52 protein-coding genes, 1 tRNA gene and 1 riboswitch (1 of these 54 running past the window's edge) are annotated in these 57,671 nt (G+C 62.6%); of the genes, 16 read left to right on the forward strand and 37 right to left on the reverse strand.

The window, feature by feature from the left end; translation table 11 throughout:
• The coding region (locus VNT00_RS10090) for an MG2 domain-containing protein (RefSeq protein WP_325587040.1) at positions 1-2,476 on the reverse strand (2,476 nt) is incomplete at its 3' end.
• A 125-nt stretch (positions 2,477-2,601) separates the two neighbouring features.
• Between VNT00_RS10090 and VNT00_RS10095 the strand changes: the two genes are divergently transcribed.
• A tRNA-Ile gene (locus VNT00_RS10095) sits at positions 2,602-2,680 on the forward strand.
• Between the two features lie 63 nt (positions 2,681-2,743).
• Here VNT00_RS10095 and VNT00_RS10100 read toward each other — a convergent pair.
• Entirely contained in the window at positions 2,744-2,992 is a 249-nt protein-coding gene (locus VNT00_RS10100) for a hypothetical protein (RefSeq protein ID WP_325587042.1), read from the reverse strand.
• A 104-nt stretch (positions 2,993-3,096) separates the two neighbouring features.
• Positions 3,097-3,837, reverse strand: a complete 741-nt coding sequence (fabG, locus tag VNT00_RS10105; protein WP_325587044.1) for a 3-oxoacyl-ACP reductase FabG — start codon at positions 3,835-3,837, stop codon at positions 3,097-3,099.
• A 270-nt stretch (positions 3,838-4,107) separates the two neighbouring features.
• Here fabG and VNT00_RS10110 point away from each other — a divergent pair, with 270 nt between their 5' ends.
• Positions 4,108-4,791: a BtpA/SgcQ family protein gene (locus VNT00_RS10110; protein WP_325587046.1), complete on the forward strand. Its 684-nt coding sequence runs from the start codon at positions 4,108-4,110 to the stop codon at positions 4,789-4,791.
• A gap of 8 nt (positions 4,792-4,799) precedes the next feature.
• Here the strand turns inward: VNT00_RS10110 and VNT00_RS10115 are convergent, their stop codons facing one another.
• The 5 genes from VNT00_RS10115 to VNT00_RS10135 form a co-directional block, all read right to left on the reverse strand.
• Complete coding sequence (locus VNT00_RS10115; protein ID WP_325587048.1) at positions 4,800-5,573, reverse strand: uracil-DNA glycosylase; 774 nt, start codon at positions 5,571-5,573, stop codon at positions 4,800-4,802.
• Positions 5,574-5,627: 54 nt separating this feature from the next.
• The gene (locus VNT00_RS10120; protein ID WP_325587050.1) at positions 5,628-6,932 is read right to left on the reverse strand and encodes a TRAP transporter large permease; all 1,305 of its coding nucleotides are present in this window, start codon (positions 6,930-6,932) and stop codon (positions 5,628-5,630) included.
• Positions 6,929-7,468: a TRAP transporter small permease gene (locus VNT00_RS10125; RefSeq protein ID WP_325587052.1), complete on the reverse strand. Its 540-nt coding sequence runs from the start codon at positions 7,466-7,468 to the stop codon at positions 6,929-6,931. Before VNT00_RS10125 ends, VNT00_RS10120 begins: the two co-directional genes overlap by 4 nt.
• A gap of 1 nt (position 7,469) precedes the next feature.
• Positions 7,470-8,489: a TRAP transporter substrate-binding protein gene (locus VNT00_RS10130; RefSeq protein WP_325587054.1), complete on the reverse strand. Its 1,020-nt coding sequence runs from the start codon at positions 8,487-8,489 to the stop codon at positions 7,470-7,472.
• Between the two features lie 184 nt (positions 8,490-8,673).
• A complete protein-coding gene (locus tag VNT00_RS10135) occupies positions 8,674-9,435 on the reverse strand; it encodes an SDR family NAD(P)-dependent oxidoreductase (RefSeq protein ID WP_325587056.1) in 762 nt (253 codons plus the stop codon).
• Positions 9,436-9,677: 242 nt separating this feature from the next.
• On the opposite strand from VNT00_RS10135, the gene VNT00_RS10140 reads away from it, so the two are divergent.
• Together VNT00_RS10140 and VNT00_RS10145 are read left to right on the forward strand one after the other, a co-directional pair.
• Positions 9,678-11,348: a (2,3-dihydroxybenzoyl)adenylate synthase gene (locus VNT00_RS10140; protein WP_325587058.1), complete on the forward strand. Its 1,671-nt coding sequence runs from the start codon at positions 9,678-9,680 to the stop codon at positions 11,346-11,348.
• A 40-nt stretch (positions 11,349-11,388) separates the two neighbouring features.
• Entirely contained in the window at positions 11,389-12,231 is an 843-nt protein-coding gene (locus VNT00_RS10145) for an amidohydrolase family protein (RefSeq protein ID WP_325587060.1), read from the forward strand.
• 32 nt (positions 12,232-12,263) lie between these two features.
• Here VNT00_RS10145 and VNT00_RS10150 read toward each other — a convergent pair whose 3' ends face one another.
• The 3 genes from VNT00_RS10150 to VNT00_RS10160 form a co-directional block, all read right to left on the reverse strand.
• The gene (locus tag VNT00_RS10150) at positions 12,264-12,902 is read right to left on the reverse strand and encodes a TetR/AcrR family transcriptional regulator (protein ID WP_325587062.1); all 639 of its coding nucleotides are present in this window, start codon (positions 12,900-12,902) and stop codon (positions 12,264-12,266) included.
• A gap of 161 nt (positions 12,903-13,063) precedes the next feature.
• On the reverse strand, positions 13,064-14,053 hold the full coding sequence (locus tag VNT00_RS10155) for a substrate-binding domain-containing protein (RefSeq protein WP_325587064.1): 990 nt from the start codon (positions 14,051-14,053) through the stop codon (positions 13,064-13,066).
• A 119-nt stretch (positions 14,054-14,172) separates the two neighbouring features.
• Positions 14,173-14,991: an IclR family transcriptional regulator gene (locus tag VNT00_RS10160; protein ID WP_325587066.1), complete on the reverse strand. Its 819-nt coding sequence runs from the start codon at positions 14,989-14,991 to the stop codon at positions 14,173-14,175.
• Positions 14,992-15,433: 442 nt separating this feature from the next.
• On the opposite strand from VNT00_RS10160, the gene VNT00_RS10165 reads away from it, so the two are divergent.
• Positions 15,434-16,912 carry a sensor domain-containing diguanylate cyclase gene (locus tag VNT00_RS10165; RefSeq protein WP_325587068.1) on the forward strand — a complete coding sequence of 493 codons (1,479 nt, stop codon included), beginning with the start codon at positions 15,434-15,436 and terminating at the stop codon, positions 16,910-16,912.
• A gap of 13 nt (positions 16,913-16,925) precedes the next feature.
• On the opposite strand, the gene VNT00_RS10170 is transcribed toward VNT00_RS10165, so the two are convergent.
• Positions 16,926-18,119 (reverse strand): MFS transporter, encoded by a 1,194-nt coding sequence (locus VNT00_RS10170; RefSeq protein ID WP_325587070.1) that lies wholly within the window; start codon positions 18,117-18,119, stop codon positions 16,926-16,928.
• A gap of 133 nt (positions 18,120-18,252) precedes the next feature.
• On the opposite strand from VNT00_RS10170, the gene VNT00_RS10175 reads away from it, so the two are divergent.
• The 7 genes from VNT00_RS10175 (at position 18,253) to VNT00_RS10205 (ending at position 25,698) form a co-directional block, all read left to right on the forward strand.
• Positions 18,253-19,236: an LLM class flavin-dependent oxidoreductase gene (locus tag VNT00_RS10175; protein ID WP_325587072.1), complete on the forward strand. Its 984-nt coding sequence runs from the start codon at positions 18,253-18,255 to the stop codon at positions 19,234-19,236.
• A gap of 485 nt (positions 19,237-19,721) precedes the next feature.
• Positions 19,722-20,963, forward strand: coding sequence for an MFS transporter (locus VNT00_RS10180; RefSeq protein WP_325587074.1), 1,242 nt, complete (start codon positions 19,722-19,724; stop codon positions 20,961-20,963).
• A gap of 36 nt (positions 20,964-20,999) precedes the next feature.
• Entirely contained in the window at positions 21,000-22,013 is a 1,014-nt protein-coding gene (locus VNT00_RS10185) for a VOC family protein (RefSeq protein ID WP_325587076.1), read from the forward strand.
• 19 nt (positions 22,014-22,032) lie between these two features.
• Positions 22,033-23,190 carry an FAD-dependent oxidoreductase gene (locus VNT00_RS10190; RefSeq protein ID WP_325587077.1) on the forward strand — a complete coding sequence of 386 codons (1,158 nt, stop codon included), beginning with the start codon at positions 22,033-22,035 and terminating at the stop codon, positions 23,188-23,190.
• A 104-nt stretch (positions 23,191-23,294) separates the two neighbouring features.
• Complete coding sequence (locus VNT00_RS10195; RefSeq protein ID WP_325587079.1) at positions 23,295-23,750, forward strand: MarR family winged helix-turn-helix transcriptional regulator; 456 nt, start codon at positions 23,295-23,297, stop codon at positions 23,748-23,750.
• 4 nt (positions 23,751-23,754) lie between these two features.
• Positions 23,755-24,000: a DUF3820 family protein gene (locus VNT00_RS10200; RefSeq protein ID WP_325587081.1), complete on the forward strand. Its 246-nt coding sequence runs from the start codon at positions 23,755-23,757 to the stop codon at positions 23,998-24,000.
• Positions 24,001-24,147: 147 nt separating this feature from the next.
• Positions 24,148-25,698: an MFS transporter gene (locus VNT00_RS10205; protein WP_325587083.1), complete on the forward strand. Its 1,551-nt coding sequence runs from the start codon at positions 24,148-24,150 to the stop codon at positions 25,696-25,698.
• A 140-nt stretch (positions 25,699-25,838) separates the two neighbouring features.
• Here the strand turns inward: VNT00_RS10205 and rpoD are convergent, their stop codons facing one another.
• The 19 genes from rpoD to ndk all read right to left on the reverse strand — a co-directional run bounded on the left by rpoD (position 25,839) and on the right by ndk (position 46,865).
• On the reverse strand, positions 25,839-28,103 hold the full coding sequence (rpoD, locus tag VNT00_RS10210) for an RNA polymerase sigma factor RpoD (RefSeq protein ID WP_325587085.1): 2,265 nt from the start codon (positions 28,101-28,103) through the stop codon (positions 25,839-25,841).
• A 301-nt stretch (positions 28,104-28,404) separates the two neighbouring features.
• Complete coding sequence (dnaG, locus tag VNT00_RS10215) at positions 28,405-30,342, reverse strand: DNA primase (protein ID WP_325587087.1); 1,938 nt, start codon at positions 30,340-30,342, stop codon at positions 28,405-28,407.
• Entirely contained in the window at positions 30,343-30,555 is a 213-nt protein-coding gene (gene rpsU / locus VNT00_RS10220) for a 30S ribosomal protein S21 (RefSeq protein WP_113932797.1), read from the reverse strand.
• 175 nt (positions 30,556-30,730) lie between these two features.
• A complete protein-coding gene (locus VNT00_RS10225; protein WP_325587091.1) occupies positions 30,731-31,273 on the reverse strand; it encodes a phosphoribosyltransferase in 543 nt (180 codons plus the stop codon).
• An 85-nt stretch (positions 31,274-31,358) separates the two neighbouring features.
• Positions 31,359-32,654: an adenylosuccinate synthase gene (locus VNT00_RS10230; RefSeq protein WP_325587093.1), complete on the reverse strand. Its 1,296-nt coding sequence runs from the start codon at positions 32,652-32,654 to the stop codon at positions 31,359-31,361.
• Positions 32,655-32,729: 75 nt separating this feature from the next.
• Positions 32,730-33,893, reverse strand: a complete 1,164-nt coding sequence (locus VNT00_RS10235) for an ATP phosphoribosyltransferase regulatory subunit (RefSeq protein WP_325587095.1) — start codon at positions 33,891-33,893, stop codon at positions 32,730-32,732.
• A 173-nt stretch (positions 33,894-34,066) separates the two neighbouring features.
• Positions 34,067-34,954 carry a protease modulator HflC gene (gene hflC / locus VNT00_RS10240; RefSeq protein WP_325587097.1) on the reverse strand — a complete coding sequence of 296 codons (888 nt, stop codon included), beginning with the start codon at positions 34,952-34,954 and terminating at the stop codon, positions 34,067-34,069.
• 13 nt (positions 34,955-34,967) lie between these two features.
• On the reverse strand, positions 34,968-36,266 hold the full coding sequence (gene hflK, locus VNT00_RS10245; RefSeq protein ID WP_325587099.1) for an FtsH protease activity modulator HflK: 1,299 nt from the start codon (positions 36,264-36,266) through the stop codon (positions 34,968-34,970).
• Positions 36,232-37,338 carry a GTPase HflX gene (hflX, locus tag VNT00_RS10250; protein ID WP_325587101.1) on the reverse strand — a complete coding sequence of 369 codons (1,107 nt, stop codon included), beginning with the start codon at positions 37,336-37,338 and terminating at the stop codon, positions 36,232-36,234. The genes hflK and hflX overlap by 35 nt, the downstream gene beginning before the upstream one ends.
• Before the next feature lie 78 nt (positions 37,339-37,416).
• On the reverse strand, positions 37,417-37,656 hold the full coding sequence (hfq, locus tag VNT00_RS10255; RefSeq protein WP_325587103.1) for an RNA chaperone Hfq: 240 nt from the start codon (positions 37,654-37,656) through the stop codon (positions 37,417-37,419).
• Between the two features lie 121 nt (positions 37,657-37,777).
• Positions 37,778-38,860: a histidinol-phosphate transaminase gene (gene hisC, locus VNT00_RS10260; RefSeq protein ID WP_325587105.1), complete on the reverse strand. Its 1,083-nt coding sequence runs from the start codon at positions 38,858-38,860 to the stop codon at positions 37,778-37,780.
• Positions 38,861-40,285, reverse strand: coding sequence for a ribosome biogenesis GTPase Der (gene der / locus VNT00_RS10265; protein WP_325587107.1), 1,425 nt, complete (start codon positions 40,283-40,285; stop codon positions 38,861-38,863).
• Complete coding sequence (bamB, locus tag VNT00_RS10270; protein WP_325587109.1) at positions 40,282-41,442, reverse strand: outer membrane protein assembly factor BamB; 1,161 nt, start codon at positions 41,440-41,442, stop codon at positions 40,282-40,284. The genes der and bamB overlap by 4 nt, the downstream gene beginning before the upstream one ends.
• 3 nt (positions 41,443-41,445) lie before the next feature.
• A complete protein-coding gene (locus VNT00_RS10275; protein WP_325587110.1) occupies positions 41,446-42,081 on the reverse strand; it encodes a YfgM family protein in 636 nt (211 codons plus the stop codon).
• Between the two features lie 3 nt (positions 42,082-42,084).
• Positions 42,085-43,374 carry a histidine--tRNA ligase gene (gene hisS, locus VNT00_RS10280; RefSeq protein WP_325587111.1) on the reverse strand — a complete coding sequence of 430 codons (1,290 nt, stop codon included), beginning with the start codon at positions 43,372-43,374 and terminating at the stop codon, positions 42,085-42,087.
• 86 nt (positions 43,375-43,460) lie between these two features.
• Positions 43,461-44,750: a flavodoxin-dependent (E)-4-hydroxy-3-methylbut-2-enyl-diphosphate synthase gene (gene ispG, locus VNT00_RS10285; RefSeq protein ID WP_325587113.1), complete on the reverse strand. Its 1,290-nt coding sequence runs from the start codon at positions 44,748-44,750 to the stop codon at positions 43,461-43,463.
• Complete coding sequence (locus VNT00_RS10290) at positions 44,747-45,238, reverse strand: helix-turn-helix domain-containing protein (protein ID WP_325587115.1); 492 nt, start codon at positions 45,236-45,238, stop codon at positions 44,747-44,749. The genes ispG and VNT00_RS10290 overlap by 4 nt, the downstream gene beginning before the upstream one ends.
• The gene (gene rlmN / locus VNT00_RS10295) at positions 45,235-46,398 is read right to left on the reverse strand and encodes a dual-specificity RNA methyltransferase RlmN (protein WP_325587117.1); all 1,164 of its coding nucleotides are present in this window, start codon (positions 46,396-46,398) and stop codon (positions 45,235-45,237) included. The genes VNT00_RS10290 and rlmN overlap by 4 nt, the downstream gene beginning before the upstream one ends.
• A 41-nt stretch (positions 46,399-46,439) precedes the next feature.
• The gene (gene ndk / locus VNT00_RS10300; RefSeq protein WP_325587119.1) at positions 46,440-46,865 is read right to left on the reverse strand and encodes a nucleoside-diphosphate kinase; all 426 of its coding nucleotides are present in this window, start codon (positions 46,863-46,865) and stop codon (positions 46,440-46,442) included.
• Between the two features lie 316 nt (positions 46,866-47,181).
• Between ndk and VNT00_RS10305 the strand changes: the two genes are divergently transcribed.
• The 4 genes from VNT00_RS10305 to VNT00_RS10320 all read left to right on the forward strand — a co-directional run bounded on the left by VNT00_RS10305 (position 47,182) and on the right by VNT00_RS10320 (position 51,767).
• Complete coding sequence (locus tag VNT00_RS10305; protein ID WP_325587121.1) at positions 47,182-50,031, forward strand: valine--tRNA ligase; 2,850 nt, start codon at positions 47,182-47,184, stop codon at positions 50,029-50,031.
• Between the two features lie 48 nt (positions 50,032-50,079).
• Positions 50,080-50,152, forward strand: a riboswitch (Fluoride riboswitch).
• Positions 50,153-50,341: 189 nt separating this feature from the next.
• Positions 50,342-50,725, forward strand: a complete 384-nt coding sequence (crcB, locus tag VNT00_RS10310; protein WP_325587123.1) for a fluoride efflux transporter CrcB — start codon at positions 50,342-50,344, stop codon at positions 50,723-50,725.
• A 17-nt stretch (positions 50,726-50,742) separates the two neighbouring features.
• Entirely contained in the window at positions 50,743-51,066 is a 324-nt protein-coding gene (locus VNT00_RS10315; RefSeq protein WP_325587125.1) for a DUF190 domain-containing protein, read from the forward strand.
• Positions 51,067-51,137: 71 nt separating this feature from the next.
• Complete coding sequence (locus VNT00_RS10320; RefSeq protein ID WP_325587127.1) at positions 51,138-51,767, forward strand: histidine phosphatase family protein; 630 nt, start codon at positions 51,138-51,140, stop codon at positions 51,765-51,767.
• 106 nt (positions 51,768-51,873) lie between these two features.
• Here the strand turns inward: VNT00_RS10320 and trmD are convergent, their stop codons facing one another.
• The 6 genes from trmD to xdhC form a co-directional block, all read right to left on the reverse strand.
• Positions 51,874-52,635 (reverse strand): tRNA (guanosine(37)-N1)-methyltransferase TrmD, encoded by a 762-nt coding sequence (gene trmD / locus VNT00_RS10325; RefSeq protein WP_325587129.1) that lies wholly within the window; start codon positions 52,633-52,635, stop codon positions 51,874-51,876.
• 32 nt (positions 52,636-52,667) lie between these two features.
• Positions 52,668-53,288, reverse strand: coding sequence for a ribosome maturation factor RimM (gene rimM / locus VNT00_RS10330; RefSeq protein WP_325587131.1), 621 nt, complete (start codon positions 53,286-53,288; stop codon positions 52,668-52,670).
• Between the two features lie 30 nt (positions 53,289-53,318).
• Positions 53,319-53,573 carry a 30S ribosomal protein S16 gene (gene rpsP / locus VNT00_RS10335; protein WP_325587133.1) on the reverse strand — a complete coding sequence of 85 codons (255 nt, stop codon included), beginning with the start codon at positions 53,571-53,573 and terminating at the stop codon, positions 53,319-53,321.
• A 216-nt stretch (positions 53,574-53,789) separates the two neighbouring features.
• Positions 53,790-54,038, reverse strand: coding sequence for a sulfurtransferase TusA family protein (locus VNT00_RS10340; RefSeq protein ID WP_325587135.1), 249 nt, complete (start codon positions 54,036-54,038; stop codon positions 53,790-53,792).
• A 3-nt stretch (positions 54,039-54,041) separates the two neighbouring features.
• A complete protein-coding gene (alaS, locus tag VNT00_RS10345; protein WP_325587137.1) occupies positions 54,042-56,666 on the reverse strand; it encodes an alanine--tRNA ligase in 2,625 nt (874 codons plus the stop codon).
• 34 nt (positions 56,667-56,700) lie between these two features.
• The coding region annotated (gene xdhC, locus VNT00_RS10350; protein WP_325587139.1) for a xanthine dehydrogenase accessory protein XdhC crosses the window boundary (this coding region is incomplete at its 5' end): on the reverse strand, positions 56,701-57,671 show 971 of its 1,019 nt. Its footprint extends 48 nt past the window's final position.

Below are 57,671 nucleotides of genomic sequence, written 5' to 3' on the forward strand. Positions count from 1 at the left end.
CTTCGCCCTGTTCATCGTAGACATTGAACGAATACTCGTCGTAGCCGTCGAAACTCAGCCACTTGTCGCGCATCACGGCTGACAGGCTGATCGGCAGGCCGCCGGCCGGCCCGCCCGACACATACGATATCTGCACATCAGCATGCAACGACTTGGGCGCCACCAGCAGCGCCGCGCCGTCTTCACCGCTGATCTTCAGGCTGCCCGCCAGCACCGGCAGCTTGAATTCCTCGACCTGGAACTGGCCGCTCGGTGGAACATAACCATTGCCCTTGCCGGTCAGCGTAACAGTGTACAGCCCCAGCTTGGCGGTTTTGGGAACCGCGAAACTGCTGACCGCGTCCAGCCCGCCGGAAGCTGTCTTGCGCCACGACAAAGGCTGCTCGCTGCGCTCGCCCGATCCCTGGTGCTCGATCACCAGCGTCGTGGGCAACTGCGTCACGTCGTCCGGCGCGGCCAGTCCATCGCGGGTCTGCACGCGGATGAAATGCTTCATGGAAACGGTGTCGCCCGCGCGCAGCAAGGTACGATCGAACACGGTGTGCGCGACCACGGTGGGCGTCGGCTCGGTATCGGTGGGAACGTTGAAACGCCACGACTCGATCCCCCGGTTCCAGGACGACAGCACGAACGAAAAATCCGCCTTGCCATGGGCCAAGGGGTGGCTGGCCGGAATGCGCGCCGATACGTAGACGCCGCCAAGCCCTGTGGCGGGGCAGTAGTCACGCGCATCCAGGGCTTGCGGATAGTGCCAGACTCCCTGGGCATCGGTCTTTCCCGATGCCAGCGCATTGCCGTCGCAATCCAGAATATTCACCAGCGCATCGGGCACGACCTTGCCCTGATCCAGCGTCGTCACCCAGACCAGCGCGTCGTCGCGCCCTCGTTTCAGGTGCACGCCAAGATTGGTGACCAGCGCCGAGCTGCGCACATACATGGGCCGCCCCGACTTCAGCAGCGACGCCCCCAGCCGCGCCGACTCCACTTCCAGCACATGATAGCCGGGCTCGGGAACCGGAACGCCGATGACCTCCAGGGGCCGGGGGTCGCCCTTGTTCAATGGGGGCAAAGCCAGCTCGCGCACGTCCTTGCGCCCCGCCAGGGCGGCGAAGCCGCGCACGTCCATGGGCTTGCCCTTATCGCCAACAGGCTCCTGGTCGGCCATGATTCTATTCACTTGGCCGCGCGTCCAGAAGCCTTCTTCCAGGCGCTGCAAGCGCGCATACCAATGCAGGACATCGACATCGTCCTGGGTGACGTGGTCGCGCACCGTTCCCGCGGGCACGGCAAGCTCGCTGGCCTGCAGCCCGGCCTCGACATTGCGCACCGACAGCGACACGCTGGGAGGCTCGCCGCCATCGCCGGCGGCGGCCGGCGCATAAGCGAAGCGCTCGATCACACCGAAGGGCGCCGCGGCGAACTTCACCAGGGGCGGAAATGCCGCCGTGGCAATCTCCAGCGGAAACCGATCCGCGTTGCTCAGGGGACGGCCGGCATCGTCCTTCATGCCATCCGGCAACTGGAGCGACAACTTGGCCTGCTCGGGAAAGGGTCCGATGAATCGCACATGATCGACCGTGCCCCGATATGCCGCGTCATCGTTTTTCGCGGGCGACAGTTCGCCCGAAGGCGTCTTCAGGCGTATCCCGGCAGCCAGCTCGCTGGGCAAGGGAGCGCTGAAACTCAACGTGATCGGCGATACCGGCGTGCACGCCGCATTGGCGTTCTCGCGCAGGCAACTGAACGATGCCGTGAAAGGCTGGCGCACGGTGTATTCGAAAACTTGCGCCTTGTCCGTAGCCACGCCGGAAGGAGTCGCCACCCCCGCCCCAACCACCAGTTGCAATCCGGCATCGGCCGGCAAACGGCGTTTGCATTGCACCAGCTGGAAGCTGGCGTCGCGCCGATCGTCGGGAATGTCGGACGCATCCAGAATAGCTTTGCGCTGGTCGCCCTCGATCACGCGCACCGGAATTTCTTCGCCCAGGCCCTGCGCCAGGCAGGCCGAATGCGCCAGCAGCGTGGCCGGGTCCACCTTGCCGTTGAAGTGCAGGACAAAAATCTGTTCCTCGTCGACTTCCGGGCCATAAGGACGGGTATCGACGATATGCGGGCCGCCGGTGGAAAAGCTGAACCGGGTCTTGCCGCGCAAGGTTTCGCCGGCCAGCGTGCGGAACGCCTTGTCGACCTTGGCCTCGCACCGCACCCCCGGCCCCGGGGCCTGGATGAATACATAGGTCCAGCGCCTGGCATCGACCCAGCGTCCCTGCCCCTTCACACCGGCATCATCGCACTCGACCCGCAACGGCGCCGCAGCCTGATCGTCGCCCACGGCCACCACCGGCACATCGAACGTAGCCTTGACGCTTTCCACCACCGAGACCCGGCCCTGCGGGGAAAACTGCGTAATCTGGGCCGCCTGCGCAAAGCAAAGCGGCAAAAATGCGGACAAGATCAACGCTGCGCGGCGAACCATGGCAATCCCCTCTTCCCGTTTGCGGGTTATCAGCCGTGCAGTTTACTCAATAAGAAAGGGATGAAAGGTAAAATTCCGTTCGCTGGGCAAAAGCCCGCCGAGTATGCGATAATTGCCGGCTTGTTGGCCCTCTAGCTCATGCTTGGTTAGAGCAGCGGACTCATAATCCGTTGGTGCCGTGTTCGACTCACGGGGGGGCCACCAAGAACACCAAATACTTGGGCCAACCTCTTCGGGGTTGGCCTTTTGCTTTGCTCATGGTGGGTTTTACCAGCGTCGCAACCTCGACAATTCGGCCCGGTTCAGCCGCGCGGCTTCGTCCACCGCGTAGCTCTGCTCTCCCGGCTCGTAGCTTCCCTTGTAGATGCACCGGCTGCGGTTGCCCGCACAGTCGTCGCCCGCCGAGGTCGAGGCGGGTTTTCGATCGGAACCGCCAAGACCGATGACGGAGCACCCGGAGACAAAGACGGCAAGCAGCAGCGCAATGCCGCATCGGCTGAACATTCGAATGGACATTCCCCAATCCTGCAAAATTGTTGTAACCCTTGTTATAGCAAACCCGTGGCAGCCGTGCCGAATCGAACTGTATCCATCGATAACCAGTCTGAACGAAACAGGCCCTAAAGCGACATCCCGCCCGACACCTCGATCGCCACGCCGTTGATATAACTGGCGTCGTCGGAAGCCAGGAATGCATAGACATTGGCAATTTCGGCCGGCGAGCCAAGGCGGCGTTGCCAACACTGGTCGCGCAGGCGGTCCAGCACCTTCCCGGGCATGGACTTGAGGATGTCGGTTTCAATGAATCCCGGGCACACGGCATTGACCCGGATTCCCTTCGGCCCCAGCTCCCGCGCCCACGTCTTGGTCATGCCGATCACGGCGAACTTGCTGGCCGCGTAGTTCGTCTGGCCGAAATTTCCATACAGGCCCACAACGCTGGAGGCGCTCAGTATCACGCCGCTCTTTTGTTCGATCATGGTGTCGACGACGCTCTGCGTGCACTGGAACACCCCCTTCAGGTTGACGTCGATGACTTTGTCGAACTGCTCCTGCGTCATTTGGGCGAGCCTTGCGTCCTGCGTGATGCCGGCGTTGTTGACCAGGATATCGACACGGCCGAACTTGCTTTTTACGTCGTCCACCATTTCGTCGATGGCCTCGCGCTGCGTGACATCGAGCGTGTACGCATGGGCGGAATGGCCGTCCGCGTTCAGTGCTTGCGCCTCTTGCTGCACCATTTGGGAGTTGCGGTCGCACAGGATCACGGTGGCGCCCTCGCTGGCGAATTTCCTGGCGGTTGCCTGCCCAATGCCCGCTCCGGCTCCGGTAATCAAAGCGACTCGTTCTTTAAGCTTCATTATTCTTGACCTTATCAAAGTGAAAGCGTTTTCGCGGCCGTGGATTCCGGCCAATAGCCAATAGCCAATAGCCAATAGCCAGAAAGAATACACGTATTTTCTCCAGGCATGATCGATGCCGCGCGCACATCGTACAATCGATGAGCCCGAGTTCGCCAGGCGTGCCGACTGTCCCCAACGCTCGAACCGGAATCGGCGCTGAACGTCCCGGCCGGCCGGACAGCGCACCCAGCGTGTCAACAAACCCTTATCGCCGCCAAGGATTCTCCCATGATCGTTCTACCCGTGATCCACCACCTTCATGCCACCCTCTCGCTGGAGCAGGCGGAAATAGCCGCCAAGGCGGGTGCCGACGGAGTATTCCTGATTTCGCATCAAGGAGCGGACGAAGAACTTCCGAGTGTCGGCAAGGACATCAAGGCAAGCCACGGCAATATGCTCGTCGGCGCAAGCCTGCTGCAAACAGATGCGCTGAAAGCCTGTGCGCTGCTCCAGGCCGCCGGCCTGGACACTCTGTGGGCGGACAACTGCTATGTGGATTCCAGTGGCGCGACAGCCCAAGCGGCCCAGCTTCACGAGCTTTCGCGCACCGGCCGTTCCATCCAGATCTTTGCCGGCGTTGCGTTCAAATACCAGAAGCCGGAACCGAATCCTGCCCTGGCGGCCTACAACACCCTGCAAGCGGGGTTTCTGCCCACGACCAGCGGCGCAGCCACTGGGTCGGCTCCACAGCTTGAAAAAATCACCGCCATGAGCGAACAGGTCCAGGGGCGCCTGGCCGTGGCCAGCGGGCTCAGCGTGGATAACATTGCCTTATTCGCCCCGTATATTTCGCACGCCCTGGTGGCCAGCTCCGTGTCCAGCGACGAGCATCATTTCGACTACGACACGCTGGCGCGCTTTGTGGATCTGGCCAAACGGCAGCAGGCAGGCCAAGTCCCCCATTGCCGATAGCGAACCGCCTATGACTGCGCCGCCTTCGGGCTGCGGTTTTCCAGCCAGTCGATGCCGGCCTCTCCGTGCGCGGTCAGCCATTCATTGGCCTTGCGAAAATGCCCGCAGCCCATGAACGGCCTGGGCGGACGCATTGCGGACAAAGGCGATGGATGATTGGCCTTGAGCACCAGTATCGGCCCCGCGGCCGGATGTTCGTCGAGCAGGGCCTGTTTGGATTGCGCATGCGAACCCCAAAGCAGAAAGACCTTGGGGCGCGGGACGCGCAGCACGCGCTGAATGATGGCGTCGGTAATGATTTCCCAGCCCCGCTTGGCATGCGATGCCGGCTTGTGGGCTTCGACGGTCAGGGTGGTGTTGAGCAGCAATACGCCGCGCCGGGCCCATCGAATCAGGCTGCTGCGCTGGGGAACGAAGGCGTCGGGATACTCCTTCGACAGCTCGGCAAACATGTTTCTGAGACTGGGAGGCATGGGACAATTGTCGGGCACCGAAAAAGCCAGCCCCTGGGCCTGGTTCGGGCCATGGTAAGGGTCTTGCCCCAGGATCACCACCTGCACGTCCTGCGGCGCGATTTCCAGCAGCACCCGGAACGGCCGCAACGGGAAAATCATGGTTCCCGCGGCAAGACGCTGCGCAAGAAAATCGTCCAGCGAGCGCAAGGTTTCCTGCTCGCGCGCACCGGAAAACGCCTCTTGCCACTGGGGCGGCAGGACGTCGACATGCGCAAACAAATCTCCTTGAAACGCGTTCTGCACTGCGTTGATGGTGGCTTCCGGCATAATCCTTTCCTTAGTGCTTTTGACGGATTGTAAGCCCTTCGCCGCATCCAAATGCTAACGGTATAGAATCCCCGGAAACCACAGGGCTATCTGCGGAAACGCCACCAGCAACAGCAACAAGGCAATGGGCGCCGCCAGGAACGGAATCACCCCACGATAAATCACCGACAACGGAATATCGGGCGCCTGGGCGCGGATCACGAAAATATTCATGCCCACCGGCGGATGGATGAGCCCCAGCTCGACCACCAGCACCAGCACGACCCCGAACCATACCGGATCGAAGCCGGCTTCGGTGACCAGGGGAAAAAACACGGGCACGGTGATGAGCACCATGCCTATGCCGTCCAGAAAGCATCCCATCACAATGTAGAACAGGATGAGGATGAGCATGATGACGGCGGGCGACGCATGCAGGCTGCGGGTCCACTCGACCAAGGTATGCGGCAGCTCGGTCAGCACGACGAAGTACGAAAAGATGAACGCGCACAGCACGACCAGAAACAGCATGCTGGAAATCAGTATGGTTTCCACAAACGCCGCATGCACGCGGGCAAGCGGCAGCCGTCGCCTGAGCAAGCCCAGCAGCAAGGCGCCGAACGACCCGACCGCCGCGGACTCGGTGGGGCTGAACCAGCCCAAATAGATACCCCCTATCGAAACTCCGAACAACAGAATGATCTCCCACATGCTGAACAACGCGCGCAGCCGTCCCTTCCAGCCTATGTTCGGCATGGCTTCCTCATGGTTGTCCTTGCGATGCACCATCCAGCCCAGCACGACACCGTAGAACAGGGTGAGCAATATCGAGGGAATCAAGGCCGCGGCGAACAGCTTCTGCACCGACTGCTCGGCAATGATGGCGTAGATGACCAGGATGATGGATGGAGGAATCAGGATGCCCAGTGAACCTCCTGCAGCGATGACGCCGGTGATCAGCTTGTCGCCATAGCCGGCCCGCCGCATTTCGGGCAGCGCGATCCGGGACATGGTGGCGGCAACCGCCAGCGACGAGCCGCACACCGCGCCGAAAGCCGCGCTGGCGCCCAGCGTCGCATACGCCGGCCCGCCACGTGCACCGGAAAACAACGCGCGAACCGAGCTGAACAACTGGCTCGAAATACCGGCGCCCGAAGCCAGGGCCCCCATCAGCACGAACAGCGGCACCACCGACAAGGCATAGGCGGACCCCATTTCAAACGGCGTCGAACCCAGGACGATGAAGGCCTTGTCGAAGCCGCTGATGGCGGCATACCCCAAAGTGCCGACCAGCCCCATGGCAATGGCCACGGGAACCCGGGCGAAGATCAGAATCAGCAGCGCCATCATGCCCAACAACCCAATGTACTGAACGCTCATTCGCGACCTCCGGCAATGGAACCCTCCTCGCCGTCCAGCGGGCGCCGGACAAGACGGCACAGCTTGTACAGCGCGGCAAGAAACGCGGCGAGAATACCCACCAGGCACGGAATCCACAGCCAGGCCAGAAGTATCGGCAGATCCGGCTTGCGGTCTCCGTATACATAGGCCTCCCAGGCGGGCGCCGGCATGTACCGCAGCAGCAGGCCAAGGAACACCACGGCAAGCAGCAAGGCGATGACCTTCAGAACATGCACGGAACGCGGGCCGACGAAGTGATCGACGACATCGACCATGATATGAGTGTCGTCGAGGAAGGCCTCGCCGATGCCAAGGAACACGACAAAGACCATCAACGTCTCGACGATGTCGTAGGTTCCCAGAATGGGGACCGAAAACAAATTGCGCAGCAGGACGTCGGCCATCGTCACGAGCATCATAAGGGCCAGGGCCAGCCCGGCCACGAGGGTCAGCGCCCGAAAGCAATACCGCACGACCCGGTGGAAGCGGCCGCCGCGATGAGTGGTCAAGGACATGTCATTGCTCCTTGGCGCGCGCGGCAATGGCCTCCTTCAGTCTTTGCAGCATGACCTTGCCCGGCAGGCCTTTTGCCTCGAGCGCGGCGACCTTCTTGTCGATCAGCCCGGCGGTAAGCGTTGCGTAGGCCTTGGCATCGGCATCGCTCAGCCGCACGATCTTGACGTTGTGCGCTTTCATGTACTTGAGGCCGCGCTCGTCGGCAAGGTCGGAGTCGGTACCGACCCGTTTTGCGCCGGCATTGCCGGTGGTCTGGTCGATCAGGGCCTGCAGATCCTTGGGAAGATCCGCATAGCTCTTGGGATTCATCACCATCGCAAACGTGACCACCCCGGCGTTGAAAGCCGTTGCATATTTAAGGTCGGAGCCCAACTGGAAGCTCTCAGCCCCTTCGTAGGACATCAAGGTTCCATCTATGGTGCCCTTGTTCAGGGCATCGGCCACCTCGGATGGCGCCACGCCCACCGGCGTCGCGCCCAGCGCCGACAACAGCGACGCATACACCGTGCCAGGATGGCGGATACGCAGACCGTGCATCTGCTCCAGGGTGGTGACCTCTTTGGCGGAGGTAAGCAGCGGAATTGGCGGGGTCGACATGAAATACAGCACTTTGACGCCTTTGTATTCCTTTGCCAGCAAGTCCTTGACGTCCATGAGCGCCTGCGAGCCCGTCCTGCCGTTGGGAATGAGTGTGGGGTATTGCGCCAGCTCGGTCATGGGAAAGCGGCCGGGCGTCGCCCCTTGCAATACGTACGCAATGTCGGCCACTCCAGTGCGCGCCAGGTCGAACTGGCGATTGACCGGCCCCATTTGTCCCGATGGAAACAGCTTGAGGATCAGCCGTCCGCCGGATTTCTCCTTGAGTTCCTTGGCCCAACGCCTGATCTCGATATTGATGGTGTGCTTGGGCGGCAGATAGCTCGACACCTTGAGCTCGTAAGTTTGTGCCGCCATGGCCGGTGAAGCGAAAGCAAGAACGGCGGCCGCAGCCGCGCCCAGAAACATACGTCGTGTACTCATGGTTTGTCTCCATAATTATCGGAAACCCTCCGGGCATCTTGCCCTGTCTTGGGTGTCCGGTCTTGAATTCAACGATCAACGCATTATTTGCTGCCTGTCTACCACAGGCCCGATCGGGCCTGAACACTTAAACGAAACCTCCGTCCGGCCTTCCCGGCCGGCACGGCGAACCTGGCGAACGAGCCTAGGTGGAACTGGAAAAGCCGCCATCGATGACGACGACTTCGCCGGTAACGAAACGATTTCCCTGCACGAGGCTGAGCATGGTCTGAGCCACGTCGTCGGCCGTAACGCAGCGCTTCAAGGGCGTCAGCCTGGCCCGCCTTTCCATGAGGCGGTCGTAATTGTCCTGGAGCATGCGCTTCATCCAGTCGCCTTCCATCCAACCCGGAGCGACGGCATTGACGCGGATATCGGGACCCAGGTTGTAGGCAAGAACCTTGGTCAGGCTGACCACCGCGGCCTTGCTGGTGGCATAGGCCAGAGGCTGGGGCCCCGGGCGCAGCCCGACGATGCTGGCCGTGTTCACCACGCAGCCTCCCGCGGCCTTGAGCATGGGCACGGCCGCCCTAGTCACCTGGAACATGCCGCGCACATTGACCGCGAACACGCGATCCCAGTTTTCGGCGGTAACGCCCTCGAAATCCTTGGGGCTGATGGCCGACGTCGTGCCCGCGTTGTTGATCAGAGCGTCCAGTCTGCCGAAGCGTTGCTCCACCTGGGCCAGCATTTGGCGCACGGCGGCATCGTCGCTGACGTCGCACTGAATCAGGATGGTTTCGGCCCCAAGATCCGCCGCGGCCCGAGCGGTTTCATCGGCCGCCGCCTTGCTGCTGCTGTAGTTGATGGCCACGTCGTAGCCCGCCCCGGCCAGCGTCAGCACCGCGCTGCGCCCTATGCCCGTGCCTCCGCCCGTAACCAGAGCGACCGGCTTTTCATGATTCATATTGCCTCCTGCCTCGTTTGATTATTATGAACATGTTCCACTTTAGATCATGATCATATTTATGGCAAGAAAAAATCCACCAGCCATCGAACGGAAGCCGGCAACCAATCCACTCGGCAAAAATCATTGACATGAAAATGATCAAAATCTAAACTGAACATGTTCATATTATAAAAACAACCATCCATATGGAAAGGCCGACCCAGGCCGCCGTTCAGTCCGTAACCATCAGGAGGAAGAAAATGCTTGAAGGAGTCGTCCCGTTCCCGCCGGAATACGCCAGGCGCTATCGTGAAAAAGGCTATTGGAAAGACAAGTCGCTGGCGCAGGAATTCGCAGCCGTATTCGACAACTACGCCGACCGGGTGGCGTTCATAGATGGCGAGCGCTCGTACACCTATGCTTGGATGGACCAGGCCACCGACAGGCTGGCGCTGAACCTGCTGGACATCGGGTTGAAACCGCTGGATCGCGTCGTCGTCCAGCTTCCGAATGTCATCGAGTTCGTCATCCTCTATTTTGCGCTGCAAAAAATCGGCTGCATCCCCATTGCCGCGCTGTCCAGCCACCGCTACCAGGAAGTCAGCCAGTTCGTGACCCTGTCCGGCGCGACGGCCTGCGTATCGCCGGATCGCCAGGGCGATTTCGACTTCCAGGAAATGATGGCCCGCGTGCAAAAACAAAGCCCCTTCCTCAAACACCGCATTGTCCTGGGCAAGCCTGAAAGCGGGTTTCATTCGCTGCGCGACCTGATAGACACCCCGCCCGCGCATCCGGACAGATCGCGGCTCGAAGCCATCGACATCGATCCCACGGATCCCGCCGTGTTCCAGCTTTCGGGCGGCACCACGGGCATTCCCAAGCTCATACCGCGCACGCACAACGACTACGCCTACAACTCGAAAATAGCCGCCAAAGTCTGCCGGATCGAATCGCATCACGTATTGCTCGTCATCCTGCCCATCGCGCACAACCTTCCCCTTGCCTGCCCTGGCATCCAGGGCTTCATGTTCCAGGGGGCCAAGGTCGTGCTTTTGGCCAGCACGCGTCCGGAAGACGTATGCGCGGCCATCCAGCAGAATGGCGTCACCCACATCAAGGTCGTTCCCGCTTTGCTGATCCGGCTGCTGAACGACCCGGTGCTCGGCCAATACGATCTCTCGTCGCTGAAGGTCATCCAAAGCGGCGGGCAGCGGCTGCAGCCCGAAGTGCGCATGCTGGCCAAAAGGCTGATACCCAGCGCCTTCATCCAGGAAAATTTCGGCATGGGCGAAGGGCTGCTGTTTTTCGTGCGGCACGACGACCCCGAAGACGTTCGCCTGGAAACGGTTGGCAGCCCTGTCTGCCCCGACGACGAGGTTCGCATCGTCGACGAGGACGGCGTGGACGTGCCATTCGGCGAAACCGGCGAGATGTGGTGCCGGGGCCCCTACACCCTGCGCGGCTACTTCGGTGTTCCCGACTACAACAAGACCGCCTTCTCTCCCGACGGGTTCTATAAATCGGGCGACCTGATGCGCCAGCACCCATCGGGGCGCTACATGGTCGAAGGCCGGCGCAAAGACCTCATCAACCGCGGCGGAGAAAAAATCAGCGCCGAGGAGATCGAGAACCTGATCCTCTCCCACCCCTCGGTCAAGGACGTTGCATGCGTTCCCATTCCCGATCCGGACATGGGCGAGCGGATGTGCGCCTGCGTGCTGCTGCATCCCAACGCAACACTCGACTTCAAAGAGCTGAAGCACTTTCTCATGGACAAGGAGATCGCCAAATACAAGCTCCCCGAACGCCTGGAAATCATGACCGAGTTTCCGCTGTCCACCTTCGGCAAGGTTTCCAAAAAGAAGCTCCGGGAAAACATTACCGAAAAGATGAAAAGCGAACAGAGGAACTCCGGCGCGGCCACCGCCTGATCCGGCCGCCCCGCTCCATTACCCACGAGGGATCTACATCATGAGAATCATCGACCTGCATTGCTATCCCAACACCGAACAATGGACCGCATGCCAGCAACCCTACGTCGACGCCCTGGCTGAATACTGGAACCGCCCCTGGCTGCCCAAAACCGAAGAAGAGGTGGTCGGGGAGTTCGCCGCCGCGGGCGTGGAGGCCGTCCTGGTGGCCCTGGACCTGGAAACCACCATAGGCACACCGCCGTGCAGCAACGAATACGTGCACGGCATGTGGAAGCGCAACCCGGATCGCATTATCCAGGCCTGGGGGGCCCTGGAGCCTTCCAAGGGAGAGCTGGCCATCCGCGAAGCGCAACGGGCCGTCAGGGAATTCGGCATGCTGGGCTTTCACTTTCATCCCATCATGCAGCATTTCTCGGTGGACGACCGGCGATACTACCCGCTGTTCGAGGAAATTTCCCAGCTTGGCGCGGCGGTGATGATAGACGTGGGCACCACCGGCATGGGGGCCGGCATGCCCGGAGGCATGGGCGCCCTGATCCGCCACGCGCACCCCAGCGCCATCGACGCGCTGGCCGCCGATTTTCCCAAGCTCAAGATCATCATGGCGCACCCCGGCTGGCCCTGGGTCGATGAAACCACGGCGGTCGCCCTGCACAAGGGCAATGTCTATTGGGAGATGTCGGGCTGGGCTCCCAAGTATTTTTGGCCACAGTTAAAAATAGACATGCGCTCGCGTCTTCAGGACAAGGTCATGTTCGGCAGCGACTATCCCAGCATGCCTTACGAGCGCCTGCTGCGCGAATGGGGCGAGCTGGGCTACACGGACGCCGTCATGGAAAAGATATTCCATGGCAATGCCGAACGCATACTGGGTCTGTAGCGAAGCCGGCGCCGCCGCGCGTCCAGCCGCGGCTACACAGGCTCCAGGCCGTGGATGTACAGCTTGAACTGCTTGCGCAATGCGGACAGCCCCGCCTTCAGGTCGGGGTTGTCCTGCGAGATCCATAGGCGCACCGCGCCCGCATAAATAAAGAACAGCCCCAGGGCAACGTCGGCCGGCTTGGCGCCGGAGCGTATTTGCCCGCGTTCTTGCGCCCCCGCCACCAGCTGCATGACGGTATCGACGACGCGCAGGCGGTTCTCGTTGAATTCGACCGAGAGCTTGCCGTGCTGATAAAAAGCCAGTTCGCGCAGCAGGATTCTCGACAAGGTGGGGTTGCCGGCGAAGTCCTCGTATAGAACCGAAAAGAACGTCACCAGTTGTTCGAGCAGCGGCCGGCGGGGATTCACCGCGCGGACGCCCGCCTGCTGCAATTCGTTGAGATGATCGACGTAGATGAGAAAGATGAGATCGCGCTTGTCGTCGGCATAATTGAACAAGGTGCCCAGGCCCACGCGCGCGCGCTTGGCAATGTCGCGCGTGGTCGCGGCATCGTAGCCCAGCTCGGTGAAAAGCTCTTTGGCGGCGCTTTTTATGCGCTGGAGCTTTTCCAGCTTGTTCTGTTCCCTCAGTCCCAGGGCTGGCTCGTCGTTCGCGCCGGTTTTTTTCATTAATTAACCACTTATTCGGAGATAAAGCCGCCAGCAGGCCCCGCCGCCGGCGGAACTGCGCGCCGCCGGCCGCCTGCCGCTCGACGCGGGCAAGGCCCTTCATTTTATCATCAGGCCGAACAAGTTCAATTATGAAATGCGTCAGGGCCTGTTAACAGGCCCTAGATAAGGAACTGCTCGAGCGTGGACGGCGCGAACAAGTCCGCGATGCCCATCTTGCGCTCGGAAAGGCCCTGCGTATGGTGATAGCGCAGGAACGCCTCGATCGCCGGCTCGTTGCCCTGTATCCCGTAGCGCCAATAATCGGCGCCCATCAGGGCGATCGTGTCGCGGTATTCGTCCGCCACCCAAGGCAGCATGACCTTCAAGGCGGCCAGCTCGCTCAGCGACTGCTGCGCAACATCCTTGGCCTGGGTGAACGCCTTGAGCACGCTGGCCGGCAGCCACGGGTGCTGCTCGACGAGCTCGTTCTTGATGCCGACGACATGCATCATGGGAAAGATGCCGGTCCTGGCGAAATAGTCTTTTTCGGCCCGACGAAAATCCGGGAACAAGCGTCCGATATTGGCCTGCCCATTGGCAAAGGCGCTGGGCACGCGCGGCGCGATGATGCCGTCTATCTTGCCGTCGATGAACCACTGGTTCAGCGTTTCCGAGGACGGTATGGGCTGGATGTCGAGCCCGGCGGTATTGGACAGCGCCACCTTTTCGTGCCGGCCCGGCTGCTCCACCCCGCCGGTGCGCCAATGAATGTCCGACGGCTTGACGCCGTACTCGTCCTCCAGAATGCCCCTGGCCCAAACCAGCGCCGTCAGCTGGAACTCGGGCACGCCCAGGGTCTTGCCGACAAGATCGCGCGGCTCGCGGATGCCGCGGTCGGTGCGTATGTAGATGGACGAATGGCGGAACATTCTTGAAAGAAAGACCGGAATCGCCACATACGGCGATGCGCCGCGCGAACGCAGCACGGTATAGCTGCTGAACGAAAGCTCCGCCACGTCGAATTCGGCGGAGCGCAGGGCGCGGAAGAAGGTCTCCTCCACCGGCAGGGACAGATAGTTGGGGTCGCATCCCTCCACCTGCACGCGCCCATCGAACAAGGCGCGCGTGCGGTCATAATCCCAGCAAGCCACCGTTAACGGCAATTTCATCTCTTAGCTCCTTAAAACCGGGCCTGTCTCAACCCGTTGTCGTCCATGCTGCAGTCAATCGTCCGGCCGCCGACGGCGGCCTGCAATACCCCGGCGCAGCGAGGCATTGCCCAAAAACCTCAGGCCTCGTCCATATCGGCGGCCAAGGCGTTCACATCTCTGGTGATTCGCCGGGCCAGTTCGGCAACCGCCCCGCCCTGCGCCTCGAGAAGCTCGGGACGGTACAGGGCCATCGGCCGCACATTGCTGATGCTGCCGATGACCTTGCCCTCTACATTGAAAATGGGCGCGGCAATGCCGAATACATTCACCTCGGGATCGATTTCGGCAAAAGCGCTGGCAAACCCCTGCTTGCGGATGGCTGCCAGCTTCTTTTTATAGGCGGGCCAGCTTGCCGCAAAATTCTGCGGCTCGCCGTCCGGCTGGTTTTCCAGATAGAGCCGCATCAATTGACGCTCGGGCAGCCACGCCAGGATGGCCGTGGAGGTCGCCCCGCGAAACAAAGGCATGGGATTGCCGCGCTGATAGCTGAGCGGGGCATCCAGGTTTCCGTACTCGCCGATGGCAATGACGCGATCCCGGAACAGGCGGCACAAATGCCATTTCTGCGTTTCGCTCAGTTGCGGCAGCTCCGCCTCGATGGACTGCATGGCGACCAGCATGGGGTCGGACAGGGTCAGTTGCCGGTTCAGCTGGATGATGCGCGGGCCAAGGCTGTAGCGGCCCGTCTGCACCGGCGCGACAAGGCCCGAATCCGCCAGCTCGTTGATGTAGCGGTAAACCGCCGACTGGGTGAACCCCGAGGCTTTCACCAAGCCGCCCACCGACCAGACCGGTTTCCGGCAGGTAAAGAAATCCAGCAACGAAAGCATGCGCTCGAGGCTGGATGCCTTGGCCGGCCCGACATGCTCGGGGGGTTCCGTGTCTAGATTAAGCATACGAGTCCTTGAAAGACGCAGTATCCGAAGCGAAAACCTGCGCGCACGAGCCGGTACAAAGCGACGTGCTCTTCTTGCGCCCTGCCAGGCCCGAAACATCCCGACAAGGACGGAATCAGTTTCTTATTTTATAGATATAAATAGAAATTTGCATATTGCAGGAATTTATCGGGATTCCAGCACGAGGGATCGCGCAGCCGCCTCAATCGAGCCGAAGCTTTCCATGCATCGCGACGCCGAACACATGATGCCCCATCTCCCATCGTCCGGCCGAGGCACAAAGCACGGCAATGCTTGCGCATACACCTACTCGAAGCGGGGGATACTTTGCGCCGGTCGCCTTCCTGATGTAGTATCGAACGATGCTCCCGCACCGGGCCAAGCAACACCCATTTGCCGACTGATACATATGCCCTCTGGTTCCAGCCTGAAACTGCACACTATGGGTGCGACCCCTGCCAGCACAGATACCCTCGACCTTTTCGAAGCCTCCCCCACCTCGATGTGGCTGGAAGACTACAGTGACTTGCGCAAGCTGTTCGACACCTGGCGCCAGGCCGGCGTTACCGACCTGCGCGCCCACCTCGAAGCCGATCCCCGCCACATCGCCCAATGCTCTGAAAACATCCGCGTACTGCGGGTCAACCAGCGCACACTCGACCTGTACGGCGCCGCGTCGTTCGAAGAACTGTCGTCCCGTATGCAGGAAGTGCTGCGCGACGACACCTTCGAGGCACACGTCAGCGAAATGGTGCAGCTTTGGGAGGGCAGCACACAGTTCGAAAGCAAAAGCGTCAATTACGCCCTGAACGGCAAACGCCTGGACATCCTGCTCAAGGGCGTCATCCTGCCGGATCACCAAGCCAGCTGGGACCGCGTGCTGGTCGTCGTGGAAGACGTCACCGAGCTCGAAGACACCCGCCGGCGCGCCAACATCAGCGAACAATACGCCCACAGCCTGTTCGCCTATGCCCCGGTTTCGCTGTGGGTGGAAGACTTCAGCGCCATCAAGGCGCTGCTGGACGAATTGCGCGAGCAAGGCATCACCGATTTCCGCACCTTCACCGACGTCCACCCCGAATTCGTCGAACGCTGCATGGCGGAAATCCGGGTCCTGAACGTCAACCACTACACGCTGGGCATGTTCAAGGCCTCCAGCGAGGCCGAACTGCTTTCTCGCCTGCCGGAAGTCTTTCGCGACGAAATGTTCCCGCATTTCCGCGAGCAGCTCATCGACCTCTGGGACAACCGCCTGTTCCAGCAGCGCGAGGTCCTCAATTACGCGCTCGACGGCAATGTCGTCAACATCCATCTGCAGTTTTCCGTATTCACGGGGCACGAAGACAACTGGGACCTGGTGCTGCTTGCGCTTACCGACATCACCGCCCGCAAAAAGGCCGAGGCCTATCTCGAATACCTGGGCAAGCACGATGTATTGACCAAGCTCAAGAACCGGTCGTTCTATGTGGATGAGCTGAACCGCCTGGAGCGCAAGGCCAGGCTGCCCATATCGGCCGTCATCATCGACCTCAACAGGCTCAAGGAAATCAACGACAGCCTGGGACACGCCATTGGCGACAACATGCTTCAACGCACCGGCGAAATCCTGCTGCAGGCCGTGGACAAACCATTCCAGCCGGCGCGGATCGGCGGCGACGAATTCGCCATCCTGCTGCCGGGCGTGGACGAAACCGGCTGTGAAACGCTGGTCGAGAACATCCGCGAACTCATCGACCTGAATAACCAGTTCTACAACGGCCCTCCCCTGCATTTGTCCATAGGCAGCGCCACTTGCCATGCGGCGGGCCGGCTCGAGGAAACCCTGCGCGAAGCCGATTTACGCATGTACAAGGACAAGCGCAGGTACTACGAGCAATCCCCCGCCGACCGCCGCAAGTGGAACAACGAGGCTTCCGAATAGGCAAACGGGCGCACTACGCGCGGCGGGCGCGATGCGCGGCCACGCCGAATATCGCCACCCCGCCCAGGGCCAATGCCATGCCCACCCAGCCGGTGGACGTCCAGCCGTAGCCCCCGGCAATCGCCACCCCGCCCAGCCATGCCCCCAGGGCGTTGGCCATATTGAAGGCCGAGTGGTTCAGCGAGGCCGACAAGGTCTGCGCATTGGGCGCCACATCCATCAGGCGGATTTGCAAGGGCACGCCAATGGCCACCCCGGTTCCAATGAGGAACACGCTGATCATCGCTGTTACCGCATTGCCGGCCGCAAACGGGAAAAGCGCCAGCATGATCACGTTCCAGGCCAGCAGCATGCCGATGGCGCGCATGAGATGGCGATCGGTAAGCCGGCCGGCCACGATGTTGCCCACTATCATCCCCGCGCCGACGAACGACAGGGCGAAGGGAATGAGCCCGGGCGACACGCCCGAGACATTGATCAGGGTCGGGGCAATATAGCTGACCACGCTGAACAGGCCGCCAAAGCCGATGGCGCCTATGCCCAGCGTCAGCCATACCTGCTCGAGCTTCAGGGCTCCGAGCTCCTTCAAGGGGCTGTTGAGCCTGGAAGCGGGCACATGCGGCAGAATGAAACGCAGCAAGGCTATGGTAAGAATGCCGACCAGGCCCACGAACACGAAGGCGAAGCGCCAGCTCGTGGCCTGTCCGAGCCAGGTGGCCAGGGGATTGCCGATGAGCACGGCTACGTTCAGGCCCAGCATGACACGCCCCACGGCCTGGCCCCGCCCGGAAGGCTCGGCCATGGCGGCCGCCACCAAGGCGGCAACGCCGAAATAAGCCCCATGCGGCAGGCCGCTCAGGAAGCGGAACAGCATGACCGAACCATAGGTCGGCGCCAGCGCGCTGGCGAAATTGCCGGCCGCGAAGACCACCATCAGCACGATCAACAACAGGCGGCGCGGCAGACGCGCCGCCATGACGGCGATGAGCGGCGCGCCGATGACCACGCCCAGCGCATAGGCGCTGATCAAATGCCCGACCTGGGGCGCCGTGAGCCCGAGATCGGCCCCGACATTGGGCAAAAGCCCCATAATGGCGAATTCGCCCGTGCCTATCCCGAACCCGCCCATGGCGAGCGCGATTTCCGCCGCCGCGCGGCGGCGCCGGGAGATGGATTGCAAGGGGCTGTCGAGGTGCGTGGTAGTCATCGAGGCACAATATTCTGGCGGACAAGCTCGCCAGTATACTGGTACTTGCGCGGTTGCCGCGGGACGATCGCCTGAAATGACGGCAAGCCGCGCAGCCCTTCGTTTACTGTTTACTGATTGATACACCCGCCCCATGACCGACATCTCCATTCTGGATCTCGTACGAATCCGCGAAGGCGGCGACGCCCGCCGCGCTCTGGACTGCGCCCGCGACCTGGCCCGCCATGCCGAGGCCTGGGGCTATCGCCGTTTCTGGATGGCCGAACACCACAATATGTCCGGCATCGCCAGCGCGGCCACCTCGGTGGCCATCGGCCATGTCGCCGCCGGCACGTCGACCATACGGGTCGGCGCGGGCGGAGTCATGCTGCCCAATCATTCGCCCCTGGTCATCGCCGAGCAATTCGGCACCCTCGAGGCCTTGTTCCCGGGGCGCATCGACCTGGGCCTGGGCCGCGCACCCGGCACCGACCAGTTGACGCTGCGCGCCCTGCGGCGTAGCCCCTCCAGCGCCGACTCCTTTCCCCAGGACGTCCTGGAACTGCAAGCCTATCTCGGCCCCGTCATGGAAGGGCAGCGCATCCGGGCCGTGCCGGGCGCCAACAGCAACGTGCCGCTATGGATACTGGGCTCCAGCACCTTCGGCGCAACGCTGGCGGCGCAGCTTGGCCTGCCCTATGCCTTCGCCTCGCACTTCGCGCCCGACGCGCTCGACCTGGCGCTGGACGTCTACCGGGCGCACTTCCAGCCGTCCGGGCAGCAACAAGCCCCCCATGCCATGGCCGGGGTCAACATCATTGCCGCCGACACCGACGACGAAGCCCGGCGTCTGGCGACCACCCAGCAAATGTCGGTCACCGACATCTTTCGCGGCACGCGCGGCCTCAGCCATCCCCCCATCGACGACATCGACGACTACTGGACGCCGACCGAAAAAATCCAGGCCCAGCGCATGCTGGCCTGCTCCATCGTCGGTTCGCCTGCCACCGTGGCGCGCGGCATCGAGCAGTTCCTGCAGCGCACACGGGCCGACGAACTCATGATCGTCTCCGACGTCTTCGACCACCAGAAGCGCCTGCACTCCTACCGACTCATCGCCGAACTGTTCAAGGCCTGAGCCAAAACCCGGGCCGGCGTCCGCCGCCACGGGCCGGATGTCCTCCATCACCGGATGCCCTCTATCTATAGAGCCGGCATCCGGCGCCCGCCTTCGTTTTTCCCCGCCATACCTGCCCCGCCCACTTGTGCCCGCGCCAACCCAGCGCCATTGCCGCCAGCTTCCACTGATGCGCCCGGTTACAAGGCGGCAGGGTATATACCAATACATATGTATTGACATGAAAATGGCATGTTCCTATCATTTCCCCATGCGAGCCCAAGCGTCCTGGCGCCATCCTGCCGACGACGCTTCCGCGGCCTGCAGGGATACTCTTCCCGAAAGCCGCCTGGAACATCCCCAGGCCCGCCGGCGCCGCAAACCGCGCCGCCGGCAAAATCGTCCAAGCACAAAATTATTTCTATAAACAGAACCGGCGCAGCACACGAAAATCGCTGCCGCCGCAAGTCTGGCAATCCATGCGCTTTGCGCAAAACGGAGACAACATGTCAAGTTCCATCAAATTAGCCGCCGACGGCCCGGCGACTTCCCAGGTCGGGAAAAACCTGGCGATCGTGATGCTGTGCATGGCGGTCCTGGGCGAAATGTGCCTGGCCGCCGATTTCTACGGTTTCGCCTCGGTGCTGTCCCTGGTGTCGAGCAATCTGCATCTTACCGAGAGCGAAGCGGGCCTCGTCCAGGGGGCCTTCGGCGTTTCATACGCCCTGGGCATGCTGTTCTGGGCGCCCCAGGGCCGCAAGATGTCGTCGCGCACGCTGTACCTGATCGGCCTGGGCGGCAGCGGCGCCCTGATGATCGCGCAATCGTACGCCAACACCTTCGCCGAGCTGATCATATTGCGCTTGATCATCGGCTTCTTCGACTCGGCCGTCTGGGTCGGATCCATGAAAATCGTCATGCAATGGTTCTCACCCAAGCGGCAAGGCCTGGTCATGGGCATTATCCTGGGCGCCTACTCGCTGGCCATCACCCTGGACTTTGCCCTGGGCCTGCCCTATGCCATGACGCATAGCTGGCGCGCATTCTTCGTCGCGCTGGGCGTGCTGACCCTGGCGGTAACCATCATCGCGCAAATCGTCGTGCGCCCAGGCCCCTATGCCGATCCTCACGACAAAATCCCCGGCGCCGGCGTGTTCGCGGCCGTGTTCCGCTCCAAATGGGTCTGGGTCGCCATTCTGGGCATTTTCGGCGACCTGTTCTCGATCGCCGCCTGCGCCACCTGGGTCATTCCCGCCTACATCAAGACGCAAGGCATGAATCCCGCCATGGCACCGATGGTCGGCACGATAATGGGACTGTCGCAAATCGTCTTCCTGCTCATCGGCGGCTACCTCAGCGACAAGCTCACCCGCCCGGGCATGATCAAGGCCGGCGTCATCCTGACCCTGCTCTCGGCCCTGCTGTGCGTCGCTACCACCATCTGGCCCATGCACATGAACATGCTGTTGCTGGTCGCCACCCTTTGCGGCGTGGGTGTGTTCAGCGGCGGCGCCATCTTCAGCCTGATCGGCGAAAAATACGGCTCGGACCTGGGTCCATCGGCCGCCGGCTACGCGGAAATGGGCGGAGTGCTGGCGACCTTCGTCGCCCCGGCTCTGATGGGTGCGCTGCTGACGGCCACCCACTCTTTCGCAGTTGCGTTCTGGTCGTTCGTCGTCGTCCAGATCCTGGTCCTCATCGCCCTGTTCGTGCTGCTTCGGCCCGGCAGCGCGCAAACCGCGCACTGACCGGTTCATACACCATAAAAGTCAAAGAGAAAATCTATGGAAAAGAACACCTCCACCGCGACGCTGGCATCCCATGCCGGCGCCGGCACCTCGTACTTCAACCCGCGCCGCCTGGGTCACGTCAACCTCTGGGTCGAAGACATCCATGCCTCCGAACGCTTCTACAACGAAGTGTGCGGGCTTAACGTGGAATTCACCGAACCCGACCTGATCGCCACGTTCCTGGGCACCGGCCACACCCCCCACGACCTGGGCATGATGCAAACCACCAAGGGCGTGGACCGCTACGGGCGTAACGGCCTGCTGCAACTGCCCGGCACCATCGGGCTCAAGCCCGGCCTGAACCACCTGGCCTGGGAACTTGAAAACGAGGCGGACCTCGTCCGCGCCTGGCGCGCCATGAAACAGGACGGCGTGGAAATGGACATGACCGTCGACCACCAGGTGGCGCACAGTGTCTATATGTTCGACCCCGACGGCAACTACAACGAGTTCTACTGCGACACAGTCAAGGACTGGCGCAGCGTGCTCACCGGGCCGATGGAACTGCTGACCAGCCATTGGGATCCGGAGTCGGCCGAGCCCTTTACCGAAGGCCGCTACGATACCGACCCCACCATACGTTACGTGGAATCGGCCCCCATCCACCCCCAGCGCATCACGCATGCGGTGCTGGAAACCGGCAATCTGGAGGCCATGACGGATTTCTACACCCGCATCGCGGGCCTGACCATAGTGCGCCGGACCAACGATACCGTCTACCTGCGGCCCGCGCTGGAAAACTACGGCCATGCCTTGGTGCTCGTAAAGGCCGAGGCGCCCTCCTTCCATCACGCCTCGTTCGAGCTGGCCTCGCAGCAGGCGCTGGAAGCAGCCATGGCAAGCCTGCAGGAAAAAGGCCAGCGCATCGCCATGGATATCGACCTGCCGTGGAAACGCTCCTTCATGCTGGAGGATGTCGACGGCCTGCATACCGAATGGTATGTATCCCGCCCGGCCCCGATAGAGCTGGCCGATCGTGGCGCCGTGCCGTTGGCCGCCTCCGTCTGAACCAAGCCTGGACAACACTATGAGCAAGAAACTGACTGCAATCATCGCCGGCGGCGGGCTGGGCGGGCTGGCGACCGCCGCCGCGCTGGCCAGAACCGACTGGGACGTTACCGTGTACGAGCGGCAAAGCGAGCTGCGCGCCTCGGGATCGGGAATCTACATCTGGGAGAACGGGCTCAAGGTGCTCGAAGCGCTGGGCGCCCATGACCAGGCCGTCGAAGGGGCTTTCCGGGGCACGCATTTCGAACAGCGCGACAACCGCAACCAGATCATCGAATCGGCGGCCATCCCCGCCGACCGGCGGCTTATCACTACCGAACGCCGCCAGTTGCTGGCCGCCCTGCGCGATGCCGCATTGGGCGCCGGCGTCCGCATCCAGACCAATGCCGAGGTCATCGGCGCAACGCCCCGGGGCGAGCTGCAATTCGCTTCCGGCGAAACCGCCCGGGCCGACCTGGCCATCGGCGCCGATGGCATCTGGTCGAAAGTGCGGCAGGCGCTGGGGCTGGAGCAAGTGCACGAACAATCGCTGGAAGGCGCGCTGCGCACCATGATCCCGGCCCGGGAAGGCGATATTCCCGCCGCCGACTCCAGCAAGTACATCGAAAACTGGAACGGTACGCGCCGCCTGCTCATCACTCCGGTCAACAAGAACATCACCTACCTGGCCCTTACCTGCCCGCACACCGACGACAAGGCCAGGAACACCGTTGTCGACAAAAAGCTCTGGAGCGCGGACTTCCCGCAATGGGCGCACCTGATCGAGCGCATCGGGCCCGAGGTCTCCTGGGGGGTGTACAGCGTCATCAAGTGCCGCGCCTGGTCGTCGGGCCGGACCGTCATACTGGGCGATGCCGCTCATGCCCAGCCGCCCAACCTGGGGCAAGGCGGCGGCATGGCCATGCAAAACGGGCTGGCGCTGGCCACGGTGCTGCAGAACGTCTCGACGCAGCAGGCCATTCCCGACGCGCTCGAGCAATGGGAACACAATGAAAGGGATATCGTCGAGCATTGCCAGAAATGGTCGACGCTGTATGGCGAAGTCACTTTCCTGCCCGACGACGTCCGCAGCATGGTCATCCGAAACGCCATGGCCAACCCTTGGGTGGCCAGCCAGATCTTCCGCGCGGCCAACCACACGCCCACCGGCTCGGAGCGCGTGCCGGCCGCGGCCTGAACTGGTCTATACTTTCTGCGCGGCGCGGCACCTGCGGGGTGTTTCGCCGCGCCGGGCTGGGCGGCGCACCCGGCCGGCCTCGTTCAACCTTCATATAACAATGCATGCCCACTAAAACCCCCGCCATGCCCGATTCGAAACTGGAACACAATATTGCGTTCCAGATGGCATCGATCATCTATCGGCTCGATCAGGACCTGCGCGACACCATATTGCGCAAACTGGATCTGACATACGTGCATTTTCGGGTTTTGCAATACCTGTACGAAAAAGACGGGCAAAAAATCGGCGATATCGCCACCGCCATCGTCGTGCGCCAGCCGGTGCTGAGCCGGGTCATCGACCAAATGGAGGAGCGCGCGCTGGTCAAGCGCCGGGCCGACCCTTCCGACAACCGGCTGATGCGGGTCTATCTCAGCGCCAAGGGCAAGGCGCGCTACAAAGAGGCCTGGCCGCCCGCCCACGCCATGATCGACGATTCCCTGCGCAATTTCGATCAGCAGGAACAAGACACGCTCCTGCGCCTGTTGTCGAAAATGGCCGGCAACATCTTCAATTGAACCCATGAGCCCCGAAGACCTCGAACTGCTCGTCACCCGCAGCATGCCCTTCGGCAAGTACAAGGGACGGCTTATTGCCGACCTGCCCGGCCACTACCTGAACTGGTTTGCCCGCGAAGGATTTCCCAAGGGGGAAATCGGCCGCCTGCTGCAGCTCATGCAGGAGCTCGACCACAATGGCCTGAAGCCCTTGCTGGATCCGTTGCGCAAGCCGGCGAAGCCCCAAGGCCCGGAACAGGCCTCCGAATAAAAGAAGCGGCCGCTCCGCATTGCGCCGCCGGGACGCTCCCAAGGCCCGAACGATGCCTGGCCGGCGCAATTCTGTCAGGCAAGGGAAATCCCTAATCATCTTGGTATAAGATTCACATTTGTCTTTGCCTGAAACAAAAATCACACAATGCCAAGTACAGCATCTGCCGAAATATCGCCATCGTCACCCGGCAACACCGGCCTTTCTCCCAGCGAAGTCCGCTCCGTCGTCATCGGACTGATGCTGGCCATCTTGCTGGGGGCGCTGGATCAAACCATAGTCGCCGTGTCGCTGCCGATGATGGCCGCCGATCTACATGGCGTCGATCTCCTGGCCTGGGTCGTGTCCGGGTACCTGATCGCCGTTGCCGTGGCCACCCCCATCTACGGCAAGCTGGGCGACCTGTACGGACGGCGTGTGATGCTCTCGAGCGCCATCGGCATCTTCCTGGTTACATCGGTGCTTTGCGCAGTGTCGACCAGCATGCCCATGCTGGTCGGTTCGCGGATCCTGCAGGGCATCGGCGGCGGCGGGCTGATTTCCGTCGCTCAGGCCACGATTGCCGACGTCGTCTCGCCGCGCGAGCGCGGCCGCTACCAGGGCTACATCAGCACTTCGTTCGCCATCGCCAGCGTCGTCGGGCCGCTGGCCGGGGGCCTGCTGACCGAATTCGTGTCGTGGCGCTGGGTCTTCTGGATCAACCTGCCCCTGGGCCTGCTGGCGCTGGTCATCTCCTACAAGGCCCTGACGCGCCTCAGCGTGCCGCATATCAAGCGGCCCATCGACATCCTGGGCGCCCTCCTGCTCATCGTCGGCCTGACCGCCCTGCTGATCGCCGTCACATTCATCGGGCAAGGCGCCGGATGGCTGGAGCCGCGCAACGTCGCGCTGTTCGGCATCGCCATTTGCACCATGGCAGGCTTCGTCTGGCAGGAACGACGCGCGGCCGAACCCATCATTCCGCTGCAGCTATTGAGCAATCCCATCGTGTCGTGCTCCTGCACCATCCTGCTGATCGCCTTCGTTCAGGTCATCGCGCTTTCGGTGCTGATCCCCCTGCGCCTGCAAATGCTGACCGACAGCGGCGCGGACGGCGCGGCCTACCAACTGATGCCGCTGTCGCTGGCCATTCCCATCGGCGCGTACATAGGCGGCACCGTCATGACCCGCACCGGGCTCTACAAGCAGATCCAGCTCGTGGGCGCGATTCTCGTCCCCATAAGCGTGGCCCTGCTCGCCCTGCTCGATGCAAATGCCGTCGCCCTGAACATCGTGATCACCGTCGTGGCGGGCCTGAGCATAGGCCTGCAACTGCCCACGTCCACCGTGGCGGCCCAGAACGCCGTCCAGCACCGGCATCTTGGCATCGTCACGGCCATCAGCGCGTTCAGCCGCTCGCTGGGCGCGGCCATGGGCATCGCCGTCCTGATGGCCGTCCTGTTCGCGGCGCTGCATTCGCATGCTCCCGCCTCGTTCTCCGCGGTGCCCGGCGCGGATCTCATCCGCCAGATGGTGGGCGACGTCGGCGTCCCGCCCGACGCCGCAATCCGCCAGCAACTGGCCGAACCGGCGACCGATGCCTTCAAGATCGTCTTCCTGCTGTCCGCCCTGCTTGGGGTGGTCTCGATCGTGCTGGGGCTGCTGATCCCGGCCAAACCGCTCAGCGAGGAAGCACCCAAGCCCGTATACAGCGAGTAGGCGAAAAAAATGCCCCCACGCTGCGCCGCTACGCGGCTTGCTGCCCCCCGAGGGGGCGCTTTTTGCCTTGGGGCGGCCCGGCGGCAAAAAAGCCGCGGCAAATGCCGCGGCTTTTTATTGGGGATCGCACCCCCGGCCGTTTACTGGCCTTCCAGGAAGCTCTTGAGCTTGTCGGCGCGGCTGGGATGGCGCAGCTTGCGCAGAGCCTTGGCTTCGATCTGGCGGATGCGCTCTCGGGTGACGTCGAATTGCTTGCCGACCTCTTCGAGAGTCTGGTCAGTGCTCATTTCGATGCCGAAACGCATGCGCAGCACCTTGGCCTCGCGCGGGGTCAGGGAATCGAGAACCTCTTTGACGACGTCACGCATGGAACCATGCAAGGCCCATTCGGACGGCGACAAGGTGCCGGTGTCTTCGATGAAATCGCCCAGATGGGAGTCGTCATCGTCGCCGATGGGCGTTTCCATGGAGATGGGTTCCTTGGCGATCTTGAGGATCTTGCGAACCTTATCCTCGGGCATGTCCATTTTTTGCGCCAGCGTGGCCGGATCGGGCTCGGTGCCGGTTTCCTGCAAGATTTGGCGGTTGATACGATTCATCTTGTTGATGGTTTCGATCATGTGCACCGGAATGCGGATGGTGCGCGCCTGGTCGGCGATGGAGCGCGTAATGGCCTGGCGTATCCACCATGTGGCGTAGGTGGAGAACTTGTATCCCCGGCGATATTCGAACTTGTCCACCGCCTTCATCAGGCCGATATTGCCTTCCTGGATGAGATCCAGGAATTGCAGGCCGCGATTGGTGTACTTTTTGGCAATGGAAATGACCAGGCGCAGGTTGGCCTCGGTCATTTCGCGCTTGGCCTTGCGGGCCTTGGCTTCGCCAGTGGCCATGCGCTTGTTGACGTCCTTGAGGTCCTTGAGCGGCAGCACGACACTGGTTTGCAGGTCGATGAGCTTTTGCTGCAGTTCCTGGACGGCCGGCACGTGGCGCTCGAGGGTTTCGGAGTACGCATGTCCCCCCGCCACTTCCTGCAGCACCCAGTCGAGGTTGATTTCGTTGCCCGGGAAGGCCTTGATGAAATAGGCGCGCGACATACCGGCGCGATCCACGCAGATATGCAGGATTTCACGCTCGATCTTGCGCACCTCGCCAACCTGGTTGCGCAAGGTATCGGCCAGCTTCTCGACCATCTTGGCCGTGAAGCGGATGCCCATCAACTCGTCCAGGATGGCGGCCTGGGCCTCGGCGTACTCGTGGGCCTCGTAGCCCTGGGACTCGAACGCCTTGCGCATCTTGTCGAACCAATGCGCCACAACCTCGAACTTCTTGAGCGATTTCGTGCGCAGGTGCTCGAGCTGCTTGCTGCTCATGCCGCCCGCGGGGCCGTCTTCGTTTTCATCGCTGTCGACCGAGACGCCGGCGCCGGCGTATTCTTCGCCCTCTTCGTCGATGAGGCCGTCGACGACCTCGTCGATCTGCATGTTGCCTTCGCGCACTTGCCGGATGTGGGTAAGGATTTCGTTGACGGTGGTGGGGCAGGCGGCAATGGCCATGACCATGTGCTTGAGGCCGTCTTCGATGCGCTTGGCGATTTCGATTTCACCCTCGCGGGTAAGCAGCTCGACCGTGCCCATTTCGCGCATGTACATGCGCACGGGGTCGGTGGTGCGGCCGAAATCGGAGTCCACGGTGGTAAGCGCCGCCTCGGCCTCGTCCTCGACGTCGTCGTCGTTGGAGGCCACGGGAGCGTTGTCGTTGAGCAGCAGGGACTCGGCGTCGGGCGCCTGGTCGTAGACCGAAATGCCCATGTCGCTGAACGTGCTGATGATGCCGTCGATGGCTTCGGCATCGACCAGGTCGTCGGGCAGGTGGTCGTTGATTTCACCATAGGTGAGGTAGCCGCGCTCTTTGCCCAGCTTGATGAGCACCTTGAGGCGATTGCGGCGCGCCTCTTGCTCTTCGGCGGTCATTTGGCTGCGCGCGGGCACGTCTTTGTCGCCCTTGCCGCGTTTGCCGCCCCGCTTCGGAAGCGGCTTGAGGTCGGGAATGACTTCGGCTTCGATGTCGCTGTCGTCGTCGCTGAAATTGGGGGCGTCGTTGTTGGCCGACTTGGCGGGACGGCCCGGGCGACGCCCGGTGGGCGCAGCGCGGCCGGCCTTGCCCTTTTTGGGAGCCTCGGCTTCCGGAGCGGCCGCCTGGGCGGCAACGGGCTTGGCGGCGGCCTTGGCAGGCGCCTTTTTGGCTGCCGCCTTCTTTACTGCAGGCTTGGCGGCTTCGGCCTTATCGGCCTTGACCGCGGTTTTCGCGGCGGTCTTGCCCGCCGCAGCGCTGGTCTTGCTTGCAATTTTTTTCACAGCTTCGTTTTCAGCTGCTAAGGTGGTTTTACCAATAGCTTTGGTCATAGTCGCTTCCGTAGGCGCAAAAGCACTTGATTGGTTATAACGCCATCAAGTGTTGCAGGGCAAAACTAACTTGTCACAAAAAGCCATATATGCAGCGCAAAAACGCTGACGTGCGACGGCAAACCCATTAATTAATAAATCCTTGACTCTATTTGCAAGGCCGAAAGAGGGTTTGCGTTGCCACACCATTGTCCTGCCGTCGTTGCACCGAACATGCCCGCGCCAAAGCCCGGACAGGCTGATACAAAGCACACTAACACATTGACTTTATGCGAAACATTCTATTTTACAGCACTTGACACTACGAAGCACTATTTAGCAGCGCCAGGCGCCGTGTCAATTTTTGATAACGCTGGCGCGATGCTTCGTCGGCAAGGCCGGACTGGATCAGCGCCGACTGCTCCGCCTTGATCGCTTCCAGTTCGATGCGATGCAGGGCGTCGTTCCATTCGGCCAGTGGATCGGGCAGGTCCTCCTGGGCAAGGATTTCGCTGCTCATCGAACCGAGCAGCAACGCCAGCTCGGACTCGGGCTCGGCCGCCTGCAGCAAGGCGCCGACATGGCGCGCGCCGCTGGTGCTGGCCAGGGCGATCAAATCGCGCACCAAGGCCAGATGGGGGCTCTGCTCGAGGATTTCAAGCTGCTGGTCGCCCATGCCCGAAACCAGGTCGGGATGCGCCAGCAGCAAGCGCAGCAAGCGCTTCGCCATGGGGGTCACCGCCCTGGACTGGCGAGTCCCGGCTTCCCCGCGGCGCGGCGCGGAACTTCGCGCCGGCGCGACCGGATAGGCGCCGGAGAAATCCGGCTCGAATCCGGCGGCATCGTCGTCCATGAAACCGGGCGGCTCGTGGTATTCTGCGGCAGGTGCAAACCCCGGCGCCTCGCTACCCCCCTGGCGGGCTCCCGCGGGTTCGGCGGCGCCCGATCCGCGCGCGGGAGCCGGCGCGGGCATGGCCGCCAGCATCTGCGCCAGTTCGTCGGGCGTCAATTGCACCAGCCGGGCGAATTCGCGCTCGATCTGGATCCGCAGCGCACTTTCGGGGATCAGGGCCAGCAGGGGCTTGGCCTCGTGCACGCAGGCCGACCTGCCCTCCGCCTCGTCCATGGGATGCCGGGAGGCCAGCTCTTCGAGCATGAACCGGGACAAAGGCACGGCTTCCGCCAGCGCGGCGCGGAACGCCTCGGCGCCGTACTCACGGACATAAGAGTCGGGGTCGTGTTCGGCCGGCAGAAACAGAAACCGGATCGACGCGTCGTCGCGCAGCAGCGGCAGGCAGGTTTGCAGCGCCCGCCAGGCCGCGCGGCGCCCGGCCTTGTCACCGTCGAAGCTGAAAACGATTTTGTCGCTGGTTCTCAGCAGCTTCTGCACATGATTGGGCGTGGTCGCCGTGCCCAGGGTGGCCACGGCATTGCCTACCCCCTGCTGGGCCAGCCCCACGACGTCCATATATCCTTCGACGACCAGCACGCAGCCCTCGGAGCGAATCGCGGCGCGCGCCTCCCAAAGCCCATACAGCTCGTGCCCCTTTGAGAACAAGGGGGTTTCGGGGGAGTTCAGGTATTTGGGCTCGCCCTTGCCGATGATGCGCCCGCCGAAGCCGATGATATGGCCCCGCGTATTGCGGATGGGGAACATGACGCGTTCACGGAACCGGTCGTAGCGGCGGCCGTCGTCGGCTTCGATGACCAGGCCGGATTCCACCAGCAGCGGGTCTTCGTATTGCGGAAACACGGTGGCCAGGCCCCGGCGATTCGCGCCGGACCATCCCAGCCCGAAACGGGCCGCGATTTCACCGCTCAGTCCGCGCTGCTTCAGGTAGCGTATGGCGGGCGGGCTGGCCTTGAGCTCGCGCAGGTAATGCGCCTGCGCGGCATCCAGTATTTGCTGGTGGCGCGAGACTTCTTCCTTGCGCTGCCTGGCCTGTGCGGTCTGGCGCGGGCTGCGGGTTTCCTCGGGCACCGTCATGCCCGCGGACGCGGCAAGGCTGCGCACCGCCTCCGGAAAACTGGCTCCGGTGTGCTCGATTAAAAACGAGATGGCGCTACCATGCGCTCCGCAACCGAAGCAGTGGTAAAACTGCTTGGTGGGGCTGACGGTAAAAGAAGGGCTTTTTTCGTTGTGGAAGGGGCACAGGCCAAGCAGATTGGCCCCGCCCTTGCGCAACTGAACGTATCGCCCGACGACGTCGACAACATCTACTCGGGCGAGTAACTCCTGGACAAATGAGTCAGGAATCAATCAATACATGCGCGGAGGCAGTTGTTGGCTGCGGATGCGCTTGTAGTGACGCTTGACGGCGGCGGCGTGCTTGCGCTTGCGCTCGGCGGTGGGCTTTTCGTAGAATTCGCGCGAACGCAGCTCGGTCAAGAGTCCGATTTTTTCGATGGTGCGCTTGAAGCGGCGCAAAGCGGCTTCGAAGGGCTCGTTTTCTTTAAGACGAACGATAGGCATGTAGTCTTAAGCCTTTAATAGGGTTAAATAAAATTCGTTAATTCGCTAAATGCCAAGGCCCAATGCAGCACAAAATGCGAAAACAAGCCTGCAGGAAAAACCTGTATGTTTCCGCTGCGTGCGGCCAAAGGCCGGGCAAAGCTAAACCTTAGCCAGGCATTCTACCACGAATCGCTCAGGATGAGCGGCCTTTCCGTACCCAGGCCTCGAGTTGATGCGGGCGCAGGCTGTCGTAGTCCTCGAAAGGCTGGTGGATCCAGGGGTTGGTGGGCAGCTTGTCGACGTAATAATCGGGGGTGGCCTTGGCGTGTCCCTTCCACCACAGCACCGCGCTGCGCATTTCGGTGATGGCCGGGAACTGTTTGCGCAGATGCTCGCCGACACGGTTGAAGGTCAGGCCGGTGTCGACCATGTCGTCTACAAGCAACACTTTGCCGTCCAGCGTGCCGCGCGTAATCGTGATGAACTGGGCGATGTCCAGGCTGCCCTGCTGGGTGCCGGCCGCTTCGCGGTAGCTGCTGGTGGCCAGGATGCCGAGGGGCACATCGTAGATGCGCGACAACACGTCCCCCACCCGCACGCCGCCCCGGGCCAGGCACACGATTTTCTCGAACTGCCAGCCCGACTCATGGATGTTCAGGGCCAGGCGCTCGATAAGGGCGTTGTACTGATCCCAACTGACCCAAAGATCGCGATCCGTGCTTGAGGGAAGGGCCATGGGAATTTCTCCTGTTCTGATTTTTGCCTGCGGGGAGCGTAATGATACCGGCTCGATGCCCGATCTTGCAATCGGGCGCCGCAGATCAGCCCATGAACGGATGGCGCAGGACGATGGTTTCGAGGCGATCGGGGCCGGTGGAGATCATGTCGATGGGCACGTCGCAGACTTCGGCGATGCGCTGCAGGTAGCGGCGGGCGTTGACGGGAAGCTTGTCGTAGTCGGTGATGCCCACCGTGGACTCCGTCCAGCCGGCCATTTCTTCGAAAACCGGCTCGGCCTCGGCGGCCGCCGCCGCGCCGTTGGGCAGGACGTCGAGGAACTCGCCCTTATAGCGGTAGCCGACGCCGATCTTGATTTGCTCGATACCGTCCAGGACGTCGAGCTTGGTGATGCACAGGCCCGAAATGCCGTTGATCATGACCGAGCGCTTCATGGCCGCGCCGTCGAACCAGCCGCAACGGCGGGGACGGCCGGTCACCGAGCCGAACTCCTTGCCGACTTCGGCCAGATGGCGGCCGGTTTCGTCCAGCAGCTCGGTGGGGAAAGGCCCCGATCCGACACGCGTGGCATAGGCCTTGGCGATGCCCAGCACATAGCTCAGCGACTGGGGGCCGACGCCGGCCCCGGCCGCTGCCGCGCCCGCGACGCAATTGCTGCTGGTGACAAAGGGATAAGTGCCGTGGTCGATGTCGAGCAGCGAACCCTGCGCGCCTTCGAACAACAGGCTGTGGCCGGTTTTTTGCGCGACATACAGATTATGCGAGACATCGGCCACCATGGGCTGGATTTCGCGGGCCAGGGCCATGGCCTGGTCGCGCACGGCGTCGAAGGAGACGGCTTCGGCGCCCAAATACTTGGTCAGCACGAAATTATGGTAGTCCAGAGCTTCGGCGAGCTTTTCCTGGAAAACGGCGGGTTCGTACAGGTCCTGCACCCGCAATGCGCGGCGCGCGACCTTGTCTTCGTAGGCGGGCCCGATGCCGCGCCCGGTGGTGCCGATCTTGCCCTCGCCCTTGCGCGCTTCGCGGGCCTGGTCCACCGCCACGTGATAAGGCAGGATAAGCGGGCAGGCCGGGGAAATCTGCAGGCGCGAGCGCACGTCGAGTCCGGCCGCCTCGAGTTCGGCGATTTCCTTGAGCAGGGCCTCGGGCGACAGCACCACGCCATTGCCGATATAGCAGGTAACCGTGTCGTGCATGATGCCCGACGGAATCAGGCGCAGTATGGTCTTCTTGCCGTTGATCCACAGTGTGTGGCCGGCATTGTGCCCGCCCTGGAAACGCACCACGCCCTGGGCCGATTCGGCCAGCCAGTCGACGATTTTCCCTTTGCCTTCGTCACCCCACTGGGTGCCGATAACCACGATATTCTTGCTCATGTTATGTATCTAAAAGATTTAGGCCCGCCCCGCGGGCCAGATGAGTTAACCATGCGACAAACCGGCCCGCCGGGCCTACTTGACCGCTCTTGTTTGCCATTTGCCGCTTTCAAGAACCAGTTCCCGGTCGACATTGAACTCGTCGACGTCGTGAACTTCGCCCGGCAAGGCTTGAACCACGATTTCTCCTGCGGCGCGCAGGGCCCGCAACGCTTCGACCAGCGCCGGGTCGCTACCCCAGGGCGCGCGTATTGCCTTGGCCAGAGGCGCTGGCGGCAACCCCGACGACAGCTTGCGCAGATCGAGGCTGAAGCCGGTGGCCGGCCTGCTGCGGCCAAAAGCCTTGCCCATGCCGTCGTAGCGGCCGCCCTTGACCAGCGCATCGTGCCAGCCCTCGGCGTAGATCGAAAACACCACGCCCGAATGATAACCATACCCGCTGCCCATATCGGCCAGGTCGATGCTGAAATCGAATTCCGGCAAAGAACGGATAAGCGTTTGCAGGTCGGCCATGGCCGACCGGATGGCCGGCGAATCGGGCAGGATGCGCAACGCCTTCTCGATGACCTCGATGCCACCATACAGCAAAGGCAGCTCGAGCAGGGCCTGCAGGCTGGACGGGCGGATTTCGGAAACCCGCTTGCCCAATTCGACCAGGCCGGGCACGTCTTTGGTACTGAGCAGTTCGCAGATTTCGTCCGCCAACGGAACGAGCGCCGGATCCGAATCGATGATGCTGCGCACCACACCCGGATGGTTCAGGTCGAGGCGAGGCTGCCGGACACCCGCGCAACGCACGCTTTCCACGGCCAGCTGGATGATTTCGATGTCGGCCTCGACCCCGGCATGGCCGAAGATCTCGGCGCCGATCTGCAGCAGCTCGCGCTCGGACAGCAAGCCAGCGGGACGGGCATGCAGGACCGTGCCGCAATAGCACAGGCGCGTGACGCCCTGGCGATTGAGCAGATGCGCGTCGATGCGCGACACCTGGGGAGTCATGTCAGCCCGCACGCCCATGGTGCGCCCGGACAATTGATCGACCAGCTTGCAGGTGCGCAAATTAAGATCGCCGCCCGCGCCCGACAGCAAGGAGTCGATGTACTCGACCAGCGGTGGCGCCACAAGCTCGAACCCGTATGTGCGATACAAATCAAGCAGATCGCGCCGCAGCTCTTCGATGCGGCGCGCTTCGGCGGGAAGAATATCGGCCAGACTTTCCGGCAGTAACCAATTGGACATCATTCAGCCCTGAAAAACCTCGCAAATGCGTCAGCCAAACAAAAAGCGACTTGGGGCGTAAGCCCGCCAAGTCGCTTGCGGATGTATTCAAACTTACGGCGTATTGTACCGTGTTGTTGCCCTAACCCCAAATGGCGGATCCGCTTTTTGTGGCGGATACACCATTCGGCGGCTCAGGGCGCCGCGGGGCCCGTGCCTTTGGGCGTTCCCCAGAACTTGAAGAAGTCGGATCTGGGGCTCAGCACCATGAGGTCGCTGGGCTTGGAGAAGATTTCCTTGTAAGCGTCCAGGCTTTTGTAAAAGCTGTAGAACTGCGGGTTCTTGCTATAGGCTTTGTTATAGATGGCGGCTGCCGAGGCATCGCCCTCGCCCTTTATGCCTTGAGCCTGGGCATAGGCCGTGGCCAGGAGCTCTTCGCGCTGGCGGTCGGCCTGGGCGCGGATTTTCTCGCTGTCGGCCGCGCCCGTGGCGCGCAGGCGGTTGGCTTCTTCCTTGCGCTCGGCCTCCATGCGCCGATAGACGGACTCGGAGATCTCGGGCGCGAAATCGATGCGGCGCAGGCGTACGTCGACTACGTCCACCCCCAGCGGCTTGGCGCGCGCATCCACGTTGTGCAGCATTTCCTGCATGATGGAGCCGCGCTCGTTGGACACCACCTGCTTGACAGTGCGCACGTTGACCGAGGCATTGAGGGCGTCGCGAATCTGCGCCGAAAGGCGCTCTTCGGCGGCGCGCGTATTGGAGCCGAACGTGACGTAGAACAGGCGCGGATCCACGATGCGCCATTTTACGTAGGAATCGATGAGAAGGTTTTTCTTTTCGGCGGTCTGGATGCGCTCGGGGTCCTTGCTTTCGATGGTTTGCAGGCGCTTGTCGAGAAACACCACGTTTTCGAAGGGAGGCGGCAGCTTGAAGTACAGGCCGGGCTCGGTGATGGTTTCACGCACCTCGCCCAGGGCGAACACCAGGGCGGAGTCGCGCTCGCGAACGATGAATACGCAGGAAGACAATATGGCCAGAACGATAACCAGGCCGATCAGGTAAGGAAAGGAACGTTGCATGATGGGCCTCGGGTTAGCGCGAGAAACGATTCACAGACAGGGAGTTCTGCGAAGCCGGCCCGTTGCCGTAGGGACTGGGCCGGCTGCTTCCCGTGGTGCCGGCGGCATTTTTTGCCGGCGCGGGCGGCGTGCTGGCTGCCGCGCCGGCCGCCGCGGCAGCGTTGTGGTTGCCCGCGTCGCGAGACACCTGCTGGATGATTTTGTCCAGCGGCAAGTACAGCATATTGTTGCCGGCCTGGGCATCCAGCATGATCTTGCCGGTATTGGACAATATGGTTTGCATGGTCGAAAGGTACATGCGTTCGCGGGTGATGTCGGGAGCCTTGGCGAACTCGGATTCGACGCTGGCAAAGCGCGCGGTGTCACCCTTTGCGTCGCCGATGACCTTGGCCCGGTAGCCTTCGGCGTCCTGGATCATGCGGGCGGCCTGGCCCTGAGCCTCGGGCACCACCTTGCTGGCGTACGCATTGCCCTCGTTGATCTGGCGTTCGCGGTCCTGGCCGGCCTTGACCGCGTCGTCGAACGCGGCCTGAACCTGTTCGGGAGGCTGCACGTTCTGGATGGCGACGGTACTCAGCTGTATGCCGGTTTGATAGCGATCGAGAATGGCCTGGGCGATTTTTTGAACCTGGGCGGCGATTTCGGTGCGCCCGGAATACAGCACCGAATCCATGGGCTGCTGGCCCACGACCTCGCGCATGGCGGTTTCAGACGCCTGGCGGACGGATTCGTCGGGATTGCTGGTTTTGAACAGGTAGTCGGGCGCCCCGTTGCTGCTAAGGCGGTATTGCACGACAAACTGCACGTCGACGATGTTTTCGTCGGTGGTAAGCATGAGCGATTCGGGCAGAACCTTGTTGCGCGCCGAACCGCGAAAGCCCACCTCGAAAGTGCGCAATTGAGAAATATTGACGGTCTGGCCGCTTTCGATGGGGTATGGCAGACGCCATTGCAGGCCCGGCCCCAGGGTCTTGGTGTACTTGCCGAACTTGGTGATGACAGCCACCTGGCCTTCCTGGACGATCATGAAGCCGCTGGCCAGCCACAGCAGAACGATGACGATCGCCGCCAGGATGAACAGCTTCGGAGACCCGCTGGGCATGGACAGCCCCGGGCCGCCGCCGTTGCCGCCGCCCTGCCCTCCGCGGCGCGGCTTGCGGCCGAACAGCGCGCCGATGCGGCTGTTGAAATCGCGCCATACCTCGTCCAGATCGGGAGGGCCATCGCCCGGCCGGCGCGGCGGTTCGTTGTTGTTATTGCCACGCCCCCAACCAGGGTCATTCAGATTGAAGATTTTGGATATTAAACGCATTGTTTCCTGCGATCTGACCGAACTCGACGATTGCCCCGCGCAAGCCATCCAACCCGGCACGCCTTAGGGCGCTTACAAATACTCGTGCAATGGTACCATGTTCATCGCGCTCGACCCTGGGCTCGTACCCGGCCTCGTCGATCTTGTTGTAGACCAGTATGCGCGGCACTTCGTCGGCGCCGATATCCGCCAGAACCTTGTCCACTTCGGCCACTTGCTCGTCGCGCTGAGGGCTGGCGGCATCCACCACATGCAGCAGCAGGTCGGCATGCACGGTTTCTTCCAGGGTGGCCCTGAAGGCGGCGATCAGGGTGGGCGGCAGGTCGCGGATGAACCCGACGGTATCCGAAACGACCACCTGGCCGGCCCCGTCGATCCAGAGCCGGCGCGACGTGGTGTCGAGCGTGGCGAAAAGCTGGTCGGCGGCATAGGCGCCCGCCCTCGTCAGTGCATTGAACAACGTGGACTTGCCGGCGTTGGTGTACCCCACCAGCGATACCGACAGCACGCCGCCCCGCATGCGGGAACGCCGCTGCGTGGTGCGCTGGCGCTGGGCCCGCGCCAGGCGCTCTTTGAGCAGGCGGACCTTGTCGCCGATCAGGCGGCGATCCATTTCGAGCTGCGCCTCGCCCGGGCCGCGCATGCCGATGCCGCCGCGCTGCCTCTCGAGGTGGCTCCACATGCGGGTAAGCCGCGTGGACAGATGCTGCAGTTGGGCCAGCTCGACCTGAAGCTTGCCCTCGTGGCTTTTCGCCCGCAGCGCGAAAACGTCCAGGATGAGCGCCACCCGGTCGACGACCCGGCGATTGAAGCCGCGTTCCAGGTTGCGCTGCTGGGCCGGGGTGAGCGCCTGGTCGAACAGAATGATCTCGGCCCCGGACGAGTCGGCCATGAGGACCCCCTCTTCGAGCTTGCCCGTGCCGATGAAATAAGCGGCATCGGGCCGAGACCGCCTGGCGATCAAGGTTCCCACGATTTCGGCGCCGGCGCCTTTGGCCAGCATGGCGAATTCATCGGCGTGCGCCTGGAAATCGGGCGTGCCGAGATCCACGCTTACGATCAGCGCCTTCATGGCGTGCGCATAAACGAAATACCCGCCGGCGCGTGGCGCACAGCGGGTGTTGTCCGGCGGTTCTGTGGAAAGATGGGATTATTCAGCAGCTTGGTCATCCGTCTGGAAGGAAACCGGGCGGGCCGGGACTACGGTGGAAATGGCGTGCTTGTACACCATTTGTGTAACTGTGTTGCGCAACAGAACGACATACTGGTCGAATGATTCGACCTGCCCCTGCAGTTTGATTCCGTTGACGAGATAGATGGATACGGGCACGTGATCCTTGCGCAGGGCATTGAGGAACGGATCTTGTAGTGTTTGCCCTTTATTGCTCATTGGCTTTGCTCCAATTGTGTTGTTATTTAAGATGACACATCTCAAACATGTACTTTACAGGGTTTTCCCCTGTTTTGCTACGACAGGGGCTTGATTTAGTGTATATTTTCGCGCCGCTTTTTTACTTGGCATTACGCAGTATTTCGGCCAGCTCGGTATATAGACGCTCGCAATCGCTTTCGGTTCCCACGGTAATGCGTAAAAACTGGTCGATGCGCGGCTGGGCGAAATGACGCACCAGGATGCCGCGCTTGCGCAGCGCAACGTAAAGATCGGCCCCGGCCATGTCGGGATGACGGGCAAATATGAAATTGGCCTGGCTGGGCAGAACCTGCATGCCCAATCCGGCCAGGCCGCCCACCAGATGCTCGCGGGCGTCCATGACCTTGCGGCGGGTCGACTCGAAATACGCCGTATCGTCCATGGCCGCCTGCGCCGCCGCCTGGGCTAGGCGATCCAGCGGATAGGAATTGAAGCTGTTCTTGACGCGCATCAGCCCTTCGACGATGGCCTCGCCGGCCATGGCGAACCCCACCCTTATCCCCGCCAGGGAACGCGACTTGGACAGCGTCTGGATCACGACCAGGTTCTCGTGCCGCGCCAGCAGGGAAACCGCCGAATCCGCACCAAAATCCACATAGGCCTCGTCGATGACGACCGGGGTGTCGGGATTGGCGGCGGCAATGGCCTGGATGTCGGACAAGGGCAATGCCGTACCTGTGGGCGCGTTGGGATTGGCGAAAATAATGCCCGCGGGCGCCGTCTGGTGCACAGCCGTGTAGTCGCCGACCCGGATCGAATAATCGTCGGCCAGGGGAACGAGCCTGTAAGGCACCTTGTACAGATTGCAATAGGTCGGATAAAAGCTGTAGGAAATATCCGGCATCAGCAAAGGCCTGTTGCCGTGCAGGAACAGTCCATGAAATACATGGGCCAGGACTTCGTCCGAGCCATTACCCACGAATACCTGGCCTGGCCCGATGCCGTTCAGGCGGGCTATGCTTTCGCGCAGGGCCGTGGACTCGGGGTCGGGATACAGGCGCAGGCGGTCGTCCGCCGCGGCCCGGATCGCCTCGATGACCTTGGGCGAAGGGCCGTAGGGATGCTCGTTGGTGTTGAGCTTAAGCAGATTGGCAACCTTGGGCTGCTCGCCCGGCGTATAGGGCGCCAGCCCGGCGACCGGGTCGCTCCAGAAACGGCTCACTCAGGCCCCCTGAATATATGGGTTATGGGACGATTTGAATTCGATGCGCAATGGCGTGCCGTCGAGCTTGAATTCGACACGGAAACGCGTTTCGAGGTAGCGGCGGTAGGAATCGGAAATAGCGTCGAGCGCATTGCCATGAATGACGATGAGCGGCGGATTCTGGCCACCCTGATGAGCATAGCGCATTTTGGGGCGGAATATCCCTTTGCGCGGCGGCGGCTGTTGCTCGACCGCGGCCAGCAGAACGCGGGTGAGCTTGGGCGTGGACAGCTTGGCGAATGCCGCGGCATGCGCCGCATTCACCGACTTGAGCAAGGCATTGACGCCCTGCCCCCTGAGCGCCGATATGGTGTGCATCTTGGCGAACGACAGGAACCGCAGCTTGCGGTCGAATTCGCGCTGTATGCGTTCGCGCTGCTCGCCGTCCAGCCCGTCCCATTTGTTGATGGCCACCACCAGCGCCCGGCCGGTTTCCAGGACGAAGCCGGCGATGTGCGCATCCTGGTCGGAGATTTCGGATTGCGCGTCCAGCATCAGCACGACCACGTTACAGGCCTCGATGGCCTGCAGCGTTTTGATGACCGAAAATTTTTCGATGGCTTCGAAGACCTTGCCGCGCCGGCGCAAGCCGGCCGTGTCGATGAGCGTATAAAGGCGATCGCCCCGCTCGAACTCGATTTCGATGGCGTCGCGCGTGGTGCCCGGCATGTCGAACGCAATGACGCGTTCCTCGCCCAGCAAACTATTGATGAGCGTGGATTTGCCGACATTCGGCCGGCCCACGATGGCCAGCTTGATGCGATGCTGCGCTGGCTCGCCGCCTTCGGGCGCATCGGCGCCGGCATCTTCCGCGGCCGTGAGCGATGCGTTTTCGGCCAGTTCGTCGCCATCGCCTGCTTGTTGTTCAGGTTCGTCGTCGAGCAGCGACAGCGCATGCTCGATGAGGTCGGCCACCCCGTCGCCGTGCGAAGCGGAAATGGCAAAAGGCTTGCCCAGGCCCAGCTCGTGGAACTCGGAAATGGCTGCGTCGAACTGCATGCCTTCGGCCTTGTTGACGGCCAGGACCACCCGCTGCCCCGAACGGCGCAGCAAGCGCGCGATTTCATGATCGTGCGCATTGACGCCCGCGCGCGCATCGACCAGGAAGATCACGACGTCCGATTCGGCGATGGCCTGCTCGGTCTGACGCGCCATTTCGCGAACGATGCCGCTTTTGGCCACGGGCTCGAAACCGCCGGTGTCCACCGCCAGGTAGGGGCGCCCGCCCATACGGCCCTCGCCGTAATGGCGGTCGCGCGTCAAGCCCGAAAAATCGGCCACCAGCGCCGCCCGTGAACGCGTAAGCCGATTGAACAATGTGGACTTACCCACATTGGCACGGCCCACCAGGGCGACTACCGGTTTGAACGAAACATTAGTCAATTGACACCAATCAGTACGAGATTACCGTTGCCGGTTTGAACGAGAACGCCGCGGCTGGTGGCGGTAAGCGGCGAAACGATGGCGCCGCCGCCCACTTGCACGCGTCCCAGAAGACGGCCGTCGCTGCGCGAGAGGAAATGCACATAGCCTTCCATGTCGCCGACTGCCAGGCCTTGCGGCACGACAGCCGGGCCGCTCAGGGCGCGATTGCGCAAGGCGGTCTGCTTCCAGAGCTCGTGGCCATCGCCCAGAGCGAATGAATACACCACGCTGCGCTGGTCCGACACATAGGCCTGCTGGCTATCGGTCGTCATGCCCGTGGCGCTTGAAAACGGCTTGTCCCAAAGCAGGTGCCCGCCTTGCGACACGTCGAAGCAAGCCAGGCGTCCCTGGTACGACACGCCGCAAAGCAAAGCCCCCTGAGTCTGGGGCGAGCCCACGACATCGCTGATGCGCTCCAGGTCGGTCGCCCCCTGGGAGACCGATACCGTGCCTTCCCATTGCACCGCGCCCGTGCGCACATTGATGGCGATGAACTTGCCATTGGGCAGACCCGAAATAAGCAGGCCCTCGATCATGATCATGCGCATATTGGTCTTGAGCGCCAGGGCCGGCCCGGGCCGCTGGACGTTCCAGAGCACCTCGCCGCTGCCGGCGTCGAAGGCCTGGATGCGGTAATCGCTGCTGCGCACGACCACGACGCCATTGCCGACGGCGGGAGGAATATCGACCTCGCTGGTCGCGTGGACGCGCCATTTTTCGGTGCCCTGGTCATCGAACGCAATGACGGTTCCATCGGGCGCCGCCACGGCCGTGACCTGGCCATCGGAGCCGACCCCGGCCGACAGCTTGACGCCGGCATTGGCCTGCCAGCGCACCGCGCCCGTGGCCAGATCGACTTTCGCCACCGACCCGCTGGGCGTGGCCGCATAGACGCTGTCGCCCACAACCTGGGGCGCAAAACCCGCGCCGCCTCCGCTGCCGATTCCCGTCGACCATGCGACATGGACGGAAATGCCGGCCGGGTATTCGGTAAGCGGCGCGGGATCGAAGCGCGGGTTGGGCGCGGCGGAGAACATGGAGCAGCCGGCCAGAACCGCCGCGCCCAGCGCCACCATGGAACCGCAAAGAACACGACGAGCAATGGAAATCTGCATGGATTAAGCTCCGCCTAAGGCATCAATTTTCAGTTTAATGATTTGCGTAACAGATTCTTGGCCAAGCTGCTTGACGGCCTCTTCCCAGGCTGCCTTGGCCTCGGCCTTTTTACCCTGCGCGGCCAGAATGTCGCCACGGCGATCCGCATACAGGCCGGCGAACGCCGCGGGCGCGTCATTCAATTGCGCCAACGCCTGATCGTACTGCTTTTGGTCCAGCAAAATACCTGCCAATCGCAGCCTGGCCAACGGCACCAGGGCCGGATCCTTGCCATGCTGCACCAGCCACTGGAGCTGGTCGCGGGCGCCATCCAGGTCGTTGCGGGCCCGCAGGGCCTCGGCTGCGACCAGCAAGCCGCGCGAAGTATAGCCCGACTCGGGGAAATCGCTGCGCAATGTCGCGCTGGCCGCCTTGATGCGCGTCACGGCATCATCGCCCTTCTGGCCGGTGGCCGTCTCGAGCGCCTCGAAGTAGCCCATGGCCTGGGCTGCCTGATGGCCCTGGTACCATTGCCAGCCCCTCCAGCCGGCAAACGCCGCCACGACCACGAAGACCACCACGGCGCACAAGGTGCCATATCGGTCCCACCATGCCCGCAATGCGTCCAGCTTTTCCTGCGATTCCAAATCGTATGCCATGTCTCAAACCCTTTTTTTCAATTCAGTAACCAGATGCCCCTGCGGGATTGTTTGTTGCTGCTCCTGGCCTTCGTGCGCCGGCGCCCTCAACCACTTGACGCTTGCCGTGCCCGAGGCCAGCTCGTCGCCACCCAGGATGACCGCGGCAACCGCGCCGCTGGCATCCGCCCGCTTGAACTGCGACTTGAATCCCGACGAGCCGGCATGCACGATAACCGTCAAGCCGGCATCGCGCAATTGCTCGGCCAGTTGGGAGGCCTGGCGCTGCGCTGCGTCGGACTGGTGGATCATGTACACCTGGCATTCCGGAGCGGCCTGTGGCTCTTGCGACTGCGAACACAGGTCCAGCAGCCTTTCCATGCCGATGGCGAAACCTACCGCCGGCGCGGGCTTGCCGCCCAGCAGCTCGATCAGGCCGTCGTAGCGGCCGCCGCCGCAAACCGTTCCCTGCGCGCCAAGCTGGTCGGTGACCCACTCGAACACCGTCAGATTGTAGTAGTCCAGGCCCCGGACCAGGCGGGGATTCAGGCTGTAGGCAATGCCCGCGTCGTCCAGGCGGCGGCGCACGCCGTCGAAATGCGCCAGCGACTCGGCGCCCAGGAAGTCGAACAGGCGCGGCGCGTTATTGGCCATTTCCTGCATGGCCGGATTCTTGGTGTCGAGCACCCGCAATGGATTGGTATACATGCGGCGCAAGGCTTCTTCGTCCAGCACGGCCTTGTTCTGTTCCAGATAGGCGATGAGCGCATCGCGATGCGCCGCGCGCTCGGCGGCCTGGCCCAGGGAATTGAGTTCGAGGCGGATATGCTGCAGCCCCAGAATCTTCCACAAGCGTCCCAGCATGACGATAAGCTCGGCGTCGATGTCGGGGCCGACGAAGCCCAGGGCCTCGACATCGATCTGGTGGAACTGGCGATAGCGTCCGCGCTGCGGCTTTTCGTGGCGGAACACCGGCCCCATGGCGTAGACCCGCTGCGGGCGATCGTACAGGATGTTGTTTTCGATGGTGGCCCGCACGATGCCCGCGGTGAACTCGGGCCGCATGGTCAACTGTTCGTTGTTGAGCGCATCGGTGAACGAATACATTTCTTTTTCGACGATGTCGGTGACTTCGCCGATGCCGCGCGTAAACAGGCGCGTATGCTCGAGCACCGGGGTGCGCATATTGCGATAGCCGTACGCGGCCAGCCACTGGCGCACGGTGTGTTCCAGTTGCTCCCATTGCGCGCTGCTATCGGGTAGGACGTCCTTCATGCCTGTGATGGCATGAACCTTTTTAAACGACTGCGTCATAAATGCTCTATTTTGAATTCGGTGGTTGCCTTGCGCTCAGCCGGTTCCAGCCCCAACGCGATCCCCTTGATACGGGTTGACAGGCGCTAATGCGAGCCCGAGCCCCCGTAGCGCTTCTGGACATAGTTTTCGACAATGGCCTGGAACTCGACGGCAATGGTATCGCCCTTCAGGGTGACCGTGCGCTCGCCGTCGATGTAGACCGGGGCCGAGGGAACCTCGCCCGTGCCCGGCAGGCTGATGCCGATATCGGCATGGCGGCTTTCGCCCGGCCCGTTGACCACACAGCCCATGACGGCCACGTTCATGTTCTCGACCCCGGGGTAGGTTTCTTTCCAGACGGGCATTTGCTGGCGCAGGTAGGTCTGGATGCTGTCGGCCAGTTCCTGGAACACAGTGCTGCTGGTGCGCCCGCAGCCGGGGCAAGCGACCACCATGGGTGTAAACGCGCGCAAGCCCATGGTTTGCAGGATTTCCTGGGCCACCACGACCTCGCGCGAACGATCGCCGCCGGGTTCGGGCGTAAGCGAAATGCGGATGGTGTCGCCGATGCCCTGCTGCAGCAGGACGGACAGCGCCGCCGTGGAAGCGACGATGCCCTTGCTGCCCATGCCGGCCTCGGTCAGCCCCAGGTGCAGCGGATAATCGCAGCGCGAGGAAAGGTCCTGGTAGACGGTGATGAGGTCTTGCACATGGCTTACCTTGCAGGACAGCACAATGGCATTGGGCGAGAGGCCAAGCTCTTCGGCGCGCAAGGCATTGCTGATGGCCGACACGACCAGCGCGTCGCGCATGACGGCCTGCGCCGTCCAGGGTTCGGCGCGACGGCTGTTTTCGTCCATCATGCGGGCCATGAGCTCGTGATCGAGGCTGCCCCAATTGACGCCGATGCGCACGGCCTTTTCGTAGCGGCAGGCGATTTCTATCATTTGCGCGAAATTGTCGTCGCGCTTTTTACCGCCGCCCATATTGCCCGGATTGATGCGGTATTTGGACAAGGCCTGCGCGCATTCGGGAAACTGCGAAAGCAGCTTATGCCCGTTGTAGTGGAAGTCGCCCACCAGCGGCACGGAAATGCCCATGCGGTCCAGCCGTTCGCGGATGGCGGGCACTTCGCGCGCCGCCTCGGGCGTGTTGACGGTGATACGCACCATTTCGGAGCCCGCCAGCGCCAGGGCCCTGACCTGCTCGGCCGTGGCCGCGGGGTCGGCCGTATCGGTGTTGGTCATGGACTGGACGACGACCGGAGCTCCCCCGCCGACCTGCACCGCGCGGGAACCCCAGCGCACGGTTACGGGACGGGTGTTGCGCCGCGGCGCGGCGCCTACGGGAAGCGCCGCCGAACCGGCTTTTGCCACATTGAGAATCTGGGTCATTGTTTAAGCGATTTCAACCAGTCGAAGATCAACCATGAATCGGGCACCCAGCCGCGTTCAATGGCGTAGAAGCCGGCCACGATCAGAAGGACGACAATGACAACCAGCCAGCCCCAGGACGAACGCTGGCCCATGTCGGATTGCATGGCCATATCGGAGGACGACATGGCGGCGGAAGGCAGGACGATGGGCTGCACGCCCGGGATGCCGACCTCGCGCTCGAGCATGACGATAAGCGCGTCGACGTCGGCCTCGAGCAGGCGCCCGTAATTCTTGACCAGCCCGCGCAGGGGAACACCCGTTGGCAGAAGCTCCCATTGCTCGGCCTCGAGGGCTTCGAGCTGGCGCACGGAATATTTGAGGCGAGCGGAAACCTCGGCCACAGAAAGCTGCTTTGCCCGGCGCAACGCCCTGAGCGTGGCGCCCAGGCTCTGAGTCGCAGAAGTGGCCGCAACGTCTTCAGTTTCTTTGGTCAAGGGTTGACTCATTCGCGCTCCTGATTGATGACGATAGTGCCCCGATTGGGCAGCCGTTCGTGAATGCGCGTGCGATCCTTGACGTCGCCGGCCAGTTGTCCGCACGCGGCGGCGATGTCGTCGCCGCGCGTCTTGCGCACCGTGGTGACCACGCCGGCGTCCATGAGGCGCTGCGCAAACAACCGCACACGGGCGGTCGGTGAACGCTTCAGGCCCGACTGCGGGAAAGGATTGAACGGTATCAAATTAAACTTGCAACGCACCTGTTTTGCAATAGCAATCAGTTCGCGCGCGTGCTCGTCGGCATCGTTGACGCCGTCGAGCATGATGTATTCGAAAGTGATGAAATCGCGCGGCGCATGCTCGAGATAGCGGTTGCACGCAGCCAGCAGCTCGGCCAGCGGATGCTTGCGGTTGAGCGGCACCAGCTTGTCGCGCAGCGCATCGTTGGGTGCGTGCAGCGACACAGCAAGAGCCACCGGGCAGTCGCGGCCAAGGCGATCCATCATGGGAACCACGCCGGAAGTGGACACCGTGACCCGCCGGCGCGACAGGCCATAGGCGTTGTCGTCGAGCATGAGGCGCAAGGCCTCCAGCACGCGGTCGTAGTTGAGCAGGGGCTCGCCCATGCCCATCATGACCACGTTGCTGATGACGCGGGTGGGTTCGGCGGGCGCGGCGCCGCCTGAGCCCAGCCGGGCGCTTTGAAGATCGGCCTCGAGCACGCGCTTGGCGTACCAGAGCTGGCCGATGATCTCGGCGGTCGTGAGATTGCGATTGAAGCCCTGATAGCCCGTGGAGCAAAACGGGCATGCCACCGTGCAGCCCGCCTGGCTGGAAATGCACAAGGTGCCGCGATCGTCCTCGGGGATGAAGACAGCCTCGACGGCATTGTTCCTGCCCACGTCGAACAGCCATTTGCGCGTACCGTCCGACGAGCGCTGCTCGGTGGCGACGCCGGGAGCGTGCACCGTACAGTGCTGTGCCAGCTGCTGGCGGAACTCGCGCGCCAGGTCGGTCATGTCATCGAACGAATCGACCCCGCGCTGGTGCACCCAGCGCTGCAGCTGCTTGGCCCGGAAAGGCTTGCCGCCCCACTGGCCGACAAGGTCGGTCAGTTCGGCGGCGCCGAGGCCCAGCAGGTTGACGGGTTCGTCCAGAACAGATGGCATGAGAACGGTATGTGTATGAGGCGGGTTTCAGGAGCCGGGAATCAACGGCTGTGGATATTGCTTTCCGGGAAGAAGAAAGCGATTTCAACGGCGGCGGTTTCGGCGGCGTCGGAGCCATGAACGGCGTTGGCGTCGATGCTATCGGCGAAATCGGCGCGAATGGTGCCGGCTTCGGCCTTCTTGGGGTCGGTGGCACCCATCAGGTCGCGGTTCTTCTGAATGGCGTTTTCGCCTTCGAGAACCTGCACGAACACGGGACCCGAAACCATGAAGTCGACCAGGTCCTTGAAGAAGGGACGCTCTTTGTGCACGGCGTAGAAGCGCTCGGCATCGGCGCGCGACAATTGCTGCAGGCGGGCGGCGATGACCTTCAGGCCGGCCTGTTCGAAGCGGGCAACGATTTGGCCAATGACGTTCTTGGCAACGGCATCGGGTTTGATGATGGAAAGGGTGCGTTCAATAGCCATAAAATATCCAAAGAGTAAAACAATGACTTGCCATGGCTTGCTGTTACAGCCAGCGCGCCATGCCGCGTCATGCCTTGAGGTCAAAAATACGGTCGAAAATACTTATCTTCAATAAAAACAACAACTTTGACAGAGTTTTTGTTAACCTCGCATTTTAACATGCCCACGAGGCCCCGCGGCATCCTAAAATACCGGGTTGGCCGGCAAGGCGATTTTCCCGCGCCGCCGGCCAACCCGGCATAGCGCCCCGCGCCCGGGCCGCACGCATCGCACTGTTTACACTATGGGGGAACTCCCCATACCTTTTCCTCGAATCATGACCACCAATTCCGACCTGAACGACCCCGCGCAACTGTCCAAAAGCTTTGAGCCACAAGAAATCGAATCACGCTGGTATGCCGAATGGGAGCGCAGAGGCTACTTCAGGGGCGGGCGGCACGTGGAGCCGGCCCCCGGCCACAAAAGCGAGCCCTTCGTCATCCAGTTTCCGCCGCCCAACGTCACCGGCACCCTGCACATGGGCCACGCGTTCAACCAGACCGTCATGGACGGGCTGGTGCGCTACCACCGCATGCGCGGCGACGACACGGTCTTCATTCCAGGCACGGACCATGCGGGCATCGCGACCCAGATCGTGGTCGAACGCCAGCTCGATGCCAAGAACATCTCGCGCCACGACCTTGGGCGCGAAAAATTCCTGGAAACCGTCTGGGAATGGAAGCACAAGTCGGGCAACGCCATTACCGAGCAGTTCCGCCGGCTGGGCTCTTCGGCCGACTGGGAGCGCGAATACTTCACCATGGACGGCAACCTGTCGCGCGGCGTCGTGGAAACCTTCGTCCGCCTGCACGAGCAGGGCCTGATCTACCGCGGCAAGCGCCTGGTCAACTGGGATCCCGTTCTGGGCACAGCCGTCTCCGACCTGGAAGTGGTCAGCGAGGAGGAAGACGGCTTCATGTGGGAAATCCGCTATCCCCTGGTCGAGCCGACCGACGGGCTGACGCATCTGGTAGTGGCCACCACGCGGCCCGAAACCATGCTGGGCGACGTGGCGGTCATGGTGCACCCCGAAGACGAGCGCTACGCCCACCTGATCGGCCGCAAGGTCCTGCTGCCGCTTGCGGGACGCGAAATCCCCGTCATCGCCGACGACTACGTCGACCGTGAGTTCGGCACCGGCGTGGTCAAGGTAACTCCCGCCCACGACTTCAACGACTACGCCGTGGGCCAGCGCCACGGCCTGCCGCAGATCAGCATTCTCACCCTGGACGCCAGGATCAGCGACGACTGCCCTGCCGCCTACCGCGGCATGGATCGCTTTGCCGCGCGCAAGAAAATCGTCGAAGACCTGCAGGCACAAGAGCTGCTGGCCAACATCAAGCCCCACAAGCTGATGGTGCCCCGCGGCGACCGCACCGGCACCGTCATCGAACCCATGCTGACCGACCAGTGGTTCGTCGCCATGAGCAAGGCCGCGCCGGCCGGCTCCCTCAACCCCGGCCAAAGCATTACCGAAGCCGCGCTGGCGGCCGTGGCCGACGGCCGCATCAAGTTCTACCCCGAGAACTGGACGACCACCTATAACCAGTGGCTGGAAAAAATCCAGGACTGGTGCATTTCGCGCCAGCTGTGGTGGGGCCACCAGATTCCCGCCTGGTATTCCGAGGACGGCCAGATCTTCGTCGCCCGCGACGAGGAAGAGGCACGCGAGCAAGCCGCCGCCGCGGGTGTTTCGGGCCCGCTTGCCCGCGACCCGGATGTCCTGGATACCTGGTTCTCGTCCGCCCTCGTGCCTTTCACCGACCTCGGCTGGCCCGAGAAAACCCCCGACCTCGAGCGCTACCTGCCCTCCAGCGTCCTGGTGACCGGATTCGACATCATCTTCTTCTGGGTCGCCCGCATGGTCATGATGGGCCTGCACATGACCGGCCAGGTGCCTTTCAAGACCGTCTACGTCCACGGCCTCATCTGCGACATGGACGGCAAGAAAATGAGCAAGTCCAAGGGCAACACCATCGACCCGGTGGATCTCATCGACGGCGTCGGCCTGGAAGCGCTGCTGGCCAAGCGCACCACGGGCCTGATGAACCCAAAACAGGCCGCCAGCATCGAAAAGAAAACCCGCAAGGACTACCCCCAGGGTTTCCCGGCCTACGGCACCGACGCGCTGCGCTTCACCATGGCGGCCTATGCCACGCTGGGCCGCAACATCAACTTCGACCTGAAGCGCTGCGAAGGCTACCGCAATTTCTGCAACAAGCTCTGGAACGCCACCCGCTTCGTCCTGATGAACACCGAGGGGCACGACCTGACCGGCGCCGACAAGGGCGAACTGGCCTTTGCCGACCGCTGGATCATCAGCCAGCTGCAGCGCCTGGAGGAAGACGTCCAGCGCGGCTTCGACGACTACCGTTTCGACAACATCGCCAATGCGCTGTACCACTTCATCTGGGACGAATACTGCGACTGGTACCTGGAGCTGGCGAAGGTGCAGATCCAGCACGGCAGCGCGGCGCAGCAGCTGGGCACCCGCCGCACGCTGATCCGCGTGCTGGAAACCCTGCTGCGGCTGGCCCACCCCATCATCCCGTTCATCACCGAAGAGCTCTGGCAAAAAGTCGCCCTGGACGCCGGCAAGCGGCGCGCCGACGAACAGACCAGCCTGTGCATCCAGCCCTACCCGGTGGCCAACCCCGAGCTGCTCGACCTCGAGGCAGAAGCCCAGGTCGCCGAGCTCAAGGCCCAGGTCGAAGCCGTGCGCGCCCTGCGCGGCGAAATGAACCTGTCGCCGGCCCAGCGCGTGCCCCTGATCGCCCGCGGCGATGCGGCGGCGCTGCAGCGCCATAGCGCCTACCTGGCCGCCCTGGCCAAGCTGAGCGAAGTTCAAATCGTGGACAGCCTGCCCGACGTCGGCGCGCCGGTGCAAATCGTGGGTACGACCGAACTCATGCTGCACGTCGAAATCGACGTCGAGGCCGAACGTGCCCGCCTGGGTAAGGAAATCGAACGCCTCGAAGGAGAAATCGCCAAGGCGAACGGCAAACTGTCGAACGCCAGCTTCGTCGAGCGCGCCCCGGCGGCCGTGGTCGAGCAGGAAAAAGCCCGCGTGGCCCAGTTCGGCGAGACCCTGGCCAAGGTACGGGCTCAATTGAGCAAGCTAGGATAATCGTGCAATCCGTCACGGACATTGCATGTGGCGGACTCGATTGATAAACTGTACTGCGGAGATGGCATTCCTCCGCGTTTAGAACCGCCGGCATGCGCTGGCTGATGATGCCTACTCGTTCCTGATCAAGAGGCGGGTGGGTTTGCGTCAGTCAGCGCTTCTTCGTTCAGGCCTTCGCCTCAACGCAATATCTCCGGCCACCATGAAAAAAAACCGCCACTTCTCCACACTGCGCGCACCTGCGCCGCCTCCATCACTGCACTGCCCCCACGAGCCTTTCGACGTCCCCGGCCAAACAGCACACTAAGCCATGCCAAGCGCAATCATCGTCATCGCGCTGGGCGCGGGAATCGGCGCGCTGCTGCGCTGGCTGCTGGGCTTGGGGCTGAACTCGATTTTGCCTACCCTTCCGCTGGGCACCCTGGCCGCCAACCTGATCGGCGGCCTGCTCATAGGCGTAGCCAGCGAGTTCTTCAAGGCCCATGCCAGCCTGCCCGCCGAATGGCGCCTGTTTGTCATTACAGGTTTTATGGGGGGGCTGACGACTTTTTCCACTTTTTCACTGGAAGTGAGCAGCCTCATACAAAATCGGGAACTCGCCAGCGCCGCGCTCGAACTGGGCGTGCACATAATCGGCTCCATCAGCCTGACACTGCTGGGCATCGCGTTCGTGCAGTACTTCTCCAGCCGCTGAACAAAGGAAACAACACCATGACAGGATACATGCTGACCTTCTTCACCCAGCAAGACCGATCCCACAATCACCGCCCGTTGCATCAATGGCTGCTCGAGCTCGCCCAGTCCATGCAGATCCGCGGAGCGACCGTGACGGCTGCCCAGGAAGGCATCGGCGGCCATCACCGGCTCCACTCGGCGCGCTTTTTCGACTTGGCCGACCAGCCCATGGAAATCACCATGGTGGTATCCGCATCCGAATGCGACGCCATCATGGCGTGCCTGGACGAAGAGCCGTCCCTGCATCTTTTCTACGCCAAGACGCCTGTGGAGTTCGGCGCCATAGGACAGTCCCTGTAAGAGCCGCCCGCGCGCATCGCGTCCCGCTGCGCGGCTGCCGCAAATTGCCATAACCTGACGAGGCACCACGAATGACGACTTTGATTCTCATGAGGCACGGACATGTCGAAGGCATCGATCCTCCGCGTTTTCGCGGCCGCGCCGAACTGCCGCTCAGCCCTCTGGGCATGCTGCAGGCACAAGCCCTGGCCTACCGGATTGCCAAGCGCCACGCATCGGCGGCGCTTTATACCAGCCCCATGGGGCGCTGCATCCAGACAGGAGCCCCGATAGCCCAGGTATTGGAAATCGAATCGCAGGCGCTCGACGGCCTGCACGACCTGGACTACGGACAATGGCAGGGACTTACCCACGATGCCGTGCGGGAACGCTGGCCCGAGCTGTATTCGAATTGGCGCGAAAGGCCGCAGCACGTCCGTTTTCCAGATGGCGAGTCCTTGCAGGATCTCGTGGCGCGAACCGCCGATGGACTGCGCGAAGTCCTGCAGCGCCACCCCGCCCCTTCGGACGTGGTGATGCTGATAGGACACGACAGCGTCAATCGCGCGCTGCTGCTTCAGCTTCTGGATCAACCGCTTTGCGCTTATTGGCGCCTGGCCCAAAGCCCGTGCTGCATCAATCAGATTGAAATACGCGGAACCGAAATCACCGTGCAGCGGATCAACGATACCGCCCATCTGGAAGACCTGCCGGCACATTGAGATGAGAGTCCGCCCCGCTGCGCCCGGCGAACGAGCTCCGGCGAAAGGTGCAGGCGTACTCCCGGGCTCGCGCTCAAGCACGTTTTGAACGCCGCCAGGATGCGCCTTAGTGTTCCGCGTCCCGCTCCAGCCTGGCCAGGAATTTTTCGTCGGCCTTGCTGAGCAGGCCGGCCCGGCGGGCTTGTTCCAGGAGGTCGGGGCGGCGGCGCCAGGTAAGCGCCAGGGACTGCTCACGTCGCCACGCGGCGATTTTGGCGTGGTGGCCCGAAAGCAGTTCGGCCGGAACACCCTGGCCCTTGTAGTCTTCGGGACGAGTGTAGTGCGGGCTGTCCAGCAGGCCGGTCAAGGCATCGTTGAAGGAATCCTGGCGCGCGGAATCGGCGTCGTTCAGAGCCCCCGGCAACAGCCTGACGGCGGCGTCCATGATTGCCATGGCGGGAATCTCGCCCCCCGAAAGCACGAAGTCGCCCATCGATACCTCGTGGGTGACGCAGCGCTCGATGAACCGCTGATCCACGCCTTCATAGCGGCCGCAAACCAGTATCGACCCGCCCTCGTCCACCAGGCTTTGCGCCATGGCCTGGTCGAAGCGCTTTCCGGCGGGACTCATCAACATGACAGAGGCCGGGCGCGGCCGGCGCGACTGGGCGGCCAGGACAGCCTGCTCCAGCGGATCGGCCAGCATGACCATGCCCGGGCCGCCCCCATAAGGCCGGTCGTCGACGGTGCGATGGACGTCGTGCGTGAAATCGCGCGGATTCCACAGGCCAAGCTCCCATAGCCCATGCTTGAACGCCCGGCCCGTGACACCCTGGCCGCTGACCGCGCCGAACATGTCGGGAAACAAGGTGACGACGTCAAAACGCATGGGTCATGCCGCCTGCGCGCTTGCAGCCCGCGTTAGAAATCGGCTGGCCAATTGCTGTCCAGCCGCTTGTTGGCGATATCGACGGCATGCACGTGGGCGCTTACAAAAGGCACCAGGACATCCACTGTGCGCCCCTTGGCATCGCGCATCAGCTCGGGTTCCGGCCCTTCGCCGCCGGCCTTCGCCCGCGCGACCCGCAGAACGGCATGGGCGCCGTTGTCGATGACTTCGACCACCTGGCCGATCAGTACGGAAGCGCCGTCCTGCTCGCCGAACAACAGGCAGCCGATGAGGTCGACCCAGTAGTATTCGTCGTCGTCCGCCGGTGGAAAGCTGGCGCGCCGAGCCCAGACGCTGTGCCCCTTGAGCTTTTCGGCGGCATCGCGGTCGGGGCTGACGTCGATCTGCGCGACGACCGTGGCGCCCTGCGGCCTGGCGGCCAGCACCTTTACCGGATACGGACGCGACAAAGCGCCCGGGCGCTCCAGGGGAGCAGCGGGCGCTTTCAACCACCACTGTTCAGCGTCGAGCAGTACCTCGGCCTCGGTCGAATGCGGCTGGATCTTGACCCAGCCCTTGATGCCGTAAGCCGACACAATGCGACCCAGCTCTACAAGATCGTCGGGAACCCCAGCGTCTTGGGAGGCGGACATGCGCGCGGTACCGTTATGCCAGCGCTACGCTCAGGCAGCTGCCTTGGCGGAGTATTCTTTAACCAAACGGGTAACGGCGGGCGACAATTGGGCGCCGTTGTCGGTCCAGTGCTTGACGCGGTCGAGCGCCAAACGCAGGTTTTCCTGGCCTTCGTTGCCAACGGGGTTGTAAAAACCCACGCGTTCAATAAAACGACCATCGCGACGGTTACGCGAATCGGCTGCTACAACGTTGTAAAACGGACGTTTCTTCGAGCCACCACGGGCTAGACGAATCACCACCATAGGTAATCCTTTGAAAATGTTGTGAAAAACAAAAGATTCTAGCACTTAATGGCCAGCCTAGGCAAACCTTAGCGCATGAATCCGCCAAATATATTCAAAAAGCCACACCGCCCTGCCCGCTGGCCCGGACGGCCCGGCGCGCCTGCCGCCTGGGCAAGCTGCGCTGAATGGAGCCGAAACCCGCAACGCGCTGCGGCAATAGCCGGCCCCTAGGCCTTAGCGACGCACCAGGAAATGCACGGCGCCATCCGGCGATTCGTTTTGCGCCTTCAGAGCATTGCCCGTTTGCTTGGCAAACGCCTGGAAGTCCCGCACGGCATGCGTATCGGTGGTGATGACCTTCAGTACCTGCCCGCTTTGCAGCTGTGCCAGGGCTTTTTTTGCCCGCAGGATGGGCAAAGGGCATTTTAACCCCGAAGCGTCGACTTCAAGATCGAAATCGGGGGTATCGGATTCACTACCCATGGCCTAGCCTTCGAGCCGCTGCTGCACCCAGCCTTGCACCTGAGAAAGCACGCCCGGCAATGCCGCTTCGTCGGTGCCGCCGCCCATGGCCATGTCGGGACGACCGCCGCCCTTGCCTCCGATCTGCCCGGCCACCATGCCAACCAGATCGCCCGCCTTGACCTTGCCGGCAAGCTCGGAAGCCACGCCGGCCACCAGGCTGACCCGCCCATCGGCCACGGCGGCAAGCACCACCACGGCAGGCTTCAGATTGTCTTTCAGTTGGTCGACCATGCTGCGCAAGGCCTTGGGGTCGGCGCCGGGGATGATGCGGGCCAGAAGCTTGACGCCGCCCGGCAGCTCAACGGCCTTGCCGGCCAGATCGTTGCCCGCCGCCGCGGCCAGCTTGTTTTTCGCCTGGTCCAGGTCGCGCTCGAGCGACTTGATCTGCGCCTGCACCTGGGCGATGCGCTCGGGCAGGTCGGCCGGCTGAGCCTTGAGCAAGGCGGCGGCATGCTGCAAGGCGCCGTTGGTCTGCTGGGCCCAGGCCAGGGCGTTGTCGCCGGTAACGGCCTCGACGCGGCGTACGCCCGCAGCGACCCCGCCTTCGGAAACGATTTTGAACAATCCGATATCGCCGGTGCGCTGCACATGCGTGCCACCGCATAGTTCGCGCGAAAAGCCGATGTCCAGCACCCGCACGACATCGCCGTATTTCTCGCCGAACAGCGCCATGGCGCCGCCCTTGACGGCCTCGTCGTAGGCCATAACCTGCGATACCACCGGCGCATTGGCCAGCACCTGGGCGTTGACGATCTGCTCGATGCGCACGATCTGCTCGTCGGTGACGGGCGCGTCGTGGGCGAAATCGAAGCGGGTCTTGTCGGGATCGACCAGCGAGCCGCGCTGCTGCACATGGCCGCCCAGCACTTCACGCAGGGCCTTGTGCATGAGATGGGTGGCCGAGTGGTTGCGCATGGTACGCGCCCGGCGCTCGCCGTCGACCTGGGCCTGGACCGTATCGCCCACACGCAGGACGCCTTCCAGCAGCTTGCCGTGATGGCCGAACACATTGCTTTGAACCTTTTGCGTATCGAGCACGTGGAAACGGGCGGAGCCCGCAACCAGCTCGCCCGTGTCGCCGACCTGGCCGCCCGACTCGGCATAGAACGGCGTGGCGTCGAGCACCACCACGGCATCCCGCCCGGCGGTCACGGCATCGACTTCGACACCGTCCACATACAGCGCCGTGACGGCGCCCTGCCCCTGCAAATGCTCATAACCGTCGAAGCGGGTTTGGGCGCCGTGGTAGCTCAGGCCTTGCGCGGCCTTGAACTTGCCCGCGGCCCGGGCCTGATCGCGCTGACGGGCCATGGCGACCTCGAATCCGTCGTGGTCGACTTCCACGGAACGCTCGCGGCAGATGTCGGCGGTAAGGTCGACGGGAAAGCCGTAGGTATCGTAAAGCGTGAACAAGGTCTGCCCATCGAGCACGCCCTTTTCGGGAATCTCGGCCAGCGCGGCATCGAGGATGCGCATGCCGTTTTCCAGCGTTTCGCTGAAACGCTCTTCTTCCTGCCTGATGACCTGTTCGACACGCTCTTGATTGCGGGCGAGTTCGGGGTAGGCATCGCCCATTTCGGCGACAAGATCGGCCACCAGCTTGTAGAAGAACAGCTTGGCCTGGCCCAGCTTGTGGCCGTGACGCAAGGCGCGGCGCACAATACGGCGCAGCACGTAGCCGCGCCCCTCGTTGCTGGGGATGACGCCGTCGACGATAAGAAAGCTGCAGGCGCGGATGTGGTCGGCGATGACCTTGAGCGAATTATTGCTTAGATCGGCAGTGCCGGTTTCGCGCGCAGCCGCCTTGATGAGCGCCTGGAACAGGTCGATTTCGTAGTTGGAATGCACGTGCTGCAGCACGGCGGCTATGCGCTCCAGCCCCATGCCGGTGTCCACGCAGGGCTTGGGCAGCGGTTCCATATGGCCCGAGGCATCGCGCTCGAACTGCATGAAAACCAGGTTCCAGATCTCGATGTAGCGGTCGCCGTCTTCTTCGGGAGAGCCCGGAGGGCCGCCCCAGATTTCGGGGCCATGATCGTAGAAGATTTCGGAACAGGGGCCGCACGGGCCGGTATCGGCCATTTGCCAGAAGTTGTCGGACGCATAGCGGGCGCCCTTGTTGTCGCCGATGCGTATGATGCGCTCGACCGGCACCTTGATTTCCCTGGCCCAGATGTCGTAGGCCTCGTCGTCTTCCTGGTACACCGTTACCCACAGCTTTTCGGCCGGCAGCTTGTAGACCTGGGTAAGCAGCTCCCAGGCATAGCGGATGGCATCGTGCTTGAAGTAGTCGCCGAAGCTGAAATTGCCCAGCATTTCGAAAAACGTGTGGTGGCGCGCCGTGTAGCCCACGTTTTCCAGGTCGTTGTGCTTGCCGCCGGCCCGCACGCAACGCTGCGAGCTGGTGGCGCGATGATACGGGCGGGTTTCCTTGCCTGTGAATACATCCTTGAATTGCACCATCCCCGCATTGGTGAACAGCAGGGTTGGGTCGTTGGCCGGAATCAGGGACGACGAAGGCACGACATGGTGGCCCTTGGACTCAAAAAAGGACAAAAACTTGCGGCGAATTTCGGATGTTTTCATTAGACAAAAGTGCTAAATGACGGGTAACCGCTGATTATAGAGGATTACCGGATTCATCCAGCAAGGGAAGCAATTGCGCCACCACCGAAACCGCAATGACGCTGGGCAGTTTGCTGGAGGTGGACACCAGGCCGATGGGGCACTGCATGCGGTCGACCAGTTCGCCGGGAAAGCGTTGCCGCAACTGCGAAATGAAGCGCGCCTTCTTGGTGGACGAGCCTATCAGCCCCAGGAAGCGGAACGGCTTATGGCGGAATATCTGCTCGATGATTTCCAGGTCCAGCGCGTGGCTGTGCGTAAGAACCAGCCAATAGGCATTGTCTGGGCAATCCCGGACATCGTCGGCATCGCCCTCCAGGCACACGACGTTCCCCGGTATGGTCTCGGGCCACCAGTCGTCGCGGGGATCCAGCCATGTGACCCGTACGGGCAGTTCGCCCAATAGCCGCACAATGGCGCGGCCCACGTGGCCGGCGCCGCATACGACCACGTCCAGCGCCGGCACCGACACGACATCGCTCAGGAGGCCGCTGCGCTCGTCCCAATGCGTGCAGAGAGGCTTTCGCCCCCCTTCCTGCGCCCCGCTGCCCGCTTCCCGTGCCGCGCCGCCGGAAGGCCCAGGCGAGGCTGGCCCGTCCCCGCCGGCAACGATGGCGACGTCGCTTTCGCCCTGATCGACGAAGCCGGCGGCGTCCACGCCGTCCAGCGGCACGATCACCCGGCGCAGGACGGACTCTTCGGCCTCCAGCCGCGCCGCCAGCTCGTCGCACCAGCGCAAGTCGCGCCGATCCAGGTACTCGAAAGACAGCCACACCACGCCGCCGCAGCACTGGCCAAGCCTGGCGCCAAGCGGATACCGGACGGTCTGGCGGCGCTGACGGCCCGCATCGGCCAGCATTTGCCCGGCCAGCTCGATGGCCTGCTGCTCGAGGCGGCCGCCTCCGATGGTGTCGTGCGAGCCCAGGGCGTCGACCCACATCTTTGCCCCGGCATCGCGTGGCGCCG

Origin of the sequence: Eoetvoesiella sp. (genome assembly GCF_035555955.1) — a bacterium.
Taxonomy (GTDB): Bacteria; Pseudomonadota; Gammaproteobacteria; order Burkholderiales; family Burkholderiaceae_B; genus Eoetvoesia.

Coding starts and splice junctions, on each gene's coding strand:
- VNT00_RS10100 (WP_325587042.1), bottom strand. CDS start 2,992: ATGTCCATTCGAATGTTCAGCCGATGCGGCATTGCGCTGCTGCTTGCC.
- fabG (WP_325587044.1), bottom strand. CDS start 3,837: ATGAAGCTTAAAGAACGAGTCGCTTTGATTACCGGAGCCGGAGCGGGC.
- VNT00_RS10110 (WP_325587046.1), top strand. CDS start 4,108: ATGATCGTTCTACCCGTGATCCACCACCTTCATGCCACCCTCTCGCTG.
- VNT00_RS10115 (WP_325587048.1), bottom strand. CDS start 5,573: ATGCCGGAAGCCACCATCAACGCAGTGCAGAACGCGTTTCAAGGAGAT.
- VNT00_RS10120 (WP_325587050.1), bottom strand. CDS start 6,932: ATGAGCGTTCAGTACATTGGGTTGTTGGGCATGATGGCGCTGCTGATT.
- VNT00_RS10125 (WP_325587052.1), bottom strand. CDS start 7,468: ATGTCCTTGACCACTCATCGCGGCGGCCGCTTCCACCGGGTCGTGCGG.
- VNT00_RS10130 (WP_325587054.1), bottom strand. CDS start 8,489: ATGAGTACACGACGTATGTTTCTGGGCGCGGCTGCGGCCGCCGTTCTT.
- VNT00_RS10135 (WP_325587056.1), bottom strand. CDS start 9,435: ATGAATCATGAAAAGCCGGTCGCTCTGGTTACGGGCGGAGGCACGGGC.
- VNT00_RS10140 (WP_325587058.1), top strand. CDS start 9,678: ATGCTTGAAGGAGTCGTCCCGTTCCCGCCGGAATACGCCAGGCGCTAT.
- VNT00_RS10145 (WP_325587060.1), top strand. CDS start 11,389: ATGAGAATCATCGACCTGCATTGCTATCCCAACACCGAACAATGGACC.
- VNT00_RS10150 (WP_325587062.1), bottom strand. CDS start 12,902: ATGAAAAAAACCGGCGCGAACGACGAGCCAGCCCTGGGACTGAGGGAA.
- VNT00_RS10155 (WP_325587064.1), bottom strand. CDS start 14,053: ATGAAATTGCCGTTAACGGTGGCTTGCTGGGATTATGACCGCACGCGC.
- VNT00_RS10160 (WP_325587066.1), bottom strand. CDS start 14,991: ATGCTTAATCTAGACACGGAACCCCCCGAGCATGTCGGGCCGGCCAAG.
- VNT00_RS10165 (WP_325587068.1), top strand. CDS start 15,434: ATGGGTGCGACCCCTGCCAGCACAGATACCCTCGACCTTTTCGAAGCC.
- VNT00_RS10170 (WP_325587070.1), bottom strand. CDS start 18,119: ATGACTACCACGCACCTCGACAGCCCCTTGCAATCCATCTCCCGGCGC.
- VNT00_RS10175 (WP_325587072.1), top strand. CDS start 18,253: ATGACCGACATCTCCATTCTGGATCTCGTACGAATCCGCGAAGGCGGC.
- VNT00_RS10180 (WP_325587074.1), top strand. CDS start 19,722: ATGTCAAGTTCCATCAAATTAGCCGCCGACGGCCCGGCGACTTCCCAG.
- VNT00_RS10185 (WP_325587076.1), top strand. CDS start 21,000: ATGGAAAAGAACACCTCCACCGCGACGCTGGCATCCCATGCCGGCGCC.
- VNT00_RS10190 (WP_325587077.1), top strand. CDS start 22,033: ATGAGCAAGAAACTGACTGCAATCATCGCCGGCGGCGGGCTGGGCGGG.
- VNT00_RS10195 (WP_325587079.1), top strand. CDS start 23,295: ATGCCCACTAAAACCCCCGCCATGCCCGATTCGAAACTGGAACACAAT.
- VNT00_RS10200 (WP_325587081.1), top strand. CDS start 23,755: ATGAGCCCCGAAGACCTCGAACTGCTCGTCACCCGCAGCATGCCCTTC.
- VNT00_RS10205 (WP_325587083.1), top strand. CDS start 24,148: ATGCCAAGTACAGCATCTGCCGAAATATCGCCATCGTCACCCGGCAAC.
- rpoD (WP_325587085.1), bottom strand. CDS start 28,103: ATGACCAAAGCTATTGGTAAAACCACCTTAGCAGCTGAAAACGAAGCT.
- rpsU (WP_113932797.1), bottom strand. CDS start 30,555: ATGCCTATCGTTCGTCTTAAAGAAAACGAGCCCTTCGAAGCCGCTTTG.
- VNT00_RS10225 (WP_325587091.1), bottom strand. CDS start 31,273: ATGGCCCTTCCCTCAAGCACGGATCGCGATCTTTGGGTCAGTTGGGAT.
- VNT00_RS10230 (WP_325587093.1), bottom strand. CDS start 32,654: ATGAGCAAGAATATCGTGGTTATCGGCACCCAGTGGGGTGACGAAGGC.
- VNT00_RS10235 (WP_325587095.1), bottom strand. CDS start 33,893: ATGTCCAATTGGTTACTGCCGGAAAGTCTGGCCGATATTCTTCCCGCC.
- hflC (WP_325587097.1), bottom strand. CDS start 34,954: ATGCAACGTTCCTTTCCTTACCTGATCGGCCTGGTTATCGTTCTGGCC.
- hflK (WP_325587099.1), bottom strand. CDS start 36,266: ATGCGTTTAATATCCAAAATCTTCAATCTGAATGACCCTGGTTGGGGG.
- hflX (WP_325587101.1), bottom strand. CDS start 37,338: ATGAAGGCGCTGATCGTAAGCGTGGATCTCGGCACGCCCGATTTCCAG.
- hfq (WP_325587103.1), bottom strand. CDS start 37,656: ATGAGCAATAAAGGGCAAACACTACAAGATCCGTTCCTCAATGCCCTG.
- bamB (WP_325587109.1), bottom strand. CDS start 41,442: ATGCAGATTTCCATTGCTCGTCGTGTTCTTTGCGGTTCCATGGTGGCG.
- VNT00_RS10275 (WP_325587110.1), bottom strand. CDS start 42,081: ATGGCATACGATTTGGAATCGCAGGAAAAGCTGGACGCATTGCGGGCA.
- hisS (WP_325587111.1), bottom strand. CDS start 43,374: ATGACGCAGTCGTTTAAAAAGGTTCATGCCATCACAGGCATGAAGGAC.
- ispG (WP_325587113.1), bottom strand. CDS start 44,750: ATGACCCAGATTCTCAATGTGGCAAAAGCCGGTTCGGCGGCGCTTCCC.
- VNT00_RS10290 (WP_325587115.1), bottom strand. CDS start 45,238: ATGAGTCAACCCTTGACCAAAGAAACTGAAGACGTTGCGGCCACTTCT.
- rlmN (WP_325587117.1), bottom strand. CDS start 46,398: ATGCCATCTGTTCTGGACGAACCCGTCAACCTGCTGGGCCTCGGCGCC.
- ndk (WP_325587119.1), bottom strand. CDS start 46,865: ATGGCTATTGAACGCACCCTTTCCATCATCAAACCCGATGCCGTTGCC.
- VNT00_RS10305 (WP_325587121.1), top strand. CDS start 47,182: ATGACCACCAATTCCGACCTGAACGACCCCGCGCAACTGTCCAAAAGC.
- crcB (WP_325587123.1), top strand. CDS start 50,342: ATGCCAAGCGCAATCATCGTCATCGCGCTGGGCGCGGGAATCGGCGCG.
- VNT00_RS10315 (WP_325587125.1), top strand. CDS start 50,743: ATGACAGGATACATGCTGACCTTCTTCACCCAGCAAGACCGATCCCAC.
- VNT00_RS10320 (WP_325587127.1), top strand. CDS start 51,138: ATGACGACTTTGATTCTCATGAGGCACGGACATGTCGAAGGCATCGAT.
- trmD (WP_325587129.1), bottom strand. CDS start 52,635: ATGCGTTTTGACGTCGTCACCTTGTTTCCCGACATGTTCGGCGCGGTC.
- rimM (WP_325587131.1), bottom strand. CDS start 53,288: ATGTCCGCCTCCCAAGACGCTGGGGTTCCCGACGATCTTGTAGAGCTG.
- rpsP (WP_325587133.1), bottom strand. CDS start 53,573: ATGGTGGTGATTCGTCTAGCCCGTGGTGGCTCGAAGAAACGTCCGTTT.
- VNT00_RS10340 (WP_325587135.1), bottom strand. CDS start 54,038: ATGGGTAGTGAATCCGATACCCCCGATTTCGATCTTGAAGTCGACGCT.
- alaS (WP_325587137.1), bottom strand. CDS start 56,666: ATGAAAACATCCGAAATTCGCCGCAAGTTTTTGTCCTTTTTTGAGTCC.